General features: G+C 53.7%; 55 protein-coding genes, 2 tRNA genes and 3 pseudogenes. 42 read left to right on the forward strand and 18 right to left on the reverse strand.

Features of this window, described 5'->3' with window-relative positions; genetic code table 11:
- The first annotated feature begins 354 nt into the window (after positions 1-354).
- Genes C4885_RS05180 through C4885_RS05190 form a run of 3 tightly spaced genes read left to right on the forward strand, consistent with a single transcriptional unit; the run spans position 355 to position 1,956 of the window.
- Positions 355-627, forward strand: a complete 273-nt coding sequence (locus tag C4885_RS05180; RefSeq protein ID WP_002593556.1) for a helix-turn-helix transcriptional regulator — start codon at positions 355-357, stop codon at positions 625-627.
- Positions 587-964 (forward strand): TnpV protein, encoded by a 378-nt coding sequence (locus C4885_RS05185; protein ID WP_005927690.1) that lies wholly within the window; start codon positions 587-589, stop codon positions 962-964. Before C4885_RS05180 ends, C4885_RS05185 begins: the two co-directional genes overlap by 41 nt.
- Before the next feature lie 29 nt (positions 965-993).
- Positions 994-1,956 (forward strand): DUF3658 domain-containing protein, encoded by a 963-nt coding sequence (locus C4885_RS05190; RefSeq protein ID WP_005927687.1) that lies wholly within the window; start codon positions 994-996, stop codon positions 1,954-1,956.
- A 61-nt stretch (positions 1,957-2,017) separates the two neighbouring features.
- Here the strand turns inward: C4885_RS05190 and C4885_RS05195 are convergent, their stop codons facing one another.
- Positions 2,018-2,824, reverse strand: coding sequence for a helix-turn-helix domain-containing protein (locus C4885_RS05195; RefSeq protein ID WP_005924756.1), 807 nt, complete (start codon positions 2,822-2,824; stop codon positions 2,018-2,020).
- 483 nt (positions 2,825-3,307) lie between these two features.
- On the opposite strand from C4885_RS05195, the gene C4885_RS05205 reads away from it, so the two are divergent.
- From C4885_RS05205 to C4885_RS05305, 21 genes and pseudogenes are all read left to right on the forward strand, one after another.
- Positions 3,308-3,496, forward strand: coding sequence for a hypothetical protein (locus C4885_RS05205; protein ID WP_005927683.1), 189 nt, complete (start codon positions 3,308-3,310; stop codon positions 3,494-3,496).
- Positions 3,493-3,834: a DeoR family transcriptional regulator gene (locus C4885_RS05210; protein ID WP_005927681.1), complete on the forward strand. Its 342-nt coding sequence runs from the start codon at positions 3,493-3,495 to the stop codon at positions 3,832-3,834. Before C4885_RS05205 ends, C4885_RS05210 begins: the two co-directional genes overlap by 4 nt.
- Complete coding sequence (locus C4885_RS05215) at positions 3,827-4,123, forward strand: DUF3847 domain-containing protein (RefSeq protein ID WP_005927679.1); 297 nt, start codon at positions 3,827-3,829, stop codon at positions 4,121-4,123. The genes C4885_RS05210 and C4885_RS05215 overlap by 8 nt, the downstream gene beginning before the upstream one ends.
- A 525-nt stretch (positions 4,124-4,648) precedes the next feature.
- Positions 4,649-4,987 carry a helix-turn-helix domain-containing protein gene (locus tag C4885_RS05220; RefSeq protein ID WP_003509323.1) on the forward strand — a complete coding sequence of 113 codons (339 nt, stop codon included), beginning with the start codon at positions 4,649-4,651 and terminating at the stop codon, positions 4,985-4,987.
- Positions 4,988-5,173: 186 nt separating this feature from the next.
- Positions 5,174-6,748: a MobQ family relaxase gene (gene mobQ / locus C4885_RS05225; protein ID WP_008394607.1), complete on the forward strand. Its 1,575-nt coding sequence runs from the start codon at positions 5,174-5,176 to the stop codon at positions 6,746-6,748.
- 66 nt (positions 6,749-6,814) lie between these two features.
- Positions 6,815-7,459, forward strand: a complete 645-nt coding sequence (locus tag C4885_RS05230; RefSeq protein ID WP_025544160.1) for a CHC2 zinc finger domain-containing protein — start codon at positions 6,815-6,817, stop codon at positions 7,457-7,459.
- Positions 7,428-8,765, forward strand: a complete 1,338-nt coding sequence (locus C4885_RS05235; RefSeq protein ID WP_008394605.1) for a virulence-associated E family protein — start codon at positions 7,428-7,430, stop codon at positions 8,763-8,765. The genes C4885_RS05230 and C4885_RS05235 overlap by 32 nt, the downstream gene beginning before the upstream one ends.
- A gap of 242 nt (positions 8,766-9,007) precedes the next feature.
- Entirely contained in the window at positions 9,008-9,205 is a 198-nt protein-coding gene (locus C4885_RS05245) for a hypothetical protein (protein ID WP_002595176.1), read from the forward strand.
- On the forward strand, positions 9,206-10,876 hold the full coding sequence (locus C4885_RS05250) for a recombinase family protein (RefSeq protein ID WP_112121894.1): 1,671 nt from the start codon (positions 9,206-9,208) through the stop codon (positions 10,874-10,876).
- Positions 10,877-10,966: 90 nt separating this feature from the next.
- A pseudogene (locus tag C4885_RS05255) lies at positions 10,967-11,050 on the forward strand (Maff2 family mobile element protein); the annotation flags it as partial.
- A 20-nt stretch (positions 11,051-11,070) separates the two neighbouring features.
- Positions 11,071-11,940, forward strand: a complete 870-nt coding sequence (locus C4885_RS05260) for a VirB6/TrbL-like conjugal transfer protein, CD1112 family (RefSeq protein ID WP_113999327.1) — start codon at positions 11,071-11,073, stop codon at positions 11,938-11,940.
- A gap of 14 nt (positions 11,941-11,954) precedes the next feature.
- Entirely contained in the window at positions 11,955-12,389 is a 435-nt protein-coding gene (locus tag C4885_RS05265) for a PrgI family protein (protein ID WP_113999328.1), read from the forward strand.
- Positions 12,307-14,736: a VirB4-like conjugal transfer ATPase, CD1110 family gene (locus tag C4885_RS05270; protein WP_199488080.1), complete on the forward strand. Its 2,430-nt coding sequence runs from the start codon at positions 12,307-12,309 to the stop codon at positions 14,734-14,736. The genes C4885_RS05265 and C4885_RS05270 overlap by 83 nt, the downstream gene beginning before the upstream one ends.
- On the forward strand, positions 14,729-14,902 hold the full coding sequence (locus C4885_RS16640; protein WP_199488081.1) for a hypothetical protein: 174 nt from the start codon (positions 14,729-14,731) through the stop codon (positions 14,900-14,902). Before C4885_RS05270 ends, C4885_RS16640 begins: the two co-directional genes overlap by 8 nt.
- Positions 14,895-15,917, forward strand: coding sequence for a DNA cytosine methyltransferase (locus tag C4885_RS05275; protein ID WP_113999329.1), 1,023 nt, complete (start codon positions 14,895-14,897; stop codon positions 15,915-15,917). The genes C4885_RS16640 and C4885_RS05275 overlap by 8 nt, the downstream gene beginning before the upstream one ends.
- A complete protein-coding gene (locus tag C4885_RS05280; RefSeq protein ID WP_113999330.1) occupies positions 15,914-17,893 on the forward strand; it encodes a C40 family peptidase in 1,980 nt (659 codons plus the stop codon). Before C4885_RS05275 ends, C4885_RS05280 begins: the two co-directional genes overlap by 4 nt.
- A gap of 26 nt (positions 17,894-17,919) precedes the next feature.
- Positions 17,920-18,192 (forward strand): DUF4315 family protein, encoded by a 273-nt coding sequence (locus tag C4885_RS05285; protein WP_113999331.1) that lies wholly within the window; start codon positions 17,920-17,922, stop codon positions 18,190-18,192.
- Positions 18,182-19,258 (forward strand): CD1107 family mobile element protein, encoded by a 1,077-nt coding sequence (locus tag C4885_RS05290; RefSeq protein WP_113999332.1) that lies wholly within the window; start codon positions 18,182-18,184, stop codon positions 19,256-19,258. Before C4885_RS05285 ends, C4885_RS05290 begins: the two co-directional genes overlap by 11 nt.
- Positions 19,251-21,350, forward strand: a complete 2,100-nt coding sequence (locus C4885_RS05295; protein WP_113999333.1) for a type IA DNA topoisomerase — start codon at positions 19,251-19,253, stop codon at positions 21,348-21,350. The genes C4885_RS05290 and C4885_RS05295 overlap by 8 nt, the downstream gene beginning before the upstream one ends.
- The gene (locus tag C4885_RS05300; protein ID WP_113999334.1) at positions 21,337-21,816 is read left to right on the forward strand and encodes a hypothetical protein; all 480 of its coding nucleotides are present in this window, start codon (positions 21,337-21,339) and stop codon (positions 21,814-21,816) included. Before C4885_RS05295 ends, C4885_RS05300 begins: the two co-directional genes overlap by 14 nt.
- Before the next feature lie 12 nt (positions 21,817-21,828).
- Positions 21,829-23,655, forward strand: a complete 1,827-nt coding sequence (locus C4885_RS05305; RefSeq protein WP_113999335.1) for an antirestriction protein ArdA — start codon at positions 21,829-21,831, stop codon at positions 23,653-23,655.
- Between the two features lie 649 nt (positions 23,656-24,304).
- Here C4885_RS05305 and C4885_RS05315 read toward each other — a convergent pair.
- The 4 genes from C4885_RS05315 to C4885_RS05330 form a co-directional block, all read right to left on the reverse strand.
- Positions 24,305-24,637 (reverse strand): DUF6050 family protein, encoded by a 333-nt coding sequence (locus C4885_RS05315; protein WP_113999337.1) that lies wholly within the window; start codon positions 24,635-24,637, stop codon positions 24,305-24,307.
- A 71-nt stretch (positions 24,638-24,708) separates the two neighbouring features.
- Entirely contained in the window at positions 24,709-26,052 is a 1,344-nt protein-coding gene (locus C4885_RS05320) for a relaxase/mobilization nuclease domain-containing protein (protein ID WP_113999338.1), read from the reverse strand.
- The gene (locus C4885_RS05325; RefSeq protein WP_113999339.1) at positions 26,013-26,342 is read right to left on the reverse strand and encodes a MobC family plasmid mobilization relaxosome protein; all 330 of its coding nucleotides are present in this window, start codon (positions 26,340-26,342) and stop codon (positions 26,013-26,015) included. The genes C4885_RS05320 and C4885_RS05325 overlap by 40 nt, the downstream gene beginning before the upstream one ends.
- Positions 26,343-26,536: 194 nt before the next feature.
- Positions 26,537-26,905 (reverse strand): helix-turn-helix transcriptional regulator, encoded by a 369-nt coding sequence (locus C4885_RS05330; RefSeq protein WP_021738115.1) that lies wholly within the window; start codon positions 26,903-26,905, stop codon positions 26,537-26,539.
- A gap of 141 nt (positions 26,906-27,046) precedes the next feature.
- Here C4885_RS05330 and C4885_RS05335 point away from each other — a divergent pair, with 141 nt between their 5' ends.
- The 6 genes and pseudogenes from C4885_RS05335 (at position 27,047) to xerC (ending at position 31,863) form a co-directional block, all read left to right on the forward strand.
- Positions 27,047-27,226 carry a hypothetical protein gene (locus C4885_RS05335; protein WP_005335797.1) on the forward strand — a complete coding sequence of 60 codons (180 nt, stop codon included), beginning with the start codon at positions 27,047-27,049 and terminating at the stop codon, positions 27,224-27,226.
- Between the two features lie 50 nt (positions 27,227-27,276).
- On the forward strand, positions 27,277-27,963 hold the full coding sequence (locus C4885_RS05340) for a response regulator transcription factor (protein WP_113999340.1): 687 nt from the start codon (positions 27,277-27,279) through the stop codon (positions 27,961-27,963).
- Positions 27,960-28,991 carry a sensor histidine kinase KdpD gene (locus tag C4885_RS05345; protein ID WP_113999341.1) on the forward strand — a complete coding sequence of 344 codons (1,032 nt, stop codon included), beginning with the start codon at positions 27,960-27,962 and terminating at the stop codon, positions 28,989-28,991. The genes C4885_RS05340 and C4885_RS05345 overlap by 4 nt, the downstream gene beginning before the upstream one ends.
- A gap of 143 nt (positions 28,992-29,134) precedes the next feature.
- Positions 29,135-29,801: pseudogene (locus C4885_RS05350) on the forward strand (ABC transporter ATP-binding protein).
- Between the two features lie 14 nt (positions 29,802-29,815).
- Positions 29,816-30,583 (forward strand): hypothetical protein, encoded by a 768-nt coding sequence (locus C4885_RS05355; protein ID WP_242979494.1) that lies wholly within the window; start codon positions 29,816-29,818, stop codon positions 30,581-30,583.
- 125 nt (positions 30,584-30,708) lie between these two features.
- Positions 30,709-31,863, forward strand: coding sequence for a tyrosine recombinase XerC (xerC, locus tag C4885_RS05360; RefSeq protein WP_371681625.1), 1,155 nt, complete (start codon positions 30,709-30,711; stop codon positions 31,861-31,863).
- 187 nt (positions 31,864-32,050) lie between these two features.
- Here the strand turns inward: xerC and C4885_RS05365 are convergent.
- The 6 genes from C4885_RS05365 to C4885_RS05390 all read right to left on the reverse strand — a co-directional run bounded on the left by C4885_RS05365 (position 32,051) and on the right by C4885_RS05390 (position 35,752).
- A tRNA-Arg gene (locus C4885_RS05365) sits at positions 32,051-32,127 on the reverse strand.
- Between the two features lie 25 nt (positions 32,128-32,152).
- Positions 32,153-32,220, reverse strand: a tRNA-Arg gene (locus C4885_RS05370).
- Positions 32,221-32,478: 258 nt separating this feature from the next.
- Positions 32,479-33,423, reverse strand: a complete 945-nt coding sequence (locus C4885_RS05375; RefSeq protein ID WP_113999343.1) for a glycoside hydrolase family 25 protein — start codon at positions 33,421-33,423, stop codon at positions 32,479-32,481.
- A 137-nt stretch (positions 33,424-33,560) separates the two neighbouring features.
- On the reverse strand, positions 33,561-34,301 hold the full coding sequence (gene ymfI, locus C4885_RS05380; RefSeq protein WP_113999344.1) for an elongation factor P 5-aminopentanone reductase: 741 nt from the start codon (positions 34,299-34,301) through the stop codon (positions 33,561-33,563).
- Positions 34,294-34,815, reverse strand: coding sequence for a nucleoside deaminase (locus tag C4885_RS05385; RefSeq protein ID WP_113999345.1), 522 nt, complete (start codon positions 34,813-34,815; stop codon positions 34,294-34,296). Before C4885_RS05385 ends, ymfI begins: the two co-directional genes overlap by 8 nt.
- A gap of 4 nt (positions 34,816-34,819) precedes the next feature.
- Positions 34,820-35,752, reverse strand: coding sequence for a CPBP family intramembrane glutamic endopeptidase (locus C4885_RS05390; RefSeq protein ID WP_147237765.1), 933 nt, complete (start codon positions 35,750-35,752; stop codon positions 34,820-34,822).
- A gap of 398 nt (positions 35,753-36,150) precedes the next feature.
- Between C4885_RS05390 and C4885_RS05395 the strand changes: the two genes are divergently transcribed.
- From C4885_RS05395 to C4885_RS05420, 6 genes are all read left to right on the forward strand, one after another.
- Positions 36,151-37,038 carry a LysR family transcriptional regulator gene (locus C4885_RS05395; protein WP_113999347.1) on the forward strand — a complete coding sequence of 296 codons (888 nt, stop codon included), beginning with the start codon at positions 36,151-36,153 and terminating at the stop codon, positions 37,036-37,038.
- A gap of 114 nt (positions 37,039-37,152) precedes the next feature.
- Positions 37,153-38,001, forward strand: coding sequence for a PHP domain-containing protein (locus C4885_RS05400; protein WP_113999348.1), 849 nt, complete (start codon positions 37,153-37,155; stop codon positions 37,999-38,001).
- A gap of 232 nt (positions 38,002-38,233) precedes the next feature.
- Positions 38,234-38,488, forward strand: a complete 255-nt coding sequence (locus C4885_RS05405; RefSeq protein ID WP_113999349.1) for a TIGR03905 family TSCPD domain-containing protein — start codon at positions 38,234-38,236, stop codon at positions 38,486-38,488.
- 33 nt (positions 38,489-38,521) lie between these two features.
- On the forward strand, positions 38,522-40,300 hold the full coding sequence (locus C4885_RS05410; RefSeq protein ID WP_113999350.1) for an HAD family hydrolase: 1,779 nt from the start codon (positions 38,522-38,524) through the stop codon (positions 40,298-40,300).
- Between the two features lie 47 nt (positions 40,301-40,347).
- On the forward strand, positions 40,348-41,469 hold the full coding sequence (locus C4885_RS05415; protein WP_113999351.1) for a hypothetical protein: 1,122 nt from the start codon (positions 40,348-40,350) through the stop codon (positions 41,467-41,469).
- Positions 41,469-42,860, forward strand: coding sequence for an MBOAT family protein (locus C4885_RS05420; RefSeq protein ID WP_113999352.1), 1,392 nt, complete (start codon positions 41,469-41,471; stop codon positions 42,858-42,860). Before C4885_RS05415 ends, C4885_RS05420 begins: the two co-directional genes overlap by 1 nt.
- Positions 42,861-42,961: 101 nt before the next feature.
- Here the strand turns inward: C4885_RS05420 and C4885_RS05425 are convergent, their stop codons facing one another.
- The 6 genes from C4885_RS05425 to C4885_RS05450 all read right to left on the reverse strand — a co-directional run bounded on the left by C4885_RS05425 (position 42,962) and on the right by C4885_RS05450 (position 48,303).
- Positions 42,962-43,945, reverse strand: a complete 984-nt coding sequence (locus tag C4885_RS05425; RefSeq protein WP_113999353.1) for a Gfo/Idh/MocA family protein — start codon at positions 43,943-43,945, stop codon at positions 42,962-42,964.
- 182 nt (positions 43,946-44,127) lie between these two features.
- Positions 44,128-44,556: an aspartate carbamoyltransferase regulatory subunit gene (locus C4885_RS05430; RefSeq protein WP_113999354.1), complete on the reverse strand. Its 429-nt coding sequence runs from the start codon at positions 44,554-44,556 to the stop codon at positions 44,128-44,130.
- On the reverse strand, positions 44,550-45,497 hold the full coding sequence (pyrB, locus tag C4885_RS05435; protein WP_113999355.1) for an aspartate carbamoyltransferase: 948 nt from the start codon (positions 45,495-45,497) through the stop codon (positions 44,550-44,552). The genes C4885_RS05430 and pyrB overlap by 7 nt, the downstream gene beginning before the upstream one ends.
- A 384-nt stretch (positions 45,498-45,881) precedes the next feature.
- Positions 45,882-46,619 carry an ABC transporter permease gene (locus tag C4885_RS05440; protein ID WP_113999356.1) on the reverse strand — a complete coding sequence of 246 codons (738 nt, stop codon included), beginning with the start codon at positions 46,617-46,619 and terminating at the stop codon, positions 45,882-45,884.
- A 3-nt stretch (positions 46,620-46,622) separates the two neighbouring features.
- Complete coding sequence (locus tag C4885_RS05445) at positions 46,623-47,378, reverse strand: ABC transporter permease (protein WP_113999357.1); 756 nt, start codon at positions 47,376-47,378, stop codon at positions 46,623-46,625.
- Position 47,379: 1 nt separating this feature from the next.
- Positions 47,380-48,303: an ABC transporter ATP-binding protein gene (locus C4885_RS05450; protein ID WP_113999358.1), complete on the reverse strand. Its 924-nt coding sequence runs from the start codon at positions 48,301-48,303 to the stop codon at positions 47,380-47,382.
- 335 nt (positions 48,304-48,638) lie between these two features.
- Here C4885_RS05450 and C4885_RS05455 point away from each other — a divergent pair.
- Together C4885_RS05455 and C4885_RS05460 are read left to right on the forward strand one after the other, a co-directional pair.
- Positions 48,639-49,358: pseudogene (locus tag C4885_RS05455) on the forward strand (response regulator transcription factor).
- On the forward strand, positions 49,355-50,734 hold the full coding sequence (locus C4885_RS05460) for a sensor histidine kinase KdpD (protein ID WP_113999359.1): 1,380 nt from the start codon (positions 49,355-49,357) through the stop codon (positions 50,732-50,734). Before C4885_RS05455 ends, C4885_RS05460 begins: the two are co-directional and overlap by 4 nt.
- Positions 50,735-51,013: 279 nt before the next feature.
- Here C4885_RS05460 and htpG read toward each other — a convergent pair whose 3' ends face one another.
- The gene (htpG, locus tag C4885_RS05465; RefSeq protein WP_113999360.1) at positions 51,014-52,918 is read right to left on the reverse strand and encodes a molecular chaperone HtpG; all 1,905 of its coding nucleotides are present in this window, start codon (positions 52,916-52,918) and stop codon (positions 51,014-51,016) included.
- Between the two features lie 224 nt (positions 52,919-53,142).
- Between htpG and C4885_RS05470 the strand changes: the two genes are divergently transcribed.
- The 4 genes from C4885_RS05470 to C4885_RS05485 all read left to right on the forward strand — a co-directional run bounded on the left by C4885_RS05470 (position 53,143) and on the right by C4885_RS05485 (position 55,990).
- Positions 53,143-53,940 carry an alpha/beta hydrolase gene (locus C4885_RS05470; RefSeq protein ID WP_113999361.1) on the forward strand — a complete coding sequence of 266 codons (798 nt, stop codon included), beginning with the start codon at positions 53,143-53,145 and terminating at the stop codon, positions 53,938-53,940.
- Between the two features lie 58 nt (positions 53,941-53,998).
- A complete protein-coding gene (locus C4885_RS05475) occupies positions 53,999-54,985 on the forward strand; it encodes a D-isomer specific 2-hydroxyacid dehydrogenase family protein (protein ID WP_113999362.1) in 987 nt (328 codons plus the stop codon).
- Positions 54,982-55,668 carry a YkgJ family cysteine cluster protein gene (locus C4885_RS05480; RefSeq protein WP_113999363.1) on the forward strand — a complete coding sequence of 229 codons (687 nt, stop codon included), beginning with the start codon at positions 54,982-54,984 and terminating at the stop codon, positions 55,666-55,668. The genes C4885_RS05475 and C4885_RS05480 overlap by 4 nt, the downstream gene beginning before the upstream one ends.
- 85 nt (positions 55,669-55,753) lie before the next feature.
- A complete protein-coding gene (locus C4885_RS05485) occupies positions 55,754-55,990 on the forward strand; it encodes a hypothetical protein (protein WP_113999364.1) in 237 nt (78 codons plus the stop codon).
- The last annotated feature ends 177 nt before the right edge of the window (positions 55,991-56,167 follow it).

Here is a 56,167-nt window from a genome sequence, read left to right on the forward strand (position 1 = left end):
AGAACAAGACCCGCAGACAGGACATTGAGATTTATTATTCTTTTGTTGGCAAGGTGGACTTGCCCGAATAACCGCCCAACCTATCCGACACAAGAGCTAAGTGCCGGATAGGAACGGCAAAATTTTTTACACTTCTATTGCTTCTTTATCACACATAAGTAAAAAGCCAGGGTATGAAACAGTTCATGGCTAATTAGTTGGAACAAAAAACGAAAGGAAAAGCACAATCCAGACGGTATCAGCGGCAGGCTACAAGAATAAATTGTGATTTCACAAGATTGGTGCTATAATAAGAGAAAAGTTCCTGCCGGGGCAGCCGCCCCGGTGGTATAGATAGAAAGGCAGGAAAACAATATGCACATCAGCTATAAGCCACTCTGGCACACACTGTTAGAGCGTGATATGAGAAAAGAGGATTTAAGGCTTGCCGCTGGTATGACAACAAATATGATTGCCAACATGAGCAAAGAGGGAAAGCACATCAGCATGGATACATTAGCCCGTATCTGCGAAACGCTGAATTGTGAGATTACCGATGTGATTGAGTTAGTACCAGACGAGCCTGCTTCCACAGGAGGTAAGGAACATGAGCGAATTGAAACCAAGAATAACGGAAAACGGAATTGATTATATCCTTGTCGGAGATTATTACATCCCGGACTTGAAACTGCCGGAGGAACACCGCCCTATCGGAAAGTACGGACGGATGCACCGGGAATATTTAAGGGAAGTCCACCCAGCCAGATTGAATACATTGATACTGACCGGGGAATTGTGGACATATCTTGCAGACCTGAACGAACAGGCACAGGAACGGTTAGACACCATCATGGAGCAGATGAAAACTGCCGAGGGCGTAACCGAGGAATTGAAGCGTACCCACCAAATGGAATGGGTGCAGCGTTGCAATAACATTCATAACCGGGCAGAAGAAATTGTTTTGCATGAGATGATTTATTCATAACGGGAGCAATTAAATCGGAGGTATATAAGATGATTGAAATTGTATTTGGTGAAAGTGCCTGTGGAAGTTTGAAAATTGCCCAAACTTACGGCAAGGGAAAGTATAGAGGAAGTGCTGTTTCAATATTTATGAGGCATGAAGACGGGAGTGTTCCATCTTCAGATGAAATGAAAAAAGCACAGCTTCAAGCACAGGAACAAGAACGCATTGCTTGGGAGAATGCTATTCCATTGGGAGGCAAGAGCTGTGATGTTTATTGTTTTGATATGGCTCTTAGTGTGGGAGATATTTCTGATAATGGAATTGGCGAACAGCGGAAAAATGTTTTCAAGAAAATGCTGTCTGTCTGCTTTGTAGAGGATTTAGATTATCAGGTTGAAGAAAAAATACAGAAAATTAAAACTACATTGACCTCAGTGATTGAACGATATGTAGCTGGGGAAGAAATTCGCATTTGGTATAGCTATAATCCAGATGAGCTTTGTGGTATGTATTGGCTTATGAAACAACTTCAACCCTTAAACTGCCAGACAACAATTTATTTGGTTAAGTTACCTACATGGGAATATGGAAAAGAAAATACTATGACATCCAAAATAGCATGGGGCGAGGTCTCTCCTGGCGAATGGGGAAACTATATAACTCTACAAGAGAAAGCTAATCCTGTATTTCTTTCAGCTTGTGCTATGAAATGGAATCAACTTCAAAATGAAAATGCACCTTTGCGTGCAATGTTAAATGGTAAATTGCAAAGCGTTTCAGAAGATATATATGATAGTTTCATTCTTCGTGAAATTGCGGAACAGCCAGAGCAATTCAAAATGGCTATTGTCATAGGTAATGTTTTAGGAAAATATCAACTTGGAATTAGTGATGTATGGATTTCCAATCGCATTGATAAAATGCTTGAAGATGGTGTGTTGGAAATTATACAGGACGCACCAAAGGGAGAAACAAATTATCGCCGAATATTAAGAAAACGAATGAAGTAATAACCACAGCACAAACCGCTGCTACATGGAATCCAACAAACCATGCAACAGCGGTTTTCCTTTACCGTTTTTTCCTCTGGTTGATAGGCGTTCCCGTTTTCTTTGATTTTTGGAGAATCCGAATAAGCCAGCGAAATTCTTCATCTGACAGATTTTTATAGTTGATACCGAGCTGCTTGCAGTAAAGCACTGCCAGTTTTTCCAAACGGCTGCCCTTGAAATTTTCGACCGCTTCCAGATTTTCTTTCAGTTCATTGGCAACAGTGGTCTGGGGCGCACTCTCACTATCCTTTTTATGGGTTTCCCGAATATCCCGGATAATCAGGTTTAGGTCATCCAGAACCATGTGGCTGAAATATTCATCATCACTGATATGGGCGGCTTGCAGCACTTTCAAATGTGGGTCATCTTCGCCAGGGCGATACCGTTCTATGATTTCATGTCGGACAGTATCGACAAGGGTGTTGAGGTTTTGAATCTGCATGGTGGCAATCCCATCCACATAAATCTCAATGTCCGCAAGAAACTTGATAAAGTCCTTATGGGTGGCAAGTTCGCAGAGCAGACGGTTGTTGATCCGACCGCTTTTCAGAAGTGCAACCATTTCATCGTTCAAATGCAGCTCCGTCAGTGGCGTGTTGATCTGCTCCCTGTTCTCTGTCCGGCACAGCAGATAATCGACGGAAACCCCATAGAAGTCTGCCAGCGTGATAAGGTTGCCATGATTGATTTCCTTAAAATCTTCTTTTTCATAACTGCCAAGGGCTGATTTAGAAATACCCGTTAGTTTTGATAGTTCTTCCAGATTTAAGCCTTTGTCCTTGCGGAGTTCCCAAAGGCGTTCCTGTATGCTTGTTGCTCCTTTCATGGGCACACGCTCCTTTCCAACGGTTTCATTGCTGCCGCTTATCTGGATTATATCACACTTTCCGTAATCGTGGAAATTTCTGATTTTTACCCTTAATTCCTACTTTGTGGACATACGGCACAGGGCACAAAAATGTTCTATGATACAGGTAGTTCATCGATGGATTATTCCAATCGAATGACCAGCCTGTGTGGGATATGCTTCCCCGGCGATGTAGCGCCATGAATTTTGGCAGGGATATGGAGGAACCCTGACCAAAACGAGCGTACCAAAGGGAGCGATACGCCGCTGTGAGATTCAGGGGAGGAACGACACCGGGGAGAACTGGCGAACTGACACCGAAATGATACCGAAACACAACAATCTGATAGGGGGACAGTCTACCCTATCGCTGATACTTCGGGAGATTTTAAGCGGCTCTATGGCTGTAATTTTACCGAAAATCGCCCCGAAACCATACACTAAAACGGGAGGAAGCGCAATATGCCGAGAATGAGCAAAAAGAGGAAGTATGAGCTTTCCTTTTACCTCAATGACCGGGGGCGTGTCACTTACAACGAATTATGCCGGAAATGCCAGCATGGGTGCAAGCAGAGCTTCCGGGCGGTTGTGATTGACTGCCCCTGTTATTTATCCAAACGAGCAAAGAAAAAGGAGGAACACACAGAATGAATTTTGAATTTATGACGATAGACACACCATTGCCGCCCTGTATGCCTTTTCCCAGAGCGTTGACAGGATTTCCAGTCAGCAGCACCGCAAAGGTCATGTACTGCCGGATGCTGGACGCTATGCTCTCCAAAGGGCAGGAGGACGAGAACGGAATCCTCTTTGTCTGCTTCCCTGTCACAGCCATTGCCGCAGTCCTGTCCCGCAGCTCCATGACGGTCAAGCGTTCTCTGAATGAACTGGAAACTGCCGGACTTATCATGCGGGTGCGTCAGGGCATTGGAGAACCAAACCGGATTTATGTGCTGATACCGGGAAAGGAGGACGCTGCCCTTGCCTGATACCTCAAAGCTGGAAAAACTCAATCGGGAGTTGGAAAAAAGCGAAAAGAAACTGCGGAAAGCCATCAATGATGAAAAGGCATTGCAGCACCAGTTGAAACAGCTTACCCGAAAGGAACGGACGCACCGGCTCTGTACCCGTGGCGGTATGCTGGAAAGTTTTCTGCAAGAGCCGGAACGCCTGACAGATGATGATGTCATGCTGTTGTTGAAACTCATTTTTCACAGACAGGACACGCAGGAACTATTGAAAAAACTGCTGGAACGGGAGATGCCGGAACCCCCTTAGTTTACTAAGGGCGCAATTATACACCACCCAAAGGTTGGTGCATTGCGTTCTCCGAAGGCTCCTCGCCGGAGGGCTGTGATTTTCCGCAGTCATGGTCTGCTCCAAATCATACAGGGGACGCTACGCTTCCCCTGCGCTGGCTGTCGCCAGCTACCCTTTTGTGGACTTGCCGCCCGGAAACACCTTGCGCTGCAAGCTGTTCCCGTCCAGCAAGTTTTATCAGTCGAGCTATCCTTATCTACGGTAATTTAGTATAATAAGGTCAAAAAACAGAACGCTATCATTGTGCAACCGATATGCAACTGATAATTGCTTGATAGTTGGTGGTAGCAACACGGTAATTCAGATAGAATAAAGCCAACAAAGAAAGGAGGTCATCCAAATGTTAGTAAACATCATTATGATTGTAGTCGGAATAGTTTTCTCATGTATCTTTGTCGGCTTGCTTATCCTTGTTATTCGTGCATTGCTTAAATATATCCGTACAGAGAAATGAAGCCAACAGCAACATTAGGAGGTGGTCAAATGAAAGTAACCGTATTTATGATAATCGTTGGAATAATTTTCTTATGTATCTTTGTTGGTTTGCTTACCCTTATTGTTCGTGCATTACTCAAATATATCCATTCAAAAGATGTACGGCAGGAAAAATCCGTAGTGAGGAAATCGTTGGGTGAAGCACTCAAAGTACACAGAACACAGTGCAAAATGACGCAGGAATTTGTTGCTGAAACGATTGGTGTTAGCAGGCAGGCTGTTTCAAAATGGGAAAATGGAACATCCGACCCTTCCACATCAAATCTTTTTGCACTTGCAAAACTTTACGGTATTTCTGTTGAAGAATTACTAAAAGAAGTTGAATAATCTTCATGCAGATATTTTATTTCATCATCGGGCCACCCTGACCCGAACTTTCAAAACTGAATACCAGCCGCCCACCGGCGGCACCACCGAGCAGGAAATCTGAAAAGGTCTCCTGCTTTTTTTCTGCCCCAAATGAGGTGGTAAAACGCCACCCCATCCACCAATTACCGAAAGGAGGGACACGAAATGCCCTGTCCACACAACGAAATCTCGATTGTGCAGCGAAGCCAACAGCAGTCTGCGGTTGCCGCCGCTGCCTACCAGAGCGGCGAAAAGCTGTTCTGTGGATACGATCAGGAAGTGAAGCACTACCCGGAAAAGCGTGGTATCGTCCACAATGAAATCTTGCTTCCGGCAAATGCCCCACGGTCGTATGCAGACCGCAATACTTTATGGAACGCCGCCGAAGCGGTGGAGAAGCAATGGAATTCCCAGCTTGCAAGGCGGTGGGTGCTTACCATCCCCAGAGAGATACCGCCCGACCAGTACGCCGCCCTTGTCCGGGATTTCTGCAATCAGCAGTTTGTTTCCAAAGGAATGTGCGTGGATTTTGCCATCCATGACAAAGGGGACGGAAACCCTCACGCTCATGTCATGCTGACTATGCGGGCAATGGATGAACATGGGAAATGGCTTCCCAAGAGCCGCAAGGTTTATGACCTTGACGAGAACGGGGAACGGATAAAACTTCCGTCCGGCAGATGGAAAAGTCACAAGGAAGATACGGTTGACTGGAACGACCGCAAGTATTGTGAAATCTGGCGGCATGAATGGGAGATCATCCAGAACCGCTATCTGGAAGCCAACAACCGCCCGGAGCGGGTGGATCTCCGTTCTTATGAAAGACAGGGGCTTGATATTATCCCTACCGTCCATGAGGGTGCTGCTGTCCGGCAGATGGAAAAGCGAGGGATTCAGACCAACATCGGAAATCTGAACCGGGAAATCAAAGCCGCCAACAGCCTGATGAAGTCTATCCGGCAGCTTATTAAAAATCTCAAAGGCTGGATTATCGAGCTTAGTGAAAAACGAAAAGAACTGCTTGCGGAAAAAGCTGCGGAGGAAGCGGTATTTCTTCCCAATCTGTTGATGAAGTACATGGAGGTACGAAAGGCAGAACGGAGCGACTGGACACGGGCGGGACAAAACCGTGGAACTTCCAAAGACTTAAAGGCAGTCAGCGAAGCCCTGTCCTATCTTCAGAGAAAGGGACTTTCCACCGTGGAGGATTTGGAAAACTTTATAGAAACGTCCGGGAAATCTGCCGCCGACTACCGAAAGCAGATGAAGCCAAAGGAAACCCGCAGCAACGTGATTGACGCTATCCTTGCCGCCCGGACGGACTGTAAGGAATGTAAGCCCGTTTATGAGAAATACCAGAAGATATTTTTCAAGAAAACTAAGGAAAAATTCAAGCTGGAACACCCGGAGGTTGCCCGGTTTGAGAAAGCCAGTGCCTACCTTGCCAAGCACCCGGATGATAAGGACAGCACGAAAAAGGAGCTTTTGCAGGAACAGGCGAAGCTTGTGGGCGAAATCGCAGACTTGAAAGTACCGTTGACCGAGGTGCAGGAAGATTTGAAGAAGCTGCGGGACATCCGCTACTGGGTACGGAAAGCCACACCCGGCACAGAGGAAAGCAAAGAGCCGCCCAAGAAGCAGCCCCTCAAAGAAGTCTTGCAGGATAAGGCTGACGAGAAGAAAGCACAGAAAAACGCCCCGGCGCAGACGAAACACAAACAACAGGATATGGAACTTTAACAGGCACTTGCCATTTTCAGATTGAGAATGATAAGTGCCTTTTCTTTTTTACAAGGAGGAATTGATTTGAATGTATTTGAAGCTGTGAAGCAGTCCGTTACGACAAGACAGGCTGCGGAGCATTACGGAATCCGGGTAAACAGAAACGGGATGGCTTGCTGCCCGTTCCACAACGATAAGACCCCCAGCATGAAGCTGGACAAGCGTTTCCACTGCTTCGGATGTGGTGCAGATGGGGATGTGATTGATTTTGTAGCTGCCCTGTACGGGCTGGGGAAAAAGGAAGCCGCCGCACAGTTGGCGAGTGACTTCGGGCTTGCCTATGAGGACTGGAAGCCACCGGGCAGGGCAAGGAAGCCCAAGCCCCGGCAGAAATCCCCGGAAGAACAGTTCCGGGAAGCAAAGGCACATTGCTTCCGTGTCCTTGCCGATTATCTACACCTCTTACGGGTATGGAAAACCGACTATGCCCCGCACTCCCCGGAGGAAGCGTTTCATCCCCGGTTCGTGGAAGCCTTGCAGAAGCAAGCCCATGTGGAATATCTGCTGGATGTGCTGCTGTTCGGGGAGACAGAGGAAAAAGCGGTTTTGATTATGGACTACGGAAAGGATGTGATACAGCTTGAACAGCGAATGGCAGAGCTTGCAGCCGCAGACGCAGCAAGAACTAAAAAACACCATGAACGCCATGCAGCCGCCCCAGAGCGTTGAGGAAGTAAAGGCAACTCTGGAAACCACCGAGAAAGGCGGCGTCCGCCAGAGCATACGGAACTGCCTGACCGTATTCCAGCGTGACCCTGTGCTTGCCGGGGCAATCGCCTACAACATCCTGACCGACCGCAAGGACATCATAAAGCCCATCGGTTTTCACAGAGAAAGCACAGCCCTGACCGATACGGACATGAAGTATCTGCTTCTCTATCTGGAGGAAACCTACGGGCTTACCAGTGAGAAAAAGATTGAAACCGCCATCGGGATTGTGGCGAATGAGAATAAGTACCACCCCATCCGGGATTTTCTGAACAGCCTTGCATGGGACGGGACTGAGCGCATCCGCTTCTGTCTGCGGCACTTTCTGGGAGCTGATGTGGACGATTACACCTATGAAGCCTTGAAGCTGTTCATGCTGGGGGCGATTACAAGGGCATTTAAGCCCGGAAGCAAGTTTGAAATCATGCTGTGTCTGGTAGGCGGTCAGGGGGCTGGCAAATCCACCTTCTTCCGGCTGCTGGCAGTCCGGGACGAGTGGTTTTCCGATGATTTGCGGAAGCTGGACGATGATAACGTGTACCGCAAGCTGCAAGGTCACTGGATAATTGAAATGTCGGAAATGATGGCAACCGCCAATGCCAAGAGCATTGAGGAAATCAAGTCCTTTCTAAGCCGCCAGAAAGAGGTTTACAAAATTCCCTATGAAACTCACCCGGCAGACCGCCCCCGTCAATGCGTGTTCGGCGGCACTTCCAACGCCCTTGACTTTCTCCCCCTTGACCGTTCCGGCAACCGCCGATTTATCCCGGTCATGGTGTACCCGGAGCAAGCCGAGGTTCACATTTTGGAGGACGAAGCCGCTTCCAGAGCCTATATCAGCCAGATGTGGGCGGAAGCAATGGAGATTTACCGAAGCGGCATGTTCAAGCTGTCATTCAGCCCAGCCATGCAGCGGTATCTCAAAGAACACCAGCGGGATTTTATGCCGGAGGACACCAAAGCCGGGATGATACAGGCTTACCTTGATAAGTACACCGGGGAAACGGTCTGCTCCAAGCAGCTCTACAAGGAAGCCTTAAACCACACCTTTGATGAGCCGAAGCAATGGGAAATCCGGGAAATCAACGAGATAATGAACCAGTGCATTACCGGGTGGAACTACTTTTCCAATCCGAGGATGTTTGCGGAATACGGCAGACAAAAGGGCTGGGAGCGTGAAATCCCGGCAACGGACACCGACAACCCGCCCGAAAAATCTATGGACGGTTTTGTGGAGGTCACAGAGCAGATGGAGCTTCCATTCTGAAAATGACAGCCCGTTGCCGACTTCGTTGCTATCCCGTTGCCGAGCCGGTTGCCGGGGAAAATCCCTTATTTCCGGGCTTTTTCCCTCTCTGACAACCAAAACAACAGAAAAATAAAAGAAAAGTATAAATAGTAATCAACGCCAGATTGAGATTGTTTGCAAGGTCTTTTGAAGCCCGTTGCCGGACTTCGTTGCCGACCGTTCTCTGTCTGGCTATTTTCATGTATGGAGGATAACTGCCTATGGCGAAAAATAAGACCAAGATTGAAGTGACAACCGTATTTGACGGGGAACTGGACGCCACCGATGTGTTCGTCAGCCTGATTTCCCAGAAATACGGCAAAACAAATACAAAAGAATATCTTGCTAAAAAGAAAGATTTGAAGTATAATGAAGATGAGGTTCAACAGAGCCAGATACCGTCTGGATTGTGTGGGTAAATGGCTATGATGAACGAAATGGAATACAGAACAATCGGTTCAGCACTTGCCGGGGGCTATCGTGCGGCGGTCTATTGCAGGCTGTCAAAGGACGATGACCTGCAAGGCGAAAGTGCCAGTATCGCAAACCAGCGTGATATGCTGGAAAAATACTGCGAAAAGCAGGGATGGGAGGTTGTGGCAGTCTATCAGGACGATGGCTTCACAGGTCTTAATATGGAGCGTCCTGATTTACAGAGAATGTTGAGAGCCATTGAGCGCAGGCAAATCAACCTTGTCATCACGAAAGACCTCAGCCGACTGGGGCGTAATTATCTGCAAACAGGGCATTTGATTGAGGACTTTTTCCCAAGAAACGGTGTCCGCTATATCGCCATGAATGACGGTATCGACACCCTGCGGGATAACAACGACATCGCCCCGTTCAAGAATATCCTGAACGAGATGTACAGCAAGGATATTTCCAAGAAAGTCCATTCCTCTTATCTTCTGAAAGCGCAGAAAGGACAGTTTACCGGGTGTCTTGCCCCGTTTGGGTATCGGAAAGACCCGGAGGACAAAAACCATCTGCTCATTGACGAGGAAACCGCCCCGATTGTGCGGCTGATTTTCGGATATGCCCTGAACGGTCATGGTCCGAACTATATCCGCAGACGGCTGGAGGAAGAAAAAATCCCCTGCCCCACATGGTGGAACCGGGAACGGGGGCTTCGCAATACCCGCACCAAATGGGAAAAGAAAGACCCGGAAAACGGGCGGTATATGTGGGACTTTTCCGTTATCAAAGACCTTTTGATGAATCCCGTTTACACTGGGGCGATTGCTTCCCAGAAAAAGGACTACCGTTTCAAAATCGGCACGATTGGGGAAAAGAAGCCGGAGGACTGGATTGTAGTGGAAGGACAGCATGAACCGCTGATTGACCGCATGAGCTTTGACATTGTGCAGAACAAGCTGAAATCCCGCCAGCGTCCGGGGCAGACCAATGAAATCAGCCTGTTTGCCGGACTGATAAAATGCGGCGAGTGTGGGAAGTCTCTGACGGTACGCTACACAAACGCAAAACATCCCCAGCAGATTTACTCCTGCAAGACCTACAATGCCTTTGGAAAGAACCACTGCACCCAGCACCGGATTGATTATGACACCCTTTACAGTCATGTGCTGCGGAAAATCCGGGAATGTGCCAGAGCTGCCCTGATGGACGGGGAAGCGGTTGCTGACCGCCTGACCAATACCTGTGAAGCCGAGCAGCGGGAACAGCGGGAAGCAATGGAACGCTCCCTTACAAGGGACGAGGAACGGATTGAGGTTCTGGACAAAATGGTAATGCGGCTTTATGAAGATATGATTGCAGGGCGTATCAGTGAGCAGAACTTCAACACCATGCTGGAAAAGACACAGACCGAGCAGACGGAACTTAAAACAAAAGTGTCCGAGGGCAGAAAGCGGCTGTCCGATGAAGTCCAGCTTGCCAATGACGCAAAACAATGGGTGGAAGCCATTCAGGAATATGCCAACATCACAGAGTTGGACGCAGCCACCCTCAACCGCTTAATCAAAGAAATCGTCGTGCATGAGCGCATTGACGAAGATAAAACAAGACACATTTCTATCGAAATTCATTTTAATCTCAAACCCATCCCGGAGGTGGAACAGGTCACTGCCTGACCTGTCCCGCCGGGACGGTTCTCTTAAAAACACCATATAGATTTTTTGTACGCCGCCGCCCGCCATCGAGCAGAGTTTTACACCTAATTGGGGATAAAACAGTTGATGGCTGGCGGCGGTGTCGCCCTCATCGGCATCACACTTGTCCCTCTGCTCTCCGGCCTGTTCGGTTGATCGTCCGGCGGTGATCGCTTATGGGCGGCATACTCGACAAACTCGATGAATGGCTCCGAGGGCTGCTCATCGAGGGAATCACGGGAAACCTGTCGGGCATGTTCGATACGGTCAATACCAAAGTAGGCGAGATCGCCGGTGAAGTGGGACAGACGCCGCTGGCATGGAACAGCGGCGTCTTTTCTATGATCCGAAACCTCTCTGAAACGGTGATCGTTCCAATCGCCGGGGTTATCCTGACATTCGTAATGTGTTATGAGCTGATCCAGCTTGTGACAGAGAAAAATAATCTGCACGATGTAGACACCTGGATGTTCTTCAAGTGGATTTTCAAGACCTTCTGTGCCGTTCTCATTGTGACGAACACATGGAATATCGTCATGGGTATCTTCGATGTCGGGCAAAGCGTTGTGAACAGCAGCGCAGGCGTCATCATCGGGAATACCTCCATTGATATCAGCAGCGTCATCACGGATATGGAGGCGCAGCTTGAAGCCCTGGGCACGGGAGAACTGTTCGGGCTGTGGTTCCAGTCCCTTTTTGTGGGACTTACCATGAACGCCCTTTCCATCTGTATCATGCTTGTCATCTACGGCCGCATGATCGAGGTGTATTTGACAACTTCCGTTGGACCGATTCCGCTTGCCACTATGACAAACCGGGATTGGAGCCATACAGGACAGAACTACTTGAAATCCCTGTTTGCATTGGCGTTCCAGGCATTTCTAATCATGGTGTGCGTGGGAATCTACTCTGTTTTGGTACAGAGTATCGCCACGGACGGAAATATCTCAAGCGCGATATGGGCCTGCATGGGCTACACGGTCCTGCTGTGCTTCGCCCTGTTCAAGACCGGCAGCCTCTCTAAGAGCCTGTTCGGAGCGCATTAAGGAGGCTTGATAAATTGGCGTATGTAACCATTCCAAAGGATTTGACAAAAGTAAAATCCAAAGTGCTGTTTGGGCTTACCAAACGGCAGCTTATATGTTTCGGAGCGGCGGCACTCATCGGAGTACCGCTTTTCTTTTTGCTCAGACGCACGGCCAGCAACAGCGCCGCCGCGTTCTGCATGATTATCGTCATGCTCCCGTTCTTTCTGCTCGCCATGTATGAGCGGCACGGCCAACCCCTGGAGGTGGTGGCCGGACAGGTCATCCGCTGTATGTTCCTGCGGACGAAAGAGCGGCCTTACCAGACAAACAATTTCTATGTAGCCCTGGAGCGGCAGGCCCAGGCGGAAAAGGAGGTGAAAGCCATTGTTCAGAAAGCGAAAGCCAAAGCCGCAGGCACGACAGGCGGCAAAACCCACGGTAAAGCTGACCGCCGCAGAAAAGCGTGAGATCAGCCGTATCTTGGAAACTGCCAGAGGCGACGGCAAGGTACATTCTGCACAGGACACCTTACCGTTCCGCCAGATGTACCCGGACGGCCTGTGCAAGCTGGACGATCACACCTGGTCGAAGTGTATCGAGTTCGAGGATGTGAATTATCAGCTTGCGAAACCTGACGATCAAACAGCGATTTTTGAAGCCCTCTGCGATATGTATAACGCCCATGACGCTTCTATCGGGATGCAGCTCTCCCTTGTGAGCCGCCGCATGAACCGGGAGGATTTTGTAAAGCGTATCGAGATCGCGGCGCAGGGAGATCACTTCGACCATATCCGTGAGCTTTACACGCAAATGCTCCGCAAGCAGCTTGAACGGGGCAACAACGGTCTTATCAAAACAAAGTACCTGACCCTCACCATCGAGGCACGGGACAGCAAAACCGCACGGGCACGACTTTCCCGGATCGTCATGGACGCCCTCAACCATTTCAAGGTCATGGGTGCTCTGGCAAAGGAGCTTGGCGGCAAGGAGTGGCTGGAAATGCTCCACGGCATCCTGCACCCGGACGGGGAACGGTTTGCCTTTGAATGGAGCTGGCTTGCCCCTTCCGGCCTGTCGGTCCAGGATTTTATCGCACCTTCTTCTTTCCGCTTCGGTGAAGCAAGGAAGTTCACGATGGCGGATAAATTCTGTGCCGTGTCCTTTCTGCAGATCAGCGCACCGGAAATGGATGACCGTATGCTCACCGAACTGCTGGATACGGACAACGGGCTGCTTGTCAGCCTCCATATCCGCAGCATGGATCAGAACGAGGCAATCAAAACGGTCAAGCGGAAGATCACCGACATTGACAGTATGAAGATCGACGCACAGAAAAAGGCGGTGCGGGAAGGTTTCGATATGGATATCATCCCCACTGACCTTGCCACCTACGCAGGCGAGGCAAAGAATATACTCCGTGATCTGCAAAGCAGAAATGAGCGAATGTTCCTGATGACCTTCCTGGTGGTGAACTTTGCGGACAGCAAGCAAAAGCTGGAGAATGACCTTCTCCGTGCGGCAAGCGTGGCGCAGAAATATAACTGCTCCCTGGTGCGGCTGGACTTCCAGCAGGAGGACGGCTTCGTGTCGGCTCTGCCCCTGGGTGTCAACCGCATTAAGATACAGCGTGGGCTTACCACTTCGGCGGTGGCGGTGTTCGTTCCTTTCACCACGCAGGAGATTTTCCACGGCGGCGAAGCTCTCTACTACGGGCTCAATGCCACTTCCGGCAACATGATCCTTGCTGACCGCAAAAAGCTGAAAACGCCCAACGGCATGATCTTAGGTACGCCCGGCAGCGGCAAGAGTTTTTCAGCAAAGCGTTCCATCGTGGGTGTGTTCCTGAATACAAAGGACGATATCTTGATCTGCGACCCGGAGGCAGAATATTTTCCGCTGGTGAACCGTCTGGAAGGCCAGGTCATCAAAATCTCACCTACCAGTACACAGTATGTGAACCCTATGGATATCAACCTCAATTACAGCGAGGATGATAACCCGCTGGCGTTGAAATCTGACTTTATCTTGTCGTTCTGCGAACTGGCGGCAGGTGGCCGGAACGGTCTGGACCCGGTGGAAAAGACGGTCATTGACCGTGCCGTGCGGATCGTATATCGCCCCTATATCGCAGACCCCCGCCCGGAGAATATGCCGCTGTTGGAAGATTTGTATGACGAGATCAAGCGGCAGCCGGAGCCGGAGGCACAGCGGATCGCGGCGGCACTGGAACTGTATGTGCATGGCAGTCTGAATGTTTTTAACCACCGTACCAATGTGGATATCAACAACCGTATTGTCTGCTTCGATATCAAGGAGCTGGGAAAGCAGCTCAAAAGCCTGGGTATGCTGGTGATCCAGGATCAGGTGTGGAACCGTGTTTCCCAAAACCGGGATCAGGGCAAATCCACCTGGTACTTCGTGGACGAGTTCCACCTTCTGCTGCGGGGCGAGGTTGGTTCCTGGAGTGTAGAGATTTGGAAACGCTTTCGCAAATGGGGCGGTATCCCCACGGGGATCACGCAGAACATTAAGGACCTGCTTTCCTCCCCGGAGATCGAGAACATCTTTGAAAACAGCGATTTTGTGTACCTTCTGAACCAGGCCAGCGGAGACAGGAAAATCCTCTGCGAGCGCCTGAATATCTCCAACCAGCAGGCGGCGCATATCAGCAACGCAGGCCCCGGCGAGGGGCTGATCTTCTTCGGCAATGTGATCCTGCCTTTTGTGGATGACTTCCCGAAGGACAACGAGCTTTACAGCATTATGACAACAAAACTTGGTGAAACCGGGAAAGGAGAAAACGAACATGAATGATCCCCGCTATTTGCATACGGAAGAAAAGCAGGAAGGTGAAACCTTCTTTGATGTGATGAACCGGCTGATTGCCAGAAGCAAGGCGGTCACGGCGGATATGGAGGCGGTCCTTGCGGAGCTGGAAAGTGAGATCGAACCGTTCCGTGCGCCGAAGAACCATGAATAAACTGACCCATGTGAGCCTGTTTTCCGGCATTGGCGGTCTGGACCTGGCGGCGGAGGCTGCCGGGTTTGAAACCGTCTGCCAGTGTGAGTGGGCGGATTTTCCGCACTCCGTCCTCTCCGCACGATGGCCGGATGTTCCCAGGTTCCGGGATATTACTACTTTCACGAAGGAGGCGTTTTTTGAAAAAACAGGACTTGAAACAGTTACCGTTATCTCAGGCGGCTTTCCCTGTCAGCCCTTCTCCACCGCCGGAAAACGGAAGGGCTTTGCGGATGAACGCTACCTGTGGCCGGAAATGTGCCGCGTTATTACCGAGCTGCGGCCCCGTTGGGTGCTTGGGGAAAATGTTGCTGGCTTCATCAATATGGGGCTCGACAAAACGATCTTTGACCTGGCAAAAGCGGGATACGCTGTTCTCCCATTCGTATTTCCGGCTTGCGGCGTCGGCGCATGGCATGAGCGCCAGCGAACTTTTATCGTCGCGGCTGATGTTTCCCACACCCCTTGCCTCCGACAACAACACCGCCAGGGACGCGGCAAGCCTGGATGTGTTCCTGTCGGACAATGGGATATTCCGCAAGAGGAACCGAAACGGGGCGATCTGGAGCCTCAGCCTGTCGGCGGCGGTATTCTATCTGACCCCGGTGGCGTCGGACGGTTTCCGCTCGACCTTGAAGCCATCGGCCTTCGATCCGACGAAGAAGGACGGGAACCTGTCGGCGCAGATCATCTCCCAGGAGCGGCCGGTGTCCGAAACGGCAGCACTGAACCCGGATTGGGTGGAATGGCTCATGGGCTTCCCGAAAGGATGGACGGACGTATCCTCTGGGCCGCCGAGCCGGAAGGAATCCCCCGCATGACCGAGCGCATGGATGACCGGGCGCTGCGGTTGAAAACCTTGGGAAATGCGGTCTGCCCGCCCCAGGCATATCCCATTTTCCGCTATATCGCCATGATCGAGAATGGCACCTGCGGTGACTTCTGCCCCTATGGAAAGGAAGGTGACTGCCTATGAGGGAACTGAAAACAACCGATAAGATCACGCAGAAAATGACCCGTGACGGTGCGGTATCGGAAAACCTTGCCACAGGCGAGGTGAAACATATCAGCAGCCGGGAGCCGGAAACGGAGCTGTCCGCTTCTTCGGAAGAATCCGCTGGCGCTGCGGCTGACCTTGCCCTGCGTGCGGCGGAACACCATGAGAAGAAAAGCGCACGAAAGGCGGAAAAGGCTGACACCCAGGCGGTGCGGGATGGTTCTGCCGCAAGGCAGCGCCCGTCCTCCCGCCTGCAATTTACCGAGGAAGAACGTGCCGATCCCGTACTTGGAAAGTACATCGACCGTTCCGACCGTGCGGCGGACAGGCTGGACGCGGCAAAGACCGCTATCCCCACAAAGAAAGTTCTCCGTACCGAGCGTGTTTTTGACGAGACAGCCGGAAAAGGCAAAACGCAGCTTCACTTTGAAGAAGTGGAGAAACGCCCCAATGGACGCCTGCGGCACAATCCGCTTTCCCGACCGATCCATGAGATCGTCCACGCCGCCCATGCGAAGGTGCATGAAGTAGAGCAGGAAAATGTGGGTGTTGAGGCCGGACACAAAGGCGAGGTGTTGACGGAACGCGGGTTTGCCTACGGAAAAGGTAAAGTCCGTGCCGCCATCCACCATCACCGCACAAAGCCCTGGCGTGACGCGGCAAAGGCAGAGCAGGCTTCGGTCAAGGCAAACGCCGAGTACCTTTATCAAAAGGCTCTGCATGATGATCCTGCATTGGCGGCTTCTAACCCGGTATCCCGCTTTCTGCAGAAACAGCGGATCAAGCGGAACTATGCAAAGGAGCTGCGACAGGCGGAGAAAACCGCAAAGAACACAGCGGCCACGGCGAAAAGTGCGGCGCAGAAAGCAAAGGACGCCTTCAAGGAAACATTCCTCTACATCAAACACCATAGCCGGGCGGTGCTGTTGGTGATCGGCATTGGCGCCTGTGTTGCCCTGCTGTTTGGCGGGGTATCTTCCTGTTCCATGATGGCAGGCTCCGGTGTGGGCGGTGTATTTACTTCTTCTTATCTCTCCGAGGATGCGGATATGCTGGCTGCAGAGGCGGCCTACTGTGAACTGGAGCAGGAGCTTCAATATGAGCTGGACCACTATGAGACTCTGCACCCCAGATATGACGAATACCGTTTTGATCTGGATGAGATCGAGCATGACCCTTATGTGCTGATCTCCATTCTCACGGCGTTCCATGAAGGGGTGTTTACCATCGATGAGGTTCAGGAGGAACTGCAAATGCTCTTTGAAAAGCAGTACATCCTGACGCAGACCGTGGAAGTGGAGGTACGCTATCGGACGGAGACACGGACAGACAGCGAGGGAAATGACTATGACGTGGAAGTACCGTACAACTACTATATCTGCAAGGTGAGGCTGGAAAACTTCGACCTTTCCCATGTGCCGGTCTACATCATGGACGAGGAAACACTTTCCTTGTACGCGGTCTATATGGCAACGCTGGGAAACCGGGAAGATTTGTTCCCAGGCTCCGGCTATGTAGACAAGTACACCAAACCACCCACCACCTATGATATCCCGCCTTCCGCACGGGAAGATGAAACCTTTGCAGCGCTCATTACCGAGGCGGAGAAGTACATCGGCTATCCCTATGTCTGGGGCGGCAGCAATCCGAACACTTCTTTTGATTGCTCCGGCTTCGTATCCTGGGCGCTGACGCAAAGCGGCGTCTGCAATACAGGACGGCTTGGGGCGCAAGGACTTTACAATATTTCCACCCCGGTATCCTCTGCCAACGCAAGACCCGGCGACCTGATCTTTTTCGTCGGTACTTACGATACACCGGGCGTTTCCCATGTGGGTATCTATGTGGGCGGTGGAAAAATGCTGCACTGCGGCGACCCCATCCAGTATGCAGATATCAACACAAGCTACTGGCAATCCCACTTTTACGCTTTCGGGCGACCACCCTACAACTAAAAAACGATATGGAGGTAATTTGATTTATGGCAACGACACAGAAGATCCGCAATGACATTGCGAAAACCAAAGAAAAGATCGCGGAGCAGCAGAAACGCCTTCGTACGCTGGAGGCCCAGCTTGCGGAGGAAGAAAATCTGGAAATCGTCCGCATGGTGAAAGCCGTGAAGATGGATAACAAGGAACTGACCGCCTTCCTGAAAGCCTATGCCAGCGGTATGATCTCCCTGCCGGAAGGTATGCTGCAGGAGGGCAACACCGAGAATGAGGAAACGGAGGGATACGAGGATGAAGCATAACTTTATGACAAAAATGGTATCGGCTCTTTTGGCGGTGGTGCTCAGCACTGCCGCTTTTTCTATCACCGCCTTTGCCAGCGGCGGCGAGGAAAGCACGGAATCCGTGACCGAACAGGAAACGGTCGGGGATGTTTCTGATCTGCTTTCCGCTCTGGCAGGCAGCCAGGTCACGGTATCCGTCACCGAGGATGGTATCCAGTTCAGTTCCGGCGAAAATGACTCTGGGCAGACCGGCACCGTCACCACGGGCGGCGGCAATCTGAATGTCCGCACGGGTGCGGGAATGGATTATACCGCCTTCACCCAGATTCCCAACGGAACGACCGTGAAGGTGATCGGAACGGATGGCGACTGGCTGAAAGTCATCCTGCCGGAAAAGGTCGGCTATGTCTATTCCGGCTACATGACGGTAAGTGACGGCGAGGCTGGTTCCGGGGAAGGTTCTTTCTCTCTGGACACGGAAACGCTGGAAAATCTGCTGGGGATGCTGGGCGGCGGTTTGAATGGCGGTGTCGCCTTGACTCCGGACGGGAACCTTTCGCTGATTGACGATATTGGCAGCCCGACCGCCAGCGGCAAGCAGTTTATTACAGTGGAAACGAAGAACGGCAATGTGTTCTATCTCATTATCGACCGTGACGATGAGGGCGAGGAAACCGTGCATTTTCTGAACCAGGTGGATGAAGCCGACCTCATGGCGCTTACGGAGGATGGAGAAAAGGCGGAAACACCTATTGTCTGCACCTGTACGGAGAAGTGCCAGGCCAGAGCGGTCAATACCGCTTGCCCGGTCTGCGTAAAGAACCTTAGTGAATGTGTTGGCACGGAACAGAAAGCTGCGGAGCCCACCGAACCGGAGAATCCGGAACCCGAAAAGAAAAGCAATGCCGGGGCAATCCTGGCGGTGCTGCTGATTCTTGCAGCCGGAGGCGGCGCGGCAGTCTATTTCCTGGTGCTGAAACCGAAGCAGGGAAAGAAAGTTCCCGCTGATCTGGATGATTTCGACCTGGGGGATGAAGAAGAATATTTGACCGAGGACGAGGAAACGGAGGAAAAGAATGAGTAAACTGATTATCGCAGAAAAACCGAGTGTGGCAAAATCTATCGCATCGGCCCTGGGTGCTTCATCCAGGGCCGACGGCTTTTATGAGGGCAATGGCCTTCTTGTATCTTGGTGCGTGGGGCACTTGGTATCCCCGATGGATGCGGGCGGCTATGACGAGCGTTTCAAGAAATGGCGTTATGACGATCTTCCCATTCTGCCGGAGCCGTTCCGCTATGTGCTGGCACCGGGCAAGGAGGATGCTTTTGAAAATCTCCGTGCCCTGATGGACCGCTCCGATGTGGATACCATCGTCAATGCCTGTGACGCTGGGCGTGAAGGCGAGCTGATCTTCCGTCTGATGTATGAAATGGCTGGTTGCCGCAAGCCGGTCCTCCGTCTTTGGATTTCCTCGATGGAGGACAGCGCTATCCGGGAGGGCTTTTCTGACCTGCGCCCCGGCGCCGATTATGAAGCCCTGTATCAATCTGCCCTCTGCCGCCAGAAAGCGGATTGGCTGGTGGGGATCAACGCCACGCGCCTTTTCTCCGTTCTCTATCACCGCACCTTGAATGTGGGCCGTGTTCAGACCCCCACACTGGCAATGCTGGCGGAGCGTGACGCAAAGATCACGCTGTTTCACAAGGAAAAATATCATTTGCTGCGTCTGACGCTGGATGGAACCGAGGCGGTGTCGGAAAAGTTCACCGATCCAACGGAGGCGGAACAGGCAGCGGTCATGTGCAAGGGTGCGGCCGTCACCTGTACCTCTGTCACGAAGGAACAGAAGAAAGAACAGCCGCCGAAGCTCTATGATCTCACCACCTTGCAGAGGGAGGCAAACCGCCTGTTCGGATACACGGCAAAGCAGACCTTAGATTACGCACAGAGCCTCTACGAAAAGAAGCTGCTGACCTATCCCCGCACGGACAGCCGGTATCTGACCTCCGACATGGCAGAAACGGCTTCCTGCGTGATCCACCTGGCGGCGAAACTGCCACCTTTTGATGGCTGCACAAACTTCTTCCCGCTGGTGGAGACCATGATCTCCGACAAGGATGTATCTGACCACCATGCTATCATCCCGACTATGGAGATTGAAAAAGCGGATTTGAAATTGCTCCCCGTTGGTGAACGAAACCTTCTGCTGTTGGTCTGCTGCAAGCTGCTGTGTGCGTCGGCGGAGCCGTATGTGTATGAGGAGGTCACGGCTGCCTTTGACTGCGGTGGCCATTCCTTCACCGCAAAGGGCAAGCGAAACCTCTCCGAAGGCTGGCGGGAGATCGACCGCATTTTCCGTGCCTTCTTGAAGGAAAAGCCTGCGGATGGGGACGGCGGCACGCTCCCGGACTTCACCGAAGGGCAGACTTTTGACGGCGCAGAGGTTGCTGTCACCGAGCATTTCACCCAGCCGCCGAAGCCCTACACCGAAGATACCCTCCTGTCCGCTATGGAGAATGCAGGCAAGGACGACATTCCCGACGAAGCGGAGCGAAAAGGGCTTGGCACGCCCGCGACCAGGGCGGCTATCATCGAAAAGCTGGTGGCAGCCGGATTTGTGGAGCGCAAGGGCAAGAGCCTGATCCCCACAAAAGCCGGTATCAACCTTGTCACGGTCCTGCCGGAGCCGCTGACCTCTCCCATACTGACAGCGGAATGGGAACAGAAATTGACGGAGATCGCAAAGGGCAATGCTGACCCGGATACCTTCATGGGCGGTATTCGCACGATGGTTCAAGAGATCGTGTCCACCTATTCCTGCATTTCCGAGGATGGCAAAAAGCTGTTTGCCCCGGAGAAGGAAGGGATCGGTACCTGCCCCCGCTGCGGCCAGCCGGTTTATGAGGGCAAGAAGAACTTTGCGTGTTCGGATCGGTCCTGCGGTTTCGTCCTCTGGAAAAATGACCGCTTCTGGACGAGCCGCAAGAAGGAGCTGACAAAGAAGATGGCGGCGGACCTTCTGAAAAAAGGCCGCACCAATGTCAAGGGTATGTGGTCTGAAAAGAAACAGGCTGCTTATGACGCTGCGGTGATCTTGGATGACACGGGTGGCAAATACATCAACTTCAAACTGGAATTTCCGAAAAGAAAGGAAGGTGTCAATGGCAGAAAATAAGACTTTTGAACATTTGCCCGAAGTGAGGGCGGCGGTGGCTGCCCTCTCCCCGGAGGACCGGGAGCTGCTGGCGGCGGTGCAGGCCTCGCCCTTCAAGCTGACAGCACCGGAGCAGTTCAAGGAGTTTGCGGACAACATCGACTATTTCGTATTTGAGCCCAATATCCACGATCTGAATGATCTGGGGTGGCGGTATCTGGCGCAGCACATGGATATGCTGCTGCCCCCAGAACTTCTGAAAGCGATCGACCCTGTTCCTTTTGGCAAGTACGCCATGCAGGAGGAACAGGGCCATTTTACGGAACACGGATACATTTCTCTCTCCGGTGACGAGTGGAACCATGAACGCCCTGCGGAGCCGGAGAAAAAGCCTTCCATCCGGGAACGGCTGGAACAGGGCAAGAAGGAATGTGCGGAGAAAAACAAGGCGCAGCCCCATAAGGAAAAATCTGCGCCGGAGCTGTAAGGAGGTGCTGATATGCCATATTACGATCACGACAAGGATTATCCCTTTGCCGCCTTTATCACCAATCTTGGGAAGTACAATGAGGGCGAGCTTGTGGGCGAGTGGGTGAAGTTTCCCACCACCGCCGAGGAATTGAAAGAAGTGTTTAAGCGTATCGGGATTGGCCAGAAGGATGACTTCGGCCAGCCCTATGAGGAATGGTTCATCACGGACTATGATTGCTATGTGGACGGTCTTTACAGTAAGCTGGGTGAATATGAAAATCTGGACGAGCTGAATTATCTGGCATCGAAGCTGGATGAAATGAGCGAAAGCGAATACGCACAGTTTCAGGCCGGTATGGAAATGGGCGACCATTGCGGCAGCCTGCAGGAGATCATCAACCTCACCGAGAATCTGGATTGCTATGAGGTTTACCCCGATATCCATGACTATGACGATCTGGGCCGCTATTACATCGAAGAACTGGACGTTATGCAGGTGCCAGAGCATTTGCAGAATTACATCGACTATGAGGCCTACGGCCGGGACGTTGCGTTGGAGGAAAACGGCACCTTCACGAATCAGGGCTATGTGCGTGATACGGGTGACAGTTTCCATGAGTATTACGACGGTGAGCGCGGCAGTATCCCCGACGAGTACCGGGTGATGACCTTTCAGGACGATCTTCCCGAAGAAGAAAAATCCGAGTGGGCTATGGATATAGCCTTTGACATGGACGAGTTTTTCCGTCAGAACGATCCGCAGTATGCAGCGGAGCACCCGGAGGCACACGCCGCAAAGGAAGAACTTTACGAAAACCTGATGGCAGGGCGCATTTCCGCTCTGGATGAAAAGCTGGCGGCACTGGGGCAGACGCAGGAGGACTATCTTCCTTCGGAGATTGAAAAGTTCAAGGATGCCACGGGCTATGAGGAATTTCTTGATTTTGACCCAGCGGAGGTCAAAGCCGCTTTGGATAAGCCGGAGAAGTCCCATGCGGATGAAATGCTGGCCGCTGCGGAGAAGGTTGCCTCGGAAAAGATGACTGTGCTTGTAGTGGAGCCTATGAAGGAACCCTATGTGAAGGAGATCGACCCCGATCTTCATTCCCTGCAGGCGGAGGTCGGCGGAGACATTGGCGCAACTTATCCCTATTCTGACCCGGTGGCGCTGGTTTGCAATGATGAAGGAAAGCTCATCGGGCTTAATCTGAACCGTGGGCTGCGGGATGAAAATGGAGAAATTTATGATATCGTAGCAGGGACTTTCCTGGTGGTTGGACTTGGTGAGGAAGATTTTGCGTCCCTGTCCCCGGAACTGATTCAGAAATACACGGAACAGTTCAAAACGCCGGAACGATTTATGCAGATCAATGGCAATATCGTCGTTCTCCCTGTCCCGGCAGAGAAACAAGACCTCGCTTTTCTTCCAGACCGTTTTGAAACTGGCGAACGTGTGCAGACACCGAGGGGCAGCTTTCAGGTGACGGCTATGAGCCGGGAGCAGATGGAGGCAGCCGGTTACGGTGTCCACCATATTTCCGATGATAGAAAGTACCTTATCATGGGAAACGGCACACGGGCCTTTGCCGTGGCAGCGGAGCAGCCGGAAAAGGACAATCCTCTCCGCACGGCAGAAATGACGCTGGAGGATGACTACGGCATGATCGACGGCGTTATCAACAACGGCAGACGCGGCGAGGAACTGGAGAAGGCGCAGGAACACGCGGAGCAGACGAAGCCGGAGAAGCCTTCCATCCGTGAGCGGTTAGAGGACGCCAAACGGGAGTGTGCCGAGCATAAGCCACCGGAGGGCAAGAAGCCCGGCCGTGATGTGCCGGAGCATGACTGCCTATGAGCCGAAGCAAGAAATGGCGGCTGGAATGGGCGTTCTTCCTGGGTGACAACGGCAGGCGGCAGTATAACCATATCTGTAAAAAATGTGTTCACGGCTGCAAGCAGAGTTTCCGGGCGTGTCTGGTCGCTTGTCCGCATTACAGTTCCAAACGGTCTAAAATCTGTGAGGATATGGGTGGAAAAAACACAGAATAATTCCCTGTATCCGTATTTTCAAAGGGAGCCTTTATGATTTTTCATGTGTCGGTCTGCTTGCTGGCACATGAAGAAAAAGGCTTGATTTCAGACACTTTCTGTCACGCAAAACGGGAGTACAGCTTTTCGGTTCATCCGATTGGCTGTACTCCCGCTTTTTCTTTTTGCTATCATCAAATTACTTTAACACGGTTCTGTTGTTTGAACAGGGGTACAAATTGTACCTCCGTTGAAAAGGAATTTCCATAGTATTTTCTCATTAGGATTGGATAGGAAAGGATGGATAGCCGCCGCAGTAGGCGTTGTGGGAATGTGTGTAAACTGCCAGAATTGTGAGGCTGTGGGAAAGCTGTTTGCAGACTTGTGGGAAAAGGCTTGTCTTTTTCCATCAGGTTGTGAATGGCTTTTCCATCGGCACGAGCGGCAGTTTTCCATATTTCCATGACGCAAGAAAATCATCCAACGATCAGCCGGTACACCGTCAGCGGCACATACCACACCGCCACAATAAGCCGCCAGGCCAGAACGAAACCGCCGATTACACCGCCGATAATAAAGTTCAATGCAAACAAGGCGATCCCTCCACCCAGGGAGCCGCCGCCCGGCACGATCCAGAGGCACATCCGATGGAGGCCAAACGGCAGCCCGCAGAGTATCCAGAGCCATACATAGTCAACCTCTCCGTTCTTCACGCAGGCAGATTTGAAGATACAATACAGGATCAGTGCCACGGTCACGGGCAATACGCTTTTGAAGAAAAATGCTTTGATTGCTTCGCTTCTTGTCATCGGTAAAACCTTCTTTCGCAGCTCCATTATACAGGATGCCGGGAGCTGCGCCCAGCGTCTTTCAGAGAAAATTATTCAAGTTCATGTCGCCGCTGTTGTTCCTGTTCCTTTGGAACGGTCAGTAGTGCATCTACATTCTGTTTAACAGTATCGTATTCCTGGGCTTCGGTTCTTGCGGTTTTGTACTCCGCAAGAAGGCGTTCCTTTTCTGCGCTGAGAGTGGCAAGCTCCGTTTTCATGCTTTCTGTTGTCGGCAGCGGTACAGCCCCCAGCCGTTTCAATTCTCTGGCGGCCGCTTCAAAAAGGATGATCTCGCTCTCATGCCCCCGCAGGAGCTTTTCTTTATCATTCGATTTACGGTATCGGTCATAAAGCGGCTTTAGCTGACGGTAAGTTTCAGCGTGCTTCATCACAAGGGCAAGTTCGGCACTTCTACTTTCTATCCGCTTGATTTCTGCATGAGAGGTATCCCTGCGTGCGGATACTGCGTTCAATTTGCTTTCCAGTTCTCCATAACTGCTTATCCCGTGTTCCGTCAGGAAATTCATGGTCTTGGCGGCCTGTTTCAGATTGTTCAGCTTCGCCCAATGGGTGAAGCCTGCACTCTGCTGTGCCTTGATGTTGTTCTGGATATCAATGAGTAGACTGATCTTTCCGTTCCGCTGTTTTGGCTGGTGGGAAGGTCTGGATCGTCCGGCGATCCGGGCGGCAAGGGCTTCTTCGGTGTAGTCAACCCCCAGCGTTTTCAGACGGGTGAACCGTTCCTGATCCGGTGCTCTGGCAGAGATATACTTGCCGCGCTTGATCTCATAACCTTCTCTCTGCAGGCGGCGAAGCAGTTCTTCCAGGTTGGAACAGGCTGGCAGGAGCCGGTCGATGGCCGCTTTCAGCTTTGCCTTATAGCTGGTGCCGTTCTGCGTAGCCTGATGTTCAATATAGCTCTTGCCCTTGTCCTGTCCAGGAATAATGACAGACAGACCATGTTCCTTGCAAAGCCGGTCGGAGGTGCGGCGGATATCGTGATAGCTTCGCTTGTTGGAATGATAGTGTTTATGATCCGCAAAGCTGACCGCATTGAAAATCAGGTGGTTATGAACATGATCTTTGTCTATATGGGTGGTAAGTACAAATTCATACTTGCCGCCCAGGATTTCTTTTGCAAGCTCCATGCCGATCTCATGGGCTTGTTCCGGCGTAACCTCCCCAGGCTGAAAGGCTTGGATCAGGTGACGGCCCAGGTTCGTTCCCTTGTCGATGGCATGGCAGCGGGTCCAGGAAAATTCGATATCCGCAGTTTCGGCGGCACAGCCATAGGAAGAAACAAGCAGCTTTCCGTCCGTCTTTTCCGGGTTGCAGATATAGTCAATGGCTGCTTTCAGCGTTGATTTGATAGGATGTGTCTTTGTAACTGCCATATCTCGTCCAGCCTTTCCCGTATCTCGTCCATATCGGCCTGATACGCAGGACCTCCGGCGTTGATCCGCTTGGCTATCTGGTTGATGTTCCTGCCGATGGCGGACAGTTCCGAGGTAAACGCTTTGATCTCCGTGGTGTCGGTGTAGATGATATACCCGTCAATCGCCATCTTTCGGAGGTAGGCGCCATATCTGCGTGTCGGTAACTGGCTCATTTTTTCGTCTATGAGCCGTTTTTCATCCTCCGTGACATAGAATTTCATTTGAATATTCCGCTTTCGGTTTGCCATTCGCCGCCTCCGTTCTTCATAAGGGTTTGGGACTATCCCAACAAGCAATTTTGAATTTCCGGGTAAGGGACCTGAAAATCTCAAAATTCGCAAGCGGGTACTCGCTTGCTGTGCTTGCTACCGTATCTTATCCCTACTTATAAAGCGTTTCGGAAACCTCAAAATGCCCGCAAAATAAGAAAAACAGAGGATGTTCAGACACCCTCCGTTTCTTCATTCGGCTTTTCAATTTTTAAGGCCCCGTCAATGGCACCCTCCACGATAGGCAAATACTGTTCCGGGCAGAGCTTTAACTTCTGTCCGACCCGCTGGCGCAGCTCGCTTTCCTCTCGCATGACCTCTGGATTGAAATATCTCTCCATCGGCAGGCCGCAGATTTTTACAAGCTGTATGATGACCGGCAGGCTGGGGATCGTGCCCTCGTTTTCAATGTTGGCAAGATACCTGGTATCAATATTCACCTTTTCGGCTAAATCTTTTCGTGCAAGGTTCTTCGCCTTCCGTGCTTCTTTTACATCTGCACCGAAGGTTTCAAAGCCAGGGCAGTCTTTCACTTTTGCCATTCAACATCACCCACATACATTCTATATTTCATAGTTTGCGCGTGGAATGATGTGATATCCATTCTGACTACATTTTATAATTCATATCTTTAACCTTGTATTCTTCGAGCAGACGAAATATAATATTTTAGGAGGTGCAAAATGGACTATATAACATTAAAAGAGGCAAGCCAAAAATGGAATGTTACGCCGCGCCAGATAAATTATTTGTGTACATCTGGGCGCATCCCCGGTGCTGTAAAAATGGCGACGATTTGGCTTATTCCTAAAAATGCAGAGAAGCCAGTAGACAGGCGGAGAAAAGAAAACAAATCTCAGTGAGGTTTCTGTGACATTTGGGTGCTACACTGAAATTGAAGGAGTGTGATACCATGCGAATTTTAGTAGTCGAGGATGATCGGCTTTTGAATAATACTTTATGCTATAACTTGAATACTGCGGGCTATGTTGTGGACTCTGCCCTGACAAAATCAGCAGCCAGTGATTTTCTGACCAAGCAGGACTATGATCTGATCGTGCTGGATGTAAACCTGCCGGATGGGAACGGCTTTGATTTCTGCCGTGAGGTAAAAGAACGCCGGCCGGATACGGCGGTAATCTTCCTGACCGCAAATGATATGGAGAGCGATATGCTCAAAGGCTATGAGCTGGGCGCAGAGGACTATGTGACCAAGCCATTTCCTATGAGCGTCTTTCAAAAAAAGCTGTCCGTAGTGCTGGGGCGGCTGGCGAAACAGTCTGGCGGCGGTGATAGCTATGAGGACGGTGCGCTGTCCATCAATTTCTCGGAGATGACGGCTTCCCTGTCCGGTAAGGCGCTGGTGTTCACTCCGCTGGAATACCGGCTGTTGAAAATCCTGACCAAAAATCCGCAGAATGTTTTGACAAGGCAGGTGCTGCTTGAAAAGCTGTGGGATGCCGATGGGAACTTTGTGGATGAACACGCCCTGACCGCGGCTATCAGCCGGGTGCGGAATAAAATTGAAACGGATGGACGCCAGTACATCAAGACGGTGTACGGCATGGGCTATATGTGGATCGGAGGGGCGCTCAAATGAATATGCGAAAACTCTCCATCAATAAAGCCTGCGTTCTTTTGGGAACGCTTTTGCTGCTGGCAGTGGGCGCAGTCTGCACCACTGTTTATCTACTGACCCGGAATATAATCGCTGTCCGGTGTGTGTTCCTGTTCAGCCTCTTTGTGCTGCTCTGCGTCATCTTCTTTGTGGCGCTGATCCGCTGGAAGCTGGTTCAGTTCTCCGATGCCTTTTGTGGTCAGATGGATGATATGCTCTCCGAAAATATGCAGCCGAAGCAGACGACCTGCGAAGAAAGCCTGTTCTACAAAATCAACTATCGGCTGGGGCGGCTATATGAAGTCATGCAGGAAAATAAAAACAGCATCGCAAAGGAACGGACTGACCTGCAAGAGCTGATCTCTGACATCTCTCATCAGGTCAAGACCCCGATTGCCAACTTGAAAATGATCAACAACACGCTGCTTGAAAATGAGGTTCCTCCGCAGAAGCAAAAGGAATTTCTGACAGCCCAGGCCAGCCAGCTTGATAAGCTGGACTTCCTCATGCAAGCCATGATTAAAACCTCCCGACTGGAAACGGGAGTCATTTCGCTGGAGCAGAGACAGCAGCCGATTTACGATACCCTTGCCGCTGCCCTAGGCGGGATTTTGCTCAATGCCGAAAAGAAAAAGATAGATGTGCAGGTGGAATGCCCGGAGCATTTGGATGCACGCCATGATAGAAAATGGACAAGCGAAGCCCTGTTCAACATTCTGGATAATGCTGTGAAATACACCCCGGCAGGCGGGCAGATCCGTGTGTCGGTGGAAGGCTGGGAAATGTATGTGAAGATCGACATTGCCGATACCGGCATCGGCATTTCAGAGCAGCACCAGGGGACGATTTTCAAGCGGTTTTATCGGGAAGATGTGGTGCATGATGTGGACGGTATTGGAATCGGTCTGTATCTGGCCCGTGAGATTGTGACCTTGCAGGGCGGTTATATCCGGGTAGCGTCTGAGGTTGGGAAAGGCTCAACCTTTTCTGTTTTCCTGCTCCGAAAGTAGAGTAAGCACACCCCGAAAATTGAAATGTCACAGATTCGTGACATTTGGGGCTGAATTTAGCGGAAATTTTTTGTGGCTCGTGACATTTCTGTGAGGTTTGGTCGTTACAATGGGTTTATCAAAAAGAAAGGATGGTGTTCTCTATGAGCATTTTGCAAACGACTGAACTGAAAAAATATTATGGCGCAGAGCCGAACATTACCAGAGCCTTGGATGGTGTGACCCTCTCTATTGAAAAAGGAGAATTTGTAGCTATCGTAGGAACCTCCGGCAGTGGTAAATCCACGCTGCTGAACATGATCGGCGGATTGGATGTGCCCACCTCCGGCCAGGTGGTCGTGGATGGCAAGGAGCTGTCCAAACTCAAAGACGAGGAACTGACCGTTTTCCGCAGAAGAAAGATCGGCTTTATCTTCCAGAACTACAATCTGGTACCGGTGCTGAATGTCTTTGAAAATATTGTGTTGCCTGTGGAGCTGGACGGAAACAAGGTAGACAAGAAGTTTATGAACGAAGTAGTGCAGATGCTGGGGCTTGAGGATAAGCTGAACAATATGCCCAATAACCTCTCCGGCGGCCAGCAGCAGCGCGTAGCCATTGCCCGCGCCCTTGGTGTCAAAGCCCGCTATTGTCTTGGCTGATGAACCCACCGGCAACCTGGACAGCAAGACCAGCGCCGATGTGCTGGGGCTTCTGAAAACTACCAGCCAGAAATTCCACCAGACCCTCGTAATGATTACCCATAACAGTGAGATCGCCCAGCTTGCCGACCGCATTATTCGGATCGAGGATGGTAAGATCGTGCAGTAAAGGGGGGCGGGACTATGAATGACATTCTATTTGGCAACAATAATTCCAAAGTAATTACCAAGCTATCCAAACGCTATTTCAAGAAGAATAAGGTACGCAATCTGGCTGCACTGCTGGCAATTATCCTGACTGCTTTCCTGTTTACCTCTATCACTTCCCTGGCGTTCAATATGGCGTCCTCCATCCAACTCTCTCTGCAAATGCAGAAAGGCAGCAAGGCGGATGGCACTTTGGGGTATATGACGGAGAAACAGTACGAGCAGCTTGTAAACAGCGATTTTGTGGACCAGGCAGGACACCGGCGTATCATTGGCTATGCAAGCAACACTTCCAGCCATTCCATTGAAATCAATTATGAAGATAGTGTGCAGCAGGAACTGACCTTCTGTGTGCCTACCCACGGAGCTGCACCGGAGAAAGCGAATGAGATCGCTACTACGGATTTGGCGCTGAAGGCGCTGGGTGTAGAACCTGAGATCGGCGCAGAGGTTCCGTTAGAATTTGAACTGCGGGGGAAAACTTATCATTACGATATGGTGCTTTCCGGCTGGTGGGAAGCAAGCAATGACTCTGTGAGCGTTGCGACTGTTTCAGAGCAGTTTATAAAAGAAAATCCCGATGTGGTTCAGAACACTTATGCGGTAGACCATGTAATGTCCGGCGTTACTTTTTCCGATGTCGTGCTGAAGAATAAAGCAATTCCGTTGTTTACAACTATGTGGACGAAAACGGAGAAACCAAACAGAAGTGGGAAACCTGGCATACCCACAAAGAGGCCTTAAAGCGCAAGGCGGAAATCGAAAATCAGCAGCACACGGGAACTTTTCTCCCGCCAAGCAATCAGACGATCACCGAGTTCCTTTATGACTTCGTATCTCTTTACGGAGAAAAGAAATGGGGCGTGTCTATGTATGACAGCCAAACGGCGCTGATTGCCAACTATATCAATCCGATCATCGGTGATATGGAGGTACAGGCGGTTACTCCCCGTGCGGTTGACGGTTATATCCAGACCTTGCAGAAAACCAAGTCGGTGTCTACCAAGACCCGAAAGGCTGTTACCACCTATGTCAGCGACAAGACCATTGAAAAGATCATCAAGCTCCTGCGGTGTGCGTTTAAGCAGGCGGTACGATGGGAAATCATTGCAAGAAATCCCTTTGACAATGTGATCCTCCCGAAAACGGAGTATGCGAAACGGGATATCTGGACAGCGGATATGATCCGTCTTGCCCTGGACAAATGCACGGACAGCAAGCTCTATGTAGCAATGAACCTTTCCTTTGCCTGCTCTCTGCGCATGGGTGAAATCCTGGGGCTGACCTGGGAGAACGTCCATATTTCCGATGAAGATATTGCGGCGGATAATGCCTATGTCTACATCGACAAGGAGCTGACGAGGGCTTCCAAACGGGCGATTGAAACGCTGGGTGAGAAGGATATCTATTACATCTTCACTCCGCTTATGCCGAACACCAGCACAAGAATTATTCTGAAAAAGCCGAAAACCGATTCCAGCATCCGTAAGGTGTGGCTGCCGAAAACGCTGGCCTACATTCTGCGGGAGTGGAAGAAATCCCAGGACGAGCTGAAAGGTTTCCTGGGCGACGAGTATCAGGACTTCGATCTGGTGGTGGCACTTCCCAATGGACGGCCCTGCGAGGATCGGATCATCCTCAAAGAGTTTGCAAAGCTCCGTGAGGACGCAGGGCTGCCGAAGGTGGTCTTTCATTCTCTCCGTCATTCCAGTACCACCTACAAACTGAAACTGAACCACGGCGATCTGAAAGCCACTCAGGGCGATACGGGTCATGCCGAGATCGACATGATAACCAGTATCTATGCTCACATTCTGGACGAGGATAGAAAGGTCAATGCTCAGAAATTTGAGACAGCCTTCTATGCCAAGCCTGATCTTCGCAATGTCCGTCCGCCGGAGGAACCGGCAAAATCGGAACCTGCGACCCTGAACCTTGAAAGTCTTGTGGAGCAGCTTCAGAAGTCGCCGGAGCTTGCAAGTGCGCTCGCAGCCCTGATAGCGGCGCAAGCCCCGGCAAAGTGATCCGAAAAATCGAATTAGCAAAACGCAGAATTTTCTTAGCAAATTTCTGAAAAGCGTTCGAGTCCAATTAGCAAATATACATCATGCGGCGCATAAAAATCTCCCGGTAACGGAAGTGAAATTACCGGGAGAAGGAGGAACAAAAAAACGCTGCAAACCCCGAAAAAAGGCTTGCAGCGGTGCTTTCTGGCGTCCCAGAGAGGATTTGAACCTCCGACCCCACGCTTAGGAGGCGTGTGCTCTATCCAGCTGAGCTACTGAGACATTTATAAGTTTTATGCAATTTTCAAGGCTCAAAGGAATCGAACCATCTGCCGCTTAGGAGGCGTGTGCTCTATCCAACTGAGCTACTGAGACAATTTGAATCAGGCAGCTGTGCGCGATGCAGGAGTACAACTGCCCTATTATTATAAACGCAACCCTGCAAAAAAGCAAGACATAATACAAAGCCGCCCGCACAGCAAAATTGTGTGGGCGGCTTTGCGTTTAAGTTATACGGAAAAGGGGAGCACTCAGGCAAGACCGTCCAGCCATGCGGTGATGCTTTCGGCGGCAAAATTGATGTACGGGTACAGGGATTGCAGGTTCCGCAGGCTTTTGTCATTACCGCATCGCTTATTCCAGCGCTGCCTTTGCGGCGGCAATTTTGGCGTTGGCTTCGGCCAACTGGCGGGAACAATCGTCTGTGGTGTCATCGCGCTCTAGGCGGTTGCGGTCCCCAATCAGGGCGGTCCAATACTGGCCACCGTTATATTCAAACACGACCCAATCGTACCCGTTGTATTTTTCCTTGGTGATCTGGGTAACCGGGTAGCTGCCCAACGGCAGGTAGCCCACCACATCGTTCAGATTGGCGGTATAAAAATATTCTGTGTTGGAACCAAAAACCGTGAGCTTATATCCGCTCACGGTTGTCATGTCTGGCCCATCGCTGCCATACCCGTTAAAATTCCCGGCGCGTATCGTGGGCAGATAGTCCTGATAGCTGTAATCCAGATCCACCGCGCCGGTAATGCCGCTGACGGTGCCGGAACCGGAATACTGCCACATGCCGTACTGCCCGGTGTACCCCAGGCTGGAGCGGTAATCCGCCACCCAAAGCGGATAGTTTGCCAGCGCGGAAGCATTCATATACGAGTTGATGTAGTTGGTGTAGCTGTACCAGCCCGCGTACCATTTGCGCTGGTTCAAAATATCCATGGCGTATTTGACCAGGTTCGTCAGCTGCGGTTTGCCCAGGCTGGTCAGGCTGCGGGCCTCCACATCTACAAACACCGGGTATTCCAGCTGTAAGCCCTCCAGCGCGTTCAAAAAGGTGGTCAGCTCCCCGGCAACAGCGCTTTCGGTGCGGGCATAGGTGTAATAATAAGCCCCAACCCGCAGCCCGGCGGCATGGGCGCCGTTCACGTTTTGCAGAAAATAGGGATCCACATACGCGCCGTTGTTGTTGCTGGACCCAATGCGTACAATGGCAAACTGTTTGCCCGCCGCGGCAACGGCACTCCAGTTGATGCTGCCCTGATACCGGGAAACATCGATCCCCACCTGAAACAAAGCCATACAAAAATCCCCCTCCCAGGATTGCCTGCCGTGCAGGTGTATCCTACAGCATGTTATGCTGGAAAGGAGAGGGAAGTGAATCTTATGAAATTGCTGCCGGAGCATTCATGCGGCGGCGCTGAATAAGCAGGGACGCGTTAAATCACAATGCCGCCGTTTACGCCGAGCACCTGCCCGGTGATGAACCCGGCCCCGCGCCCGGCCAAAAATACCAGCGTGCGGGCAACTTCTTCCGGGGTGCCAAGGCGCTCCACGGGGGTCTCTTCCGCCAGGGCAGCTTTGTCCTCTGCGGTAAAGCTGGCCATCATGTCGGTTTCAATCACACCGGGAGCCACGCAGTTCACCGTAATGCCGGAAGGACCTTCCTCTTTGGCGAGCGCCTTGGTTAGGCCGATCACACCGGCCTTTGCGGCGGAATAGTGTACTTCGCAGCTGCCGCCGGTCTGGCCCCACATGCTGCTTACCAGCAGAATGCGGCCGTATTTTTGGCGGATCATGCCAGGCAGCACGGCGCGGCATGCATAAAACACGCCGTCCAAATCTACCCCCATCATGCGGTGCCAGTCCTCATCGGTCAGGTCAGTGAAGAGTTTTTGCTGGGCAATCCCCGCACAGCATATCAGCGTCTGCAGGCTGCCGAACTGCTGCAGTGCTTCCTGTACCGCGGCATTCACCTGGGCGGAATCGCTCACATCGGCGTGCAGAGCCACAAAGCGCCCGCCGGGGTTCAGCGCCTGTGCCTGCTGCACAACATCCAGGGCAGCATCTTCGCGGCTGTTCCAGGTAAAGGCAACATCGTACCCGGCGCGGGCAAACTCCAAAACGGTGGCGGCACCAATGCCGCGGCTGCCGCCAGTAATCAATACATGGTCATTCATGGGGGTTCTCCTCATTTTGCAGCGGGGCTGCCTGCTGGGCGCGCTTTTCGGCTTTCAGCTTCAGCCGTTTGGCTCGCAGTCCGGCAAAAAACTCTTGTAAAAGTGCCTGGGCTTCCTCTTCCAACAGGCCCTGCTCCATAACAGGGTGGTGGTTAAATGGTAAAGCAAACAGATCCGTCAAAGAGCCGCAGCACCCGGCCTTGGGGTCGCGGGCACCATAGACCACCCGCTTTAACCGGCTGTTGATGATGGCCCCACTGCACATGGGGCAGGGCTCCAGCGTAACAAACAGCTCACATTGCCACAGCCGCCACCCGCCAAGGGCTTTGCAGGCTGCGTCGATGGCAAGCAGTTCGGCGTGGTAGATGGCATTTTTGCCGCTCTCTCGCAGATTGTGGGCACGGGCAATGATCTCGCCATCCTTGGCAACCACCGCGCCAACGGGCACTTCACCCAAAGCGGCAGCGGCGCGGGCTTCTTCCAGCGCGGCCTGCATCAGTTGTTCATCGGTCATTGCGTTACCCCACACGGTACAGGTACACCGTAAGGCCCATCAAAAACAGAACACATACGGTATACGGCAGGCTGGTAAAAACGGCCAGCGGCTCCATGCCGCCGCGCAGCCCGGCGGAAAAGCTGAACCCCTGCGCTTTGACCCGCCATACCAGAAAGAGCGCCGCCAGCGGCAGGGCCACTAGCAAAATCAACTCATACACCACGGCAAGCTGCTCCGGCGCATATTGGCGCAGATATAGGCTGAGAAACGCCAAGGTATTGTTGATGAAATGCAGCAGCATGCCGGGAAGAATACTGCCGCTGCGCTCAACCAGCCAGCCCAAAAAGATGCCGCACACCAGCGCGGTAATGCTTTGTGCCAGATCCAGGTGCAGCAACGCAAACAGCAGGGCAGGGGCAAAAATCGCCACGCTGCTGCCGCTGGGGCGCATAATGCCCTGCAGCGCCCCGCGGAAATAAATTTCCTCCAGCACAGCGGGCACTACACACAGACTGAAATAACGAATGAACAGATCCAGGCCACCGGCGGGCAGCGCGGTGCTGCTGGTGGTAACGCCCAGCCCACGGGCCAGCAGCCCGCCGAACAGGTTGCCCGCGTTGGCCAGCCCCAAAAACACCACCAGGCAGAACGCCGGGCTCCAGGGGGCGGGCAGCAGAATGCGCAGATCCTGCGTTTGCAGCCGGGTGGCGCGCAGCAGCCACCACAGCGGCAGCACAATAGAACCCACTGCCACCACAATGCCCAGCAGCCCCTGCGCGGCCACGCTGAATCCGACCGGGTCGCTCAGGCTGGCACCCTGCACCCGCATACCCATCAGGGCGGAAACAAAAATAGTCAATAGATCCTGTACAAACAGATAAGCCAGCGCGGCCACCGCGCACAGCGATGCCGCCCCCCGTACACCGCGGGGATTGGAGAGTGTTGATTTTGGCAAAATACTTCCTCTTTCTTTTCACTGTACTATATAAAGATACGTTCCATATAATTCCGGCACAAAACGCGGCAGATGATACCAGTAACAATAATAACACGTTTGCGGCGCTTTTACAACGCGGCGCAGCCCGGCCCACGGAAAAACGGCAAAACAAAAACCCGCCGGTTGTGCGGACCGGCGGGTAGGAGAGGAAAATAGAGGAAGGAATGTTTTCTATACAGAGAAAATCCATCAAGGCTGTGCGGGCCTTGACTTTATGCTATTATAATAGTACAGTATTTGTGTGAAGTAAAGCTCAAAAAGTTCACATGAAAGATGAACGAGATTCATCAAGACGCATCAGAAAACAAAGAAGGTAAAGTTTACTTCCCAATTATAAAAGGAGCATCCGGTTCATCATGACCCTGTTAGCCTGCCAGATTTTTTCCACCATTGCGCACGAGGGCAGCTTTGCCCGTACCGCGGAGCAGCTGCACCTGACCCCCTCCGCCATCAGTCATGCGGTTTCTACCATGGAGGCGGAATGCGGTTTCCCACTGTTTACCCGCACCAAAAGTGGCGTTACCATGACCGCCGCCGCCGAAAACCTGCTGCCCGCCATCCAGCGGCTGCTGGCTTCCAGCGAATCCCTGGATCAGTCCATTGCCCAGATCAACGGCATGCACAAAGGCGTGCTGCGCCTGGGGGTGTTCAACTCTGCCTGCGTGACCTGGCTGCCGCAGCTGGTGCCGCAGTTTCAGCTGGATTTCCCCGGTATTGATGTGCAGATCTATCAGGGCAGCTATGCGGATATCTGCGCCTGGGTCAAAAACGGCACGGCGGAAATCGGCTTCCTTTCCAATTCCAGCGCGCTGGATTTGGATTTTGAACCGCTATATGATGACAAGCTGGTCTGCATCGCACCCGCGTCCTACCGCCCGGCCCGGCCCGGCTGTGTCAGCGCCGAGGAACTGCGCGGCCAGCCGTTCGTCAGCCAGCTGGCGGACGTGGATGCCGATATCCAGAGCTACTTCAAAACCAACGACCTGCGGGTGGACAGCCGCTGCTATATCGTGGATGACCAATCCATGATCGCTATGGTGGCCTGTGGCCGCGGCTTTGCCATTATGCCGGAGCTGATGTTCAAAACCGGAACCGACCCCCACGGCTGCCAGGTGCTGCGGCTGGAACCCGCTGCAACGCGCAGCATTGGGCTGGCCTGCCTGGCGCGGGGGGCGCTTTCCCCGGCTGCACGCCAGTTTGCAGCCCGCGCCCGCGCTTACGCCGCCAGCCTGCGGCAAAAGTGAGCGGCGGGGCGGGGAAGATGGACTTGTGCTGACTTGGCAATGTCATATCCCTCTTTTCAAAAATATAAAAAAGGTATATAATAAAGCTTCAGCAGGAAAGGAGAAGCTCAGCCTATGCCCGGTGATCTGCATACCCATTCGTCCTGTTCGGACGGTTCTACCCCCATCGAAAAGCTGCCTTGGCTGGCGGCCTGCGCGGGATTGGATTGGCTTGCCATCAGCGACCATGATACCAACCGCTCTGTGCGTTATGCTTACGCCCACCCGGAGCAAAACGGTGTGAAGCTGATCCCGGCGGTGGAGCTGACGGCCTATGATTATGGGCGGGAACACCGCGTGCACATCCTGTGCTATTACCCGGACGATTGCGAAGCTCTGGCCCGCCATACTGCAGTCATGGACAAACGCCGCTATGATGCCGTGTACCAGTCCTGCAAGGAGCTGGAGGAAATCTGCCCCCAGTTCAAGACCGAGGAAGCGTTGGAATTTGCCAAGGACAGCGGCACGCTGTACAAGGCCCATGTCATGCGTGTATTGTGGCAGTATGGGCTTTCGGATGGAATGTACAACACGGTGTACCGCAGCCTGTTCGGTCTGCGCCCGGTGCGCGGCAAGATCCTGCACACGCCGGTGTATGAAACCGTGGATACCATCCTGAACCTTATCCATGAATGCCGCGGCGTGGCGGTACTGGCCCACCCCAGCGTTTACCACAGCATGCCTTTGGCGCGGGAGCTGATTGCAGCCGGGCGGCTGGACGGCGTGGAGATCGACCACCCCCGCAACACGGAGGAGGATAAAGCCGAGCTGGAACAGCTGGCCGCGGAGTACGGACTGATCGTGACCGGCGGCACTGACTACCACGGCATGAACACCAACACCCCGCACCCGGTTGGCACCTGCACCACCGCGGACGAACAGATCGCCCGCATCCGTGCGCTGGCCGAAGCGCGCAAAAAGTAAAGGCAATACCGCACAATTCTAAGTGCCGATACGGCGAGCGAGGTGCGGTAGATGCTAAGCCAAAAGCGCAGATAATACTGGATGTCTTATCGAGCATTTTGGCAATGCAAATGCCGTGCCGCAGCCGCCGAAGCGGTGCTTAAGCCGTCAGGCGGGAATTGTGCGGTGTTGCCTAAAGCAACCAACAGCAAAAAACAAAACGGAGCAAGAAAATAAAAAGGAGCAAACGATTATGACTTACGAACGCCGCAATAAGGGCACCTGCTCGGTGATGACCAAAGTAGAACTGAACCCTGACCATACCATTGAATCTGTTGAGGTGCTGGGGGGCTGCAACGGCAACCTGAAAGGCATCTGCCAGCTGCTGAAAGGCATGAAAGCTGAGGACGCCATTGAGCGCATGAAAGGCACCCTGTGCGGCTCCAAGCCCACCAGCTGCCCGGACCAGATCGCCATTACGCTGGAAGAAGCCCTGCAGAAGCTGTAAGCCCCTGAATATTATTTGTAAGGAAGCGCCGATATGGATTGTTTTAACTACCCGCTGGATACCGAAACGCTGCTGCGCAAAAAGCGCCGCCTGCGCAAGGAACTGCTGGCCCAAAACCCGCACCCGCTGCAAAAGCGCATCGCCATCCTGGGTGGCTCCACCACCAATGAGGTGGCAGACCAGCTGGGCCTGTTTTTGTTGCAATACGGCATTCAGGCGGAGTTCTACCAGAGCGAGTATGGCCAATATTGGCAGGACGCCATGTTCGGCACGCCGGAGCTGGATGGGTTCCACCCCGATGTCATTTATATCCACACCAACTGGCGCAACATCATCAATTTCCCCACAACGGCCACCCCACAGGCGGAAATTGACGCTATGCTGAATGCCGAGTACAGCCGCTTTGAGCAGATGTGGCAGGCGCTGGAAGCCAAATTCCACTGCCCCGTCATCCAGAATAACTTTGACCGCCCCAACTACCGCCTGATGGGCAACCGCGATATCTGGGACCCGCATGGCCGCTCCAACTATCTCAGCCGCCTGAACCAGCGCTTTTACGCCTATGCCGCCGCGCATGAGGATTTTTATATCAATGATATTGACTATCTCAGCGCAGATTACGGCCTGACTGCTTGGGGGGATGCGTTCTTCTGGCACATGTATAAGTACGCCATGTGCCTGGATGCAATCCCGTCTTTGGCAAACAGCGTGGCAAACATCATCAAATCCCTGTATGGCCGCAACAAAAAAGCCCTGGTGCTGGATCTGGATAACACTCTCTGGGGCGGCATTGTGGGCGATGACGGTGTGGACGGCATTGCCATTGGCCCCGAAGTGCCGGAAGGCCAGGTGTACGCCGAGTTCCAGAGCTACTGCAAAGCCCTGCAGACCATCGGCGTGGTGCTGGCGGTGGATTCCAAAAATGACGAAGCCAACGCCCTGGCCGGCCTGAACCACCCGGACAGCGTGCTGCACCCGGATGATTTTGTCTGCATCAAGGCCAACTGGGATCCTAAAGATCAGAACCTGAAAGCCATCGCCGCAGAGCTCAGCCTTGGCGCCGACAGCTTTGTGTTTGCTGATGACAACCCGGCGGAGCGTGCCATTGTGGCCGCCCAGCTGCCCGGCGTGGCCACCCCGGTGCTGGATGGTGCCGAAAACTACATCAAGATGCTGGATCACGGCGGGTACTTTGAAACGACGATCCTTTCCGGCGACGACCTGAAAAAGACCGCGCAGTACCATGCCCGCGCCCAGGCCGCCCAGGCCCAGGCAGCTTTTGCCGATTACGGCCAGTATCTGGACAGCCTGGAAATGACGGCGACCATCCGCCCCTTTGAGGCGGTGTATATGCAGCGCATTGCTCAGCTGACCAACAAGAGCAACCAGTTCAACCTGACCACTCTGCGCTGCACTGAGGATGACATCCGTTCCATGGCAGAAAAGCCGGACTGGATCACCCTGTACGGCAAGCTGGTGGATAAATTTGCGGATAACGGCGTTGTTACCGTTGTGGCAGGGCAGGCCCAGGGCCAAACGCTCTGCCTGCGCCTGTGGCTGATGAGCTGCCGTGTGCTCAAGCGCGGCATGGAAGACGCCATGATGGACACCCTTGCCGCCAAAGCTGCCGCTGCAGGGTATACTGCGCTGGAGGGCTATTATTACCCCACCGCCAAAAACGCTATGGTGCGGGAATTTTATGCTGGGTACGGCTTTGAAAAAACGGCCGAGGATGCCGATGGCAACACCACCTGGCGCCTGGACCTTGCCGCTTACAATCCCCGCTGCCCCCATATAAAAATTGAAACCTGAGCCGCGGCGCATACCGCGCGGCAGATGGCAAACGTAAAGGAAGCTACATGCCCCATACAACCCCAAAAACCAGCCGCATTCCCGGCCCGCTGCACAAGGCGGGCCTGTTTGTGTTGTTTGCGGCCATCACGGCGGCGCTCTGCCTGCTGCTGAACTTTTTGCTGGTGGATGACCTGCACGCCTATTCCCGTGTGACGCTGGGGGAGTATTACGCCCAAGCGGATGCGGTGGATACTGTGTTTGTGGGTTCCTCCCACAGCTACCGCAGCTTTGACCCGGATACCATTGACCCCATTCTGGGCAGCCACAGCTTTAACCTTGGCACCAGCCAGCAGCAGCCGGATGGCTCCTATTGGCTTATTCGGGAAGCCGCCGCCAACAGCCCGCTGAAAACCGTCTATCTGGAAACCTTCTATACCGGCTATAATCAGCAAAAATCCAGCAATGTTCCGCTGGCCTGCTACCTGATCACCGATTACATGCGCGCGTCCTCGCCCTACCGTTACCAGTATCTGTGGGAGATGGGCGGTGCCGCGGCGTTTGCGGATCTGGTGTTCCCGGCGCGCCATGCTATTGCTGACCCCGGTGAGCTGCCGGCCCTTTGGCGCGGCAAGCTGACCGGCGGCTATAACGCGGGGAACTATGGCTGGGTCACCTACCCGGACGAGGGCGAAGCCTACCGGGACCGCGGTTTTGTCTATACCGAGGGTACCAGCATCTGGGGGTTCGGCACCCTGATGCACGTGGATGCCAGCGCGCCAATCTCACCGTTTGGCCGGGCGAACCTGACCCGCATTGCCGAGTTCTGCAAAAAGCAGAACATCCGCCTGGTGCTGGTCACCGCCCCGCTGCCCAGCGCCTATGTGCAGGATACCCAGAACTACCAGGCCTATGTGGATGCCATGCGCAGCTTTGCCGCGGCCAACGGCACCCAGTATTGGGATTTTTCGCTCTTTAAGGATACCGACCTGCTGCCCATTGGCTTTGACGATTTTTCAGATATGCACCACCTGAACGGGCAGGGGGCAGAAACGTTCAGCAAGGCGTTCGCCACGGTGGCCGCCCGCAGTGCTGCGGGCGAGGATGTAAGCGGCCTGTTCTATGATACGGTTGCCGAAAAGCTGGCCACATCACCGGACAGCACCGTGCAGCAGGGGGAGGGCAACTGATGTTTTCTGTTACATCCCTTGGCTTTTTGCCGTTTATGGCGCTGTTTGCCTGCCTGTGGTACCGCGTGCCCCAGCCTTCCCGCTGGAAGCTGGTTTTGGCAGCCAACGCAGTGTTCTGCCTTTCCATTGATATCGGCGCGTTTTTTGCGGTAGCCCTTGCCACGGCAGTAGTGTGGCAGGCCGCGCAGCATGCGCAGCCAGAGCAGCCCAGCCGCCGCGGGTGGCTGGCACTGGGGCTGGCCGCAGCCCTGCTGCCGCTGCTGGTGCTCAAATACAGCGGCATGCTGGTGCCGGGCCTGCGGGATTTGTATAAGCCCTTTGGCCTTGCGTATTACAGCTTGCAGCTGGCGGGCTACCTGCTGGATGTGTGGCATGGACGCACGGCACCCACGCCCAGCTATGCACGGCTGTGGTGCTATGCGGGCTTTTTCCTCTCGCTCACCCAGGGGCCGTTCAACCGCTATAATACCCTGATGCCCCAGCTGGAAGCCGCCCCCAAAACGTTTGAAACCCAGCGTTTGGTCAGCGGTTTGCAGCGCAGTGCGTGGGGGTATTTCAAAAAGTTTGCCATTGCGGACCGTGCGGCCATTGTGGTCAGCGCCGCCTTTGCGGACCCGGCGTCCTTTGACCGCAGTCAGCTGATTTTTGCCACGGTTATGTATTCGTTCCAGCTGTATGCCGATTTTTCCGGCTACACGGATATTGTGCTGGGCATGGGCGAGATCCTGGGCCTGCACCTGCCGGAAAACTTCCGCCAGCCGTTTTTTTCTGCCAGCGTCAAGGAGCTGTGGGCCCGGTGGCATATCAGCCTTTCGCAGTGGTTCCGGGATTATGTGTATATCCCACTGGGCGGCAACCGCAAGGGCATTGCCCGGCGGGATGCCAACCTGCTGCTGACCTTTTTGGTCAGCGGGCTGTGGCACGGCGCCAACTGGACCTTCCTTGTCTGGGGTGGGCTGCACGGCCTGTGCCAGGTAGCGGAGGACCACATGCCCGCTCCGCTGCGCAAGCGCAAATCTCTGCCGCTGCGCATCGTGGGCGTGCCGCTGACATTTGCCATCTTTGTTACAACCTTTACCATCTTCCGCACCAGCAGTTTGGGCAATGCGGCGGCATACTTTGCCGGTATCCTGCATAACCCCGGGCACGAGGTGTTTGCCCAGTACTGGCTGCTAGGCCTGACCAGCAAGCTGGAACTGCTCTTGCTGTTGTTGGGCATTGCGTTGCTGGTGCTGGTGGATGTGCTGCATGAATGCGGCCTGCACCTGCGCGCCTGGGTCAACGCCGCGCCGCGCCCGGTGCGCTGGGCTGTGTACGAATTTGCCATTTTTGCCTTTTTGCTGATGGCAAGCTTTTATTCCAATACGGGCTTTTTGTATGCCCGGTTCTGAAAAGCAACAGCCCCGGGCAGTACCCATAAAAGGTGCCGCCTGGGGCTGTTTTTGTCTGTGTGGAAAATATAAAAAGGGGACAAGGCTTTACCAAAAGCTGCTTATTCCTCGCCCTCAAATTTCATGCCCCAGGCCATGCGGATATCATACATCAGTTGGGTCAGGGCAATGCTTTGCTGCGGGGTATAAATGCTGCTGTGGTGCCTGCCAGTGGCAGCACAACGGCTTACTTCCCGAATCTGGTATTCAAAACCGTTCACATCAAAGGGAAAATCCAGTTCCTGCGGTGGCTGGCCGTCCAGTTCCAGCGTCATATGTTCGGCGTACTGGAAGTCCGGCAGGGTAATGCGGCCCTTGGTGCCCACAATGCAGGCCATGCGGGTAAGGCGCTGGCCGATGGTTTGCACCGATTCCGCCGTGCAGCCGCTGGGGTAGGCAAGCCGCAGTTTGCTGTATTCATCGGTGCCGTATTCTGTCAGGCGCAGCTCTTCTGTCTGCACGTTCTGGGGCTGCTGGCCGGTGACCATCTGCAAAAAGCCAAGGTTATAAATGCCAATATCCAGCAAAGCGCCACCGCCCAAAGCAGAGTTGAATTTGCGCTCGCGGCGGGCGCCTTCAGTGGTAAAACCGTATTGGCAGGTGATGGTTTGCAGCGTACCGATCACCCCATCCGCCAGCATCTGCTGCAATTTGGTATACAGCGGCAAAAAGCGAATCCAGAATGCTTCCATGATAAAAAGCTGCTTTTTTTCCGCCAGGGCATACAGCTCTTTGGCCTGCTCTGCATTGATGGTGAACGGCTTTTCGCACAGAACATGCTTGCCGTGCTCCAGGCAGAGCTTGCAGTTTTCGTAATGCAGGGCGTTGGGCGTAGCAATGTAGATGGCATCTACGGCGGGATCGGCGGCAAGCTCTTCATAGCTGGCGTACCAGTGCGGGATGTTGTACTGCGCCGCAAAGGCTTTGGCACTTTCGGCCCGGCGGGAGCCGACTGCGGCAAGCCGCTCGCCCTCGGCAGCCATCGCATTGATTGTTGTGGCAAATTTGTTGGCAATGGTGCCGGTAGCTAAAATTCCCCAATTCATAAAATTACCTCCCATTAACAATGGTTCTTTGTGCACATCGTACCACAAGCAGGAAATTGCGGCAAGGAAACACGCGCAAAACAGCAAGAAAAAACAGACCCGGCAGGGGAACAGCAAAATCCGTTCCATCATGCCGGGTCTGAACTTATTATGGGAACAGAACAGGAAAATGCGGCACTGCCTTACGGGCGTACCTTGAACTCCTGCTCACAGTAAACGCAGCGGTAGCGTCCGCTGGGGGTCAGGGCAAAGATGTGGTCGCAGCCGGTCTCCAGGGAGGTAATGCAGCGAGGGTTGGTGCACTTGATCACGTTCACCAGGCGCTTGGGCTGGTCCGGGCGCACCTTGCGGGTCACATGACCGTTCTCAATAAAGGTCAGGCTGATCTGCGGGTCCACATAACCCAGCACATCAAAATTCAAGCCGGAAATATCGCCCTCGATTTTAATAATATCCTTTTTGCCGCTTTTCTGGCTGCGCACGTTCTGCAGCAGGGCCACGCTGGCTTCGCTCAGCTTTTCCAGCTCCAGCAGGTGATACAGCGAAAGCCCGGTCCCGGCGGTAATGTGGTCAATGACCACGCCGTTCATGATTTCATCAATATTCAGCATTCAAAAGCAACCTCCCCGGTTTTGGGGTCTTTCAGCCCCAGCAGCGTCATAATCAAAGCCATGCGCACATACACGCCGTTCTGTGCCTGCTCAAAGTAGGCGGCGCGCGGGTCATCGTCCACATCCAGCGTAATTTCGTTCACACGCGGCAGGGGATGCAGCACCGCCATGTCCGCCGGGGCAAGGTTCAGCTTTTCAGCGGTCAGGATGTAGCTGTCACGCAGGCGGATGTAATCTTCCTCATTGAAAAAGCGCTCGCGCTGCACACGGGTCATGTACAAAATATCGAGGTCCGGCAGAGCACCTTCCAGGTTGCGGGTCTCAATGTAGGGGATGCCGCGGGGCTCCAGTACTTCATTGATAATGTAATCCGGCACGCGCAGTTCTTCGGGGCTGATCAGGACAAACTTTACGTTGTCATAGCGGGCCAGGCTCTTGATGAGGGAATGTACCGTGCGGCCAAACTTCAGGTCGCCGCAGAAACCAATGGTCAGGTTGTCCAAACGGCCCTTGCGGCGGCGGATGGTCATCATGTCCAACAGGGTCTGGGTGGGGTGGCTGTGGCCGCCGTCACCGGCATTGATCACCGGGATCTTGCTGTAAAGGGAAGCGCGCAGCGGGGCCCCCTCTTTGGGGTGGCGCATGGCGGCAATATCCGCATAGCAGCTGATAATGCGGATGGTATCCGCAACGGTTTCACCCTTGGAAGCACTGGAAACACCGGCATCCGGGAAACCCAACACCTTGCCGCCCAAACGCAGCATCGCCGATTCAAACGAAAGGCGGGTGCGGGTGGAAGGCTCATAGAACAGTGTGGCCAGGCGCTTGTGGTCAGCTACATCCTGGTATGCTTCGGGGTCATCATGGATGCGGTCCGCAAGGTCCAGCAGCTTTTGGGTTTCTTCCTTTGTAAAGTCAAGGGGATCAATCAAATGTCTCATCAACAGCCATCCTTTCCTTATGGTGTATCTGAAAACAAAGAAAATGACGGATATTTTGCAAAAACAAGCAGGATGTAAGGCAAAGAGCCGCCGGAATCCTTTGTGGATTCCAAGGCTTTTTAACGCAAAATCTCGCTGTGTTTGTAGAAATAAACGATATTTTCGACTTTTCAGATACACCGTGGTCAAACGGTGCCATGCGCGGGGCAGGCACACGTTCGGGAAATACGTTCAAACTGGCAGTGCGGCAAAGCTGGCCGCAAACCTGGCTTATTATATCATACCTGCCCGGCAAATAAAACCCATTAACCCCCAAAAATATCCGCTTTTTTTGAGGCAATTTTACAAAAGCGGTCAAAATGCGCGGCAAAGCCGGTGCAGCCTTTACCGGACCTTTACATCCTGGTGGCTCAACAGCAGCTGGACCGCAAGCAAAATCAGCGCCAGCCAGCCAACACAGGCCAAAGCGAAGCCTAGGTAGCTGTCCGCCAGCATATCACTGCTCTGGTTAGCGTTCATGCCGCGCTGCATCAGGCAATAGGGCCAGGCGTACCAGTAGCCCCGGCTGGCCAGCAGCATGCCGGAAACACCCCCGGCCAGCCCCAAAAACACCGGCAAGGCAAAGCTGCGGATCACCATGGAAAATAGCAGCTGCGCCGCCACCACGGCCAGCCCGCCCAGTACACTGCGCACCAGGTAAAAGATGGTAATGGCCGGCGGGGGCGCTGTGAACCCGGCGAACACCCGGCCGCAGAACCAGTACAATACAAACACAAATGCCTGAGTCAGCAGTACCAGCTTTGTCACCACAAGCAACTTGGCAAGGAACAGGTAAAAGGGCGGCACCGGCTCCGCCATAATCAGGTTCCAGTTGTGGCCTATGTGCTCCAGCCGCCACAGGTACGCCGCGTATACCGCCACCATGCAGGGGAAGAAAAACAGCGAGTAAAATAGTGTGTGCTGGGTCCACAGACTGTACCAGCCGTCCCGCAAAATTTCAAGGTTTTGCAGGTAGTTGAAGGTTCCGTACCCGGCGGAAATGATGGGCAGAATAAAAAACATAAACCAGATGGGCGAAGCGTGCAGTTTGCGGTTTTCTGCACGGATACAACGCAGCAGCATGGGTCACACCTCCTTGTTCCGCATGGCATACCACGCGGCAAAAAACAAAATACCGGCCAAAACCACCGTGGCAACCAGCAGCGGCCACTGGAACGGCACAATCATGTAGGTGACTACTTTGCTGGCCTGGTCCCAGTCCGCAATCCGGTAGGTGTTCAGAGGGATAAAATACCCCCACGGCACAAAATAGCCGACCCATGCCGGCATAAAGGCACTGAACAGTCCCAGCAGCGTGCCAAGAATGCCCACACACAAAGCGGGCAGGGGATTGGCCAGCAGCACTGTCAAAAGCAGCTCAGAGAAAAAAATCATGCAGTCCACGGCAAAGGTGCAGCCCCAGAGATAGGCAGCCTGGCCTGCGGCGGGGTAGGGCTGCGTGTAATGCTGCAAGTGCCCGATCAGCGGGGCGCCCGCAGCTTCCAGCGTGACGATCAAAAAGATCTCCGCCAGCCCCAGCACTGCCTTTGCGGCAAACAGGCTGCGGCGGCTTTGCAGGGTATACAGCAGTTTGGGCGTACAGCCTTTGACTTCCACATCCCAAAGCCTGCTTGCCAGAATCGCCATGGCCAACGGCATTAAAATGGTATTGATGATGGGCAGGCTGTAAAACAGGGCACTATAAGCGGATGCCAGCTCGTCAGCACCGGTCGGCGCAGCGGACTGGCACCAAAGCAGCGCCATGACCGGCACCAGCAGGCAGACAATCAGATCATGCCGGCGGCGGGCCTTTTGCAGCTCGGCGCGGATGCTTGTGTACATGTCAGCCCACCTCCTTGCCGGTTTGCGTGTTGGTCAGGCTCAGGAAAATCTCTTCCAGATTCTTGGTCTGCCGCTCCACGCCAACCACCCCGGCCCCCTCGGCGGCAAGATCCTGCACCAGCGCGGCCAGGCGGGCATCCTCCATGGTGGGCAGCAGGCAGCTGTTGTCCGCAGGCTGCGGGGTCAGGCCGTAGCGGCGCAGCACGGCGGCCCCGCGGTCCGGAGCCAGCAGGCGCAGAACAACATTGCCGCGGCTGTGGCGCTGCAATTCCGCCAGCGGGCCTTCAAACAGCAGCTGGCCGTGGTTGATGATGCCCACCTGGCTCACAATCTGCTCTATCTCGCCCAGCAAATGGCTGGAAATCAGCACCGTGGCACCGCAGGCATCTGGCATATCGTGGATCAATGCACGCATTTCCTGGATGCCAGCCGGGTCAAGACCGTTGGTGGGTTCATCCAGGATCAGCAGCCTGGGGCTGCCCAGCAGAGCCATGGCAATGCCCAGGCGCTGTTTCATGCCAAGGGAATACTGCCCTACCTTGCGCTTTCGGTCTGCCTGCAGGTGTACAATTTCCAGCACGCGGTCGATGTCTTTGTAGGGCACGCCTTTCAGGTCGGCTACAATTTCAAGGTTTTCCTGCGCAGTAAGGTGCAGGTAGCCGGATGGCGACTCAATCAAACTGCCGGTCTGGCGCAGCAGCTCCAGCCGGGTACGCTCCGTCAATGTGCGGCCCAGCAGAGCCACGCTGCCCGCCGTGGGGTGAACCAGCCCCAGCAGCATTTTCATGCTGGTAGATTTACCCGCGCCATTTGGCCCAATAAAACCATACACACACCCCTGCGGAACATGCAGGTCCAGATTGTGAACCACGGTGCGGCCACCATAGGTTTTGCACAGCCGTTTTGTTTCAATTACATATTGCATGGCTAACACTCCTTTGTTCATCTTTTGGGAACAAAGGCATGGTAACACGCCGACCTTAACCTGCCACAAAGCCCAGCTTAAGTTTAGCTTAATTCTGTCCGGCGGCTCTATCGGCAGCCCGGTGCTCGTATTATAATAAAGGCAATACCGCACAATTCCCGCCTGACGGCTTAAGCACCGCTCCGGCGGCTGCGGCACGGCATCTGCGTTGCCAAAATGCTCGATAAGACTCCAGTATTATCTGCGCTTTTGGCCTAGCAGCTGCCGCACCTCGCTCGCCGTATCGGCACTTAGAATTATGCGGTATTGCCTAAAAGCACAAAGGGGGCGCACCCATGCAAACCATTTATGATGCTAAAATTTTGATTGTGGATGACAACCAGGATCTGCTGAACCTTGTTACCACGGCGCTGCGCAGCACCGGCTACAACCAGCTGACCGCCTGCACCGGCTGCGCAGCGGCCCAAGCGGCATTTGCCGCCAACCGCCCGGACCTGATGATTTTGGACATCAACCTGCCGGATGGGGACGGCTTTACCCTGTTCCGCACGCTGCACAGCATGGCGGATATCCCGGCGCTTTTTCTTTCTGCCCGCGATGCTGACGCCGACCGGCTGTTTGGTCTGGGCCTGGGCGCGGACGACTACCTGACCAAGCCGTTTTTAACGCAGGAGCTTTTGCTGCGCATCCAGCGCATTTTGTAGCGCTGCTATCGGGGCGAACTGTGGCGGACTGCCGCAAAAACGCTCCAGCTGGGCCAGCGCACGGTGTATCTGGCCGATGCTTTGGTCCGCCTGCCGGATGGCACCGCCCAGCCCCTGACGGCCACCGAGCGCGCTCTGCTGCAAAAGCTGGCCGAAAACCGCGGCCATATCGTTACTTATGACGCGGTGTGCGAAGCCGTGTGGGGGGCAGACTATTACGGGTACGAGAACAGCCTGAATGTTCACATCCGCCACCTGCGGGAAAAGCTGGAACCCAACCCCAGCAAGCCGCAGTACCTTTTAACGGTGCGGGGCATCGGCTATAAATTGGCAGAGGAGAGCGCACAATGAAAACTTTTGCAGCCCTGATCCGCCGCTATGTGCTGGCCACAGCCGCTATTGTGCTGCTGGTGGGCGGTTTGCTGGTGGGGCAGATTTTTTATGTGGGGTTCAAGTCCAACGCGGTGGATGCAACAGGCTACCGGGTCGGCGCCTTGGCTGATGCCCTAAAACAAACCGAAACCGGCCTGCAATGGGGTCGGGAACATACCCCGGCGGAATGGATGCAGGGCTATGCCTGGGCCATGGTGCTGGACGATAATGGCAATGTCATCTGGCAGCAAGACCTGCCGCAAAAGCTGAATCACCGGTACACGGCATCGGAAGTTGCCGTGTTCTCCCACTGGTACCTGGCCGATTACCCCGTGCAGTGCTGGGCGGCGGATTACGGGCTGTTTGTTGTGGCGGAACCGGTTGGAACCTGCTGGAAGTATAACATCGACATGAAGCAAAAAATGATAATAATGCTGGCCAAAAGCATTCAGCCCACCATGGTGGAGCTCCTGCTGGTGGTGCTGGGGTGCTGCCTGTTCTTCAGCTGGCGCGGGAGCAAAAGCCTGCAAACCGTAACAGCCGGGCTGGATACCTTGGCGCAGGGCGGTACGGTCAGCCTGCCTGCCGCCGGCTTTGCGGGGGAGCTTGCCCAAAAGCTGAACGAAACCAGCGAGCAGCTGCGCCGCCGCAATGAGATCATTGCCCGGCGGGATACCGCCCGAACCGAGTGGATCGCCGGGGTCAGCCATGATATCCGCACTCCGCTGGCACTGATCCTGGGCTGGGCGGAACAGCTGCAGCGGGATGCCACCCTGCCCGCAGCAGCCAGACAGAAAGCGGGCGGCATCTGCACCCAGTGCGAAAAAATCCGCAGCCTGATTGAGGACCTGAACCTGACCAGCAAGCTGCAATACGGCGCCCAGCCCCTGCGCCGCCAGTCCACCCAGGCGGGGCCGTTTTTGCGCCGGGTAGTGGCGGCTTTTTGTGAGAACCCCCTGGCCGCCCGCTGCACACTGGATTGCAGCATTACCCCGGCAGTAGAAACCGCCATCCTGCACGCTGATGCCGCTCTGCTGACCCGTGCGCTGGAAAATGTGCTGCAAAACGCCGTGCGCCATAATGCGGGGCCGATCACGCTGGCTTTCCACGCGGATGCCGACGAAACAACGCTGCACCTGACCATACAGGATGACGGCACCGGCTACCCGCAAAGCGTGCTGGCCGTGCTGAACGGCGAACCGGAAGGGGAGAACGCCCCGCATATTCTGGGCCTGCATGTGGTGGAGCAAATCATAAACGCCCACGGCGGCAGCGTGCAGTTTGTCAACCGGGACCCTCACGGTGCAAAAGTGATGATGCAGCTGCCACTGGCCAAAGACGAAAACGAAAAATAATACCCAAAAAACAAATCCCCCGCCGGGCAAAGCACTTTGAAGCACCGCCCGGCGGGGGATTGTTATGCTATGTTAAGGCAATACCGCATAATTCTAAGTGCCGATACGGCGAGCGAGGTGCGGCAGCTGCTAAGCCAAAAGCGCAGATAATACTGGATGTCTTATCGAGCATTTTGGCAACGCAGATGCCGTGCCGCAGCCGCCGGAGCGGTGCTTAAGCCGTCCGGCGGGAATTGTGCGGTGTTACCTTGAATTGTCTGGCGTAAAGCCTGGCTGCCATTACTTCATCAAGTCGCAGACCAGCTGTGCGTAGGCAACGGGGTCTTCCAGCGGCAGGCCCTCAATCAGCAGAGCCTGGTCGTACAGCAGCTCGGCGTACTTATTGATCTTGTCGGTGTCACCGGCCTCATGAGCGGCTTTCAGCGCACCAAACACGGCGTGGTTGGGGTTCAGCTCCAGCACCTTGGTGCTCTCCATGCCCTCGCCGCCGGCAGGCATCTTGCGCAGGATCTTTTCCATCTCCATGGAAATACCGCCCTCGCTGGAAAGCGATACCGGGTGATCCTGCAAAGTCGGGTTGACCTTCACATCTTTGATCTTGCCGTTCAGGGCCTTCTTGATCTCCTCAAACAGGTCCTTGTTTTCGGTTGCGGTCTCCTCGGCAGCCTTCTTTTCTTCCTCGGTTTCCAGGCCCAGATCGCCGGAGTTGATGTTTTTGAATTCCTTTTCCTTGTAGTCGTGCATGATCTGCAGGCAGAATTCATCCACATCCTCGCTGCACAGCAGCAGGTCATAGCCCTTGCTCAGCACCAGCTGTGCGTTGGGCAGTTTGCCCAGGCGGGCTGCCTCGTCACCAGCGGCAAAGTAAATGGCCTTCTGGCCTTCCGGCATCTTCTCAATGTATTCATCCAGCGTGATGAGCTTCTGCTCCTTGGCAGAGTAGAACATCAGCAGGTCGGAAAGCAGGTCTTTGTGCATGCCGTAATCGCCGTAAACGCCAAACTTGATCTGGCGGCCAAATGCTTTCCAGAAGGTTTCGTACTTTTCGCGGTCGTTCACCAGCATGGCGTGCAGTTCGTTCTTGATCTTCTTTTCCAGGCTGTTGCGGATCAGCTTTACCTGGCCGTCTTTCTGCAGCGTTTCACGGCTGATGTTCAGGCTCAGGTCCTCGCTGTCCACAACGCCCTTGATAAAGCTGAAGTAATCCGGCAGCAGGTCAGCGCATTTTTCCATGATCATAACGCCGGAAGCGTACAGGGCTAGGCCCTTCTCGTACTCCTTGGTGTAGTAATCATACGGCGTCTGGCCGGGCACAAACAGCAGGGCGGTGTAGGTTGCGGTGCCCTCGGTGCGGCTGGTAATCACGCGCAGCGGGTCGGAATAATCCATGAATTTGCTCTTGTAGAACTCGTTGTATTCTTCCGGCTTTACATCTTTCTTGTCGCGCTTCCAGATGGGCACCATGCTGTTCAGGGTTTCCAGCTCGGTGTAGGTTTCGTACTCCGGCTTATAGTCGTCACCGGCGTCCTCCGGCTTCGGCTTCTGGCGGCTCTTCTCGCGGTACATGGTAATGGGGTAGCGGATGTAATCGCTGTACTTCTTGACCAGGCCGGAGATGGTGTACTCGTCCAGATATTCGCTGTATTTGTCGGTTTCGGTGTCCTCTTTCAGCACCAGGGTGATCTCGGTGCCAACTTCCGGCTTTTCGGCTTCGGTCAGGGTGTAGCCCTCCACGCCGGAGGACGACCACTGCCAGGCTTCCTCGCTGCCCTCCGCGCGGGAAACAACGGTCACCTTGCTGGCAACCATGAAAGCGGAGTAGAAGCCAACGCCGAACTGACCGATGATGTCAATATTCTCGTTCTGATTGCTTGCCTTAAAGTCCTGGCTGCCGGAGCGGGCAATGGTGCCAAGGTTCTTTTCCAGCTCATCCTTAGTCATGCCAATGCCGTTATCGCTGATGGTCAGGGTGCGGTTCTCTTTATCGGCTGCAATATGAATGTGCAGGTCTTCTTTTTTTACGTTGATGGAGGTGTCCGTCAGGCTCTTGAAATACAGCTTGTCGCAGGCATCCGATGCGTTGGAGATCAGCTCGCGCAGGAAGATCTCGCGGTTGGTATAAATAGAATTGATCATCAGGTCAAGCAGCTTTTTGCTCTCGGCCTTAAACTGATGCATTGCCATAGTTACAATGACCTCACTTTTATATATTTTATGGTTTAGCACTCGCGTGCTTTAAGTGCTAAGCATATATTAGCACTCTTACCCGCAAAGTGCAAGTCCTGATTGCCCTTTTTACAAAAAGTTAAAAAACTGTATGTAAAATACAGAAAAAGGCTTTTCAAAGCACATTTTTTGCGCTATCCTAATAACTGTATCTTCATATTTATCATTAGGAGCCTGATGTTATGAAATTTGTAGAACATAAACTTGCCACCGGTGCCATGCTGACCGGCTACCTGCGTGACGAAACCACCGAAATGCCCAGCTACAACACCCGCCCGGCAGTGCTGATCCTGCCCGGCGGCGGCTACCGCTACTGCTCCCCGCGCGAAGCGGACCCTGTTGCCGTCCAGTTTTTGCAGGCCGGCTACCATGTGTTCACCCTGATTTATTCCACCGACCATGCCCCGCTGCTGTGGCAGCCGCTGACCGAAGCCGCGTCCGCTATCCTGTACCTGCGCCGGAATGCGGCGGATCTGCGCATTGCGGCGGATAAGATCACCATCGTCGGCTTTTCTGCCGGTGCCCACCTGGCGGCTTCCACCGCCCTGCTGTGGGATGCAGCTCCCGTGCAGCAGGCCCTTGGTATTACCGGAACCGAAGCCCGCCCCAATGCGGTGGTGCTGGGGTACCCCGTTATCTCCAGCGGCAAGTTTGCCCACCGCGGCTCTTTTGAGAACCTGTGCGGCGCGGATGAAGCCCTGCTGCAGACCATGAGCCTGGAAAACCAGGTGCGCCCCGATGTGCCGCCTTTCTTCATCTGGCACACCGTGGAAGATCAGGCTGTACCCGTGGAAAACAGCCTGCTGCTGGCAGGCGCCCTGAAAGAGAACAACGTGCCGTTTGAGCTGCACCTGTTCACCCATGGCGGCCATGGCTCCAGCACCTGTACCAACGAGGTCAACACCCCTAACAAGCATAACAACGCCTGGCTGCCCCTGTGCATGGGCTGGCTGGGGGAGACCCTGGATTTTACCCTGTGATTTGAGCAGCCCCATGAAGAAGCTGTTTTTGTAACCCTATTATTAAGGAGGTTATACCATGAAGATCATGTTTTATGCCCTCCGTCCTTTCGACGAGCAAGCCTATTGTGAGCCATACAGCAAACAGTACGGCATTGATTATGCCTATACCGCAGAGGTCCCCACGCCGGATAACCTGGAACTTGCCAAAGGCTGCGATGCCGTCAGCACCAACCCCTGCCTGATTGCACCGGAATATCTGGAAGCCTGGGCCGCGATGGGGGTCAAATTCCTGCCCTGCCGCAGCATTGGCTATGACCATATCCCGCAGCAGAAAGCCAAGGAGCTTGGCATGCGCATCTCCCATTCCTGGTATCCGCCGGCAGGTGTGGCCGATTATGCCATTATGCTGATGCTGATGTGCAACCGCAAAGTGGGCCAGATTCTGCGCCGTGCCGATGCCCAGGATTATTCCTTAAGCGGCAAGATGGGCCGCGATATCACCCGTATGACGGTGGGTGTGATCGGCACCGGCAACATTGGCCGCACTGTGCTGCGCCACTTAAGCGGCTTTGGCTGCAAGCTGTTGGCTTACGACCTGTACCCCAACGATGAAGCACGCCAGTATGCGGAGTATGTGGACCTGGATACCCTGTACAAGAGCTGTGATATCATCACCCTGCACACCAACGCCACCGCCGCCAACCGCCATATGATCGATGCCAACGCTATTGCCAAGATGAAAAACGGCGTTGTGCTGATCAACACCGCCCGCGGCACCCTGATTGATCCGGAAGCGCTGATAAACGGGCTGGAAAGCGGCAAGATCGGCGCAGCCGGCCTGGACGTTGTGGAAAATGAGAACGGCCTGTTCTACTTTAACCATATGGGCGATGCGCTGCAGAACCGCGAACTTGCCATGCTGCGCAGCTTCCCGAATGTGATCTTTACCCCGCATACCGCGTTTTATACCGATGTGAACGTGGCCAGCATGGTGGAAAGCGCCTTTAAGGCTGTGCGCGCCATGGCGGATGGCGAACAGACCCCACTGGAGGTGCGCCTGTGACAGAACCGGGCCGTGCCGAATCTGCCGCTGCGCTGGCCCAGTGCCCGCGGCTGGCGGCAGGGGAGCCATTTGACTTTGTCTGTGCAGGCTGCGGGGACTGCTGCCGTAACCGGCGGGACCTGGTGCTTTCCGGTTATGACCTGTACCGCATTGCCCGCCGCCTGAGCCTGCCCCCGCGCTTGACGGCGGATGCTTTTTGCAAGCAGGAGTTTGCCCCGCAGACCCTTTTGCCTGCCGTGGTGCTGCGCCCCAATGCCCGCACAGGCAACTGCCCCTTTTTTGAGGCCGATGCCTGCACCATCCACGCCGCCCGCCCGCTGGCCTGCGCTCTTTACCCGCTGGGCCAGGCCATTGACCCGGCAACAGCCGCCATGGAATATTACGTGCAGCTGCCATTGTGCGGTGCCCGCGTATCCGCGCAGGAACAGCGCACCCTGCAAAATTACCTGGACGATGCCGCCATCACCGCCCGCGCCGGGATTGACGCCCGGTGGGCTGTGGTGTGTACCCAGCTTTCGGATAAGCTGCAGCAGGCAGGCGGACGCGAAAACCCGCGCTATCTGCCCGCCGCCCGCCGCATTGCACGCGCCCTGTATTTTGATTATTCCATCCAGGATGATTTTTACCCCCAGTTCAACGCCAACACCCAGGCGCTTTGGCCGCTGCTGGATAAAATGCTGTGAGATCAACCATCAGCGGTTCGGTAAGCGAGACATTGATGGTTGCAAGAACAGGAAATAAAATGTATTATGAAGAGTAGGGAAAGCTATGGAACCCAAACTGTTATGTGGCCTGCTGCTGACGTTGGTTGGCCTTGTGTTTTCTTCGTTCTGCTTTATCTATGCCGTTATGAACCCCTGGAACTATAATGGCATTAACGGCCTGCTGGGCAGCTTTTTGGGTACCCAAACGCTGGTGCCGTTCATCATCTCCACAGCGGCCATGTGCGCGGGGCTCATCCTCTGCTTCTATGTGGCGTTCCACAAGGACAATAAGGATAAATAACCTGAAGCCATAATAAAATCATAAAGCAGCAGCCCCCGCACCGATGATTTTGTGCGCACATCGGTACGGGGGCTGCTGTCTATTATAAAACGGATGTTAAGGCAATACCGCATAATTCTAAGTGCCGATACGGCGAGCGAGGTGCGGCAGATGCTAAGCCAAAAGCGCAGATAATAC

It is taken from the genome of Subdoligranulum sp. APC924/74, assembly GCF_003324125.1.
Taxonomy (GTDB): domain Bacteria; phylum Bacillota; class Clostridia; order Oscillospirales; family Ruminococcaceae; genus Gemmiger; species Gemmiger qucibialis.

Bases quoted from the DNA above. Each gene is read 5' to 3' on its own strand.
- C4885_RS05395 (WP_113999347.1), top strand. From the start codon at position 36,151: ATGACCCTGTTAGCCTGCCAGATTTTTTCCACCATTGCGCACGAGGGC.
- C4885_RS05330 (WP_021738115.1), bottom strand. From the start codon at position 26,905: ATGGCAAAAGTGAAAGACTGCCCTGGCTTTGAAACCTTCGGTGCAGAT.
- C4885_RS05260 (WP_113999327.1), top strand. From the start codon at position 11,071: ATGGGCGGCATACTCGACAAACTCGATGAATGGCTCCGAGGGCTGCTC.
- C4885_RS05300 (WP_113999334.1), top strand. From the start codon at position 21,337: ATGGCAGAAAATAAGACTTTTGAACATTTGCCCGAAGTGAGGGCGGCG.
- C4885_RS16640 (WP_199488081.1), top strand. From the start codon at position 14,729: ATGAATGATCCCCGCTATTTGCATACGGAAGAAAAGCAGGAAGGTGAA.
- C4885_RS05235 (WP_008394605.1), top strand. From the start codon at position 7,428: ATGAACGCCATGCAGCCGCCCCAGAGCGTTGAGGAAGTAAAGGCAACT.
- C4885_RS05325 (WP_113999339.1), bottom strand. From the start codon at position 26,342: ATGGCAAACCGAAAGCGGAATATTCAAATGAAATTCTATGTCACGGAG.
- C4885_RS05355 (WP_242979494.1), top strand. From the start codon at position 29,816: ATGAATGACATTCTATTTGGCAACAATAATTCCAAAGTAATTACCAAG.
- C4885_RS05440 (WP_113999356.1), bottom strand. From the start codon at position 46,619: ATGCTGCTGCGTTGTATCCGTGCAGAAAACCGCAAACTGCACGCTTCG.
- C4885_RS05335 (WP_005335797.1), top strand. From the start codon at position 27,047: ATGGACTATATAACATTAAAAGAGGCAAGCCAAAAATGGAATGTTACG.
- C4885_RS05450 (WP_113999358.1), bottom strand. From the start codon at position 48,303: ATGCAATATGTAATTGAAACAAAACGGCTGTGCAAAACCTATGGTGGC.
- C4885_RS05415 (WP_113999351.1), top strand. From the start codon at position 40,348: ATGCCCCATACAACCCCAAAAACCAGCCGCATTCCCGGCCCGCTGCAC.
- C4885_RS05460 (WP_113999359.1), top strand. From the start codon at position 49,355: ATGAAAACTTTTGCAGCCCTGATCCGCCGCTATGTGCTGGCCACAGCC.
- C4885_RS05405 (WP_113999349.1), top strand. From the start codon at position 38,234: ATGACTTACGAACGCCGCAATAAGGGCACCTGCTCGGTGATGACCAAA.
- C4885_RS05185 (WP_005927690.1), top strand. From the start codon at position 587: ATGAGCGAATTGAAACCAAGAATAACGGAAAACGGAATTGATTATATC.
- C4885_RS05345 (WP_113999341.1), top strand. From the start codon at position 27,960: ATGAATATGCGAAAACTCTCCATCAATAAAGCCTGCGTTCTTTTGGGA.
- ymfI (WP_113999344.1), bottom strand. From the start codon at position 34,301: ATGAATGACCATGTATTGATTACTGGCGGCAGCCGCGGCATTGGTGCC.
- C4885_RS05285 (WP_113999331.1), top strand. From the start codon at position 17,920: ATGGCAACGACACAGAAGATCCGCAATGACATTGCGAAAACCAAAGAA.
- C4885_RS05485 (WP_113999364.1), top strand. From the start codon at position 55,754: ATGGAACCCAAACTGTTATGTGGCCTGCTGCTGACGTTGGTTGGCCTT.
- C4885_RS05445 (WP_113999357.1), bottom strand. From the start codon at position 47,378: ATGTACACAAGCATCCGCGCCGAGCTGCAAAAGGCCCGCCGCCGGCAT.
- pyrB (WP_113999355.1), bottom strand. From the start codon at position 45,497: ATGAGACATTTGATTGATCCCCTTGACTTTACAAAGGAAGAAACCCAA.
- C4885_RS05375 (WP_113999343.1), bottom strand. From the start codon at position 33,423: ATGGCTTTGTTTCAGGTGGGGATCGATGTTTCCCGGTATCAGGGCAGC.
- C4885_RS05280 (WP_113999330.1), top strand. From the start codon at position 15,914: ATGAGGGAACTGAAAACAACCGATAAGATCACGCAGAAAATGACCCGT.
- C4885_RS05210 (WP_005927681.1), top strand. From the start codon at position 3,493: ATGAATTTTGAATTTATGACGATAGACACACCATTGCCGCCCTGTATG.
- C4885_RS05340 (WP_113999340.1), top strand. From the start codon at position 27,277: ATGCGAATTTTAGTAGTCGAGGATGATCGGCTTTTGAATAATACTTTA.
- C4885_RS05205 (WP_005927683.1), top strand. From the start codon at position 3,308: ATGCCGAGAATGAGCAAAAAGAGGAAGTATGAGCTTTCCTTTTACCTC.
- C4885_RS05180 (WP_002593556.1), top strand. From the start codon at position 355: ATGCACATCAGCTATAAGCCACTCTGGCACACACTGTTAGAGCGTGAT.
- mobQ (WP_008394607.1), top strand. From the start codon at position 5,174: ATGCCCTGTCCACACAACGAAATCTCGATTGTGCAGCGAAGCCAACAG.
- C4885_RS05275 (WP_113999329.1), top strand. From the start codon at position 14,895: ATGAATAAACTGACCCATGTGAGCCTGTTTTCCGGCATTGGCGGTCTG.
- C4885_RS05220 (WP_003509323.1), top strand. From the start codon at position 4,649: ATGAAAGTAACCGTATTTATGATAATCGTTGGAATAATTTTCTTATGT.
- C4885_RS05305 (WP_113999335.1), top strand. From the start codon at position 21,829: ATGCCATATTACGATCACGACAAGGATTATCCCTTTGCCGCCTTTATC.
- C4885_RS05420 (WP_113999352.1), top strand. From the start codon at position 41,469: ATGTTTTCTGTTACATCCCTTGGCTTTTTGCCGTTTATGGCGCTGTTT.
- C4885_RS05425 (WP_113999353.1), bottom strand. From the start codon at position 43,945: ATGAATTGGGGAATTTTAGCTACCGGCACCATTGCCAACAAATTTGCC.
- C4885_RS05290 (WP_113999332.1), top strand. From the start codon at position 18,182: ATGAAGCATAACTTTATGACAAAAATGGTATCGGCTCTTTTGGCGGTG.
- C4885_RS05195 (WP_005924756.1), bottom strand. From the start codon at position 2,824: ATGAAAGGAGCAACAAGCATACAGGAACGCCTTTGGGAACTCCGCAAG.
- C4885_RS05475 (WP_113999362.1), top strand. From the start codon at position 53,999: ATGAAGATCATGTTTTATGCCCTCCGTCCTTTCGACGAGCAAGCCTAT.
- C4885_RS05250 (WP_112121894.1), top strand. From the start codon at position 9,206: ATGGCTATGATGAACGAAATGGAATACAGAACAATCGGTTCAGCACTT.
- C4885_RS05295 (WP_113999333.1), top strand. From the start codon at position 19,251: ATGAGTAAACTGATTATCGCAGAAAAACCGAGTGTGGCAAAATCTATC.
- C4885_RS05190 (WP_005927687.1), top strand. From the start codon at position 994: ATGATTGAAATTGTATTTGGTGAAAGTGCCTGTGGAAGTTTGAAAATT.
- C4885_RS05400 (WP_113999348.1), top strand. From the start codon at position 37,153: ATGCCCGGTGATCTGCATACCCATTCGTCCTGTTCGGACGGTTCTACC.
- C4885_RS05410 (WP_113999350.1), top strand. From the start codon at position 38,522: ATGGATTGTTTTAACTACCCGCTGGATACCGAAACGCTGCTGCGCAAA.
- C4885_RS05315 (WP_113999337.1), bottom strand. From the start codon at position 24,637: ATGACAAGAAGCGAAGCAATCAAAGCATTTTTCTTCAAAAGCGTATTG.
- C4885_RS05430 (WP_113999354.1), bottom strand. From the start codon at position 44,556: ATGCTGAATATTGATGAAATCATGAACGGCGTGGTCATTGACCACATT.
- C4885_RS05470 (WP_113999361.1), top strand. From the start codon at position 53,143: ATGAAATTTGTAGAACATAAACTTGCCACCGGTGCCATGCTGACCGGC.
- C4885_RS05320 (WP_113999338.1), bottom strand. From the start codon at position 26,052: ATGGCAGTTACAAAGACACATCCTATCAAATCAACGCTGAAAGCAGCC.
- xerC (WP_371681625.1), top strand. From the start codon at position 30,709: ATGTATGACAGCCAAACGGCGCTGATTGCCAACTATATCAATCCGATC.
- C4885_RS05385 (WP_113999345.1), bottom strand. From the start codon at position 34,815: ATGACCGATGAACAACTGATGCAGGCCGCGCTGGAAGAAGCCCGCGCC.
- C4885_RS05245 (WP_002595176.1), top strand. From the start codon at position 9,008: ATGGCGAAAAATAAGACCAAGATTGAAGTGACAACCGTATTTGACGGG.
- htpG (WP_113999360.1), bottom strand. From the start codon at position 52,918: ATGGCAATGCATCAGTTTAAGGCCGAGAGCAAAAAGCTGCTTGACCTG.